We start from the raw sequence: 57,671 nt of genomic DNA on the forward strand, positions 1-57,671 counted from the left end.
TGCCCTTCCTTTCCTGAGACCTGATCGCAGAAAATTAAGCTGGCAGGTTCATTTTGCGCCCACCGTCAGTTATCGTAAGCTTTCGGAAAACAAACAATACCGTCCGGTAGGTTCAGTTAACTATACCTCTTTGTTAAACGTAAACGAGGCCGTGAACCACAAACCCGATCTTGGATTTGAGATCGGCATTGATGCCCGGTATTCACTTTCTGATAAGATCCGTGCCCGCATCGGTATCCAATCCAACGTGACCCGTTATGAGATCCGTGCTTATTCTTCCCGGACCGAACTGGCCACAATCACCCTGAATTCACAAAGCGGTCCGCCCAATTCGGTCAGCGCGATCAGCAACTACAGGAACTTTGGCGGTGCCAATTCCAACTGGCTCGAGAATCTGTACCTGCAAGTGTCCATTCCTTTTGGCATAGACTATATCATTGCGGATAATAAAAAGACTCAATTCGGTATCTCCAGCTCCTTACAGCCGACCTACCTCCTGGGTAAGAACGCTTATTTGCTGTCTGCCGATTATAAGAACTACGTGAAGGTCCCTGAACTGGTTCGCCGTTGGAATGCCAACGTGGACTTTGAAACCTTTATCGCTTACTCCACCGGCAAGATCAAGTGGCAGGTGGGACCCCAGGTGCGCTATCAGGTATTCTCCAGCTTTGTGGATACCTACCCGGTACGCGAAAACCTGTTTGACTTTGGCCTCAAATTGGGCATGTCGCTCAATAAACGATAAGGCAACCAATACTCACTGCTAGAATCCCGCCACATGGCGGGATTCGTTTTTAAAGGATTGCCTAAATTTGACGTATGAAGAAAATGCTCCTGCTTACTACCCTATCCTTGATCCTGTTATCCTGTAAGGAAAAAAAGAAAAACGACTTCTTCCCCGTTCTTTCTTTTCTGCAAAGCCAGGTAAAACATGTCGACACCTCGGTGTACAATATTCAAAAGATCATTCCCATTACCGACTCCACCGCTGATACCACTTCTATACCCAGAGAGCAATTCCGCGCGGAGGCTGCCGACTTCCTCTCCATTCCCGATCTGACCGAAGGCCGTTTCACCGACAAATATGAACAACGAGAAGGGTTTGAACAGGAGATCAACCGCGCCATCCTTTCCTACTATCCCAAAGCCGGATCAAAGAACCTCGAGATCATACGACAGGATGTCGTCATCATTCCCACTACCACGGGCAATGACCAGGTAAGGACCTTGTTCATTGACCGCATCAAAGAATACAAGGACAGTACTGTTTTGCAAAAACTATTCTGGACCACGGATGAGAGTTTTAAAGTATTGAACATCGTCCAAAAGACAGGACAACCCGACCGGGTAAGTCAAAAAGAACTGGTCTGGAACAGACCGCTCGAGGAGAAGGAGTAAATTATGACGGCCGAGGAATTTAGAAAAATCGCGTCTTCGATCCCGGCTAATCCCGGGATCTATAAATACTTTGATGCATCCGATTCCCTTTTATATGTAGGAAAAGCAAAGAACCTGCGCAAAAGGGTGAGCTCCTATTTTGTAAAAAGGCAGGCCAATTACAAGACGCATGAACTGGTGAACCGAATCCATCGCATTGAATTCACCATTGTGAATTCAGAGCAGGATGCCTTGTTGTTAGAAAATTCCCTGATAAAAAATTTCCAGCCTCGTTTTAATATCGATCTGAAGGACGATAAGACCTATCCCTTTATCGTGATCAAGAACGAGGCCTTTCCACGGGTATTTCTCACCCGCACCAAGACCGACGACGGTTCTGAATATTTGGGCCCATATACCTCGGTGCAAAAAGTGAGGGAGTTGCTCCTGCTGATCAAACAGAATATACAACTGCGTACCTGTTCATTGGACCTTAAAGAAGCGAATATTAAAAAAGGAAAGTTCAAGGTTTGTCTGGAATACCATCTGGGCAATTGCAAAGGGCCCTGCGAAGGATTACAAAGCCCGGAAGATTATGAAACAGGTATAGTTCAGTTACGCAATCTGCTCCGGGGCAACCTGCAACCCGTAATCCAGCATTTTAAATCCGATATGAAGGAGTTGGCGGCCCAAATGGCCTTTGAAAAAGCCGACCTGATCCGGAAAAAGATCGAATATCTGGAGAATTATCAGGCCAGATCCACCATTGTCAACCCCCGCTTATCTGATATTGATGTGTTCTCTGTTTTGAAGGAAGGCCCGGTGGCCTATGTCAATTACCTGATGGTGCAGAATGGTTCGATCGTGCAGACCAAGACCATCCGTCTCGAGACCCATTTGGATGAGCCCGTGGAGGAAATCCTTCCCGTGGCTATGCTGCATTTGCGGACCAAACTGGAAAGCCGGGCAAAGGAGATCATTGCCCCGTTCCCGATCACCTGGGAGGAACCGGAATTGACCATTACTGTTCCGCGTGCAGGAGATAAAAAGAAATTGCTTGACCTCTCCCTGAAGAATGCCGCCTATTTTATTGAGGAGATCAAGAAAAAACAAAGGCTGCAACTAACCCAGCCCGGAGCCTCCATGGAGCCGGTGTTATTGCAATTACAGGAAGACCTTAAACTCACCGATTTTCCGGCGCATATTGAGTGTTTTGATAACTCCCATTTCCAGGGAGCCTACACCGTTTCCGCCATGGTTTGCTTCAAAGACGGTATCCCCAGCAAAAAAGACTACCGCCACTTTAATATCAAGACCGTAAAAGGGATCGATGATTTTGCGAGCATGAAGGAAGCCGTTTACAGACGCTATAAACGCGTTTTAAATGAGGGTTTGCCTTTCCCTCAGCTGATTATCATTGACGGTGGAAAAGGCCAGCTAAGCGCCGCTATTGAAGCCATGGATGAATTGGGCCTGATGGGAAGTTCGACCCTGGTTGGATTGGCCAAAAATGAGGAGGAATTGTTCTTTGCCGGTGACCAGGAATCACTCAAGCTTCCCTATGACAGCGCTTCACTTAAGCTGGTCCGTCGTATCCGCGACGAGGTACACCGTTTTGGAATCGGATTTCACCGGGATCAACGCAGCCGGGGCACTTTCAAGAATGAATTGGAGGGTATCAAAGGCATTGGTAAAGCCACGGCCGACCAGTTACTAAAGCAATTCAGGTCGGTAAAGAATGTAAAGGAACAATCCCTTGAAAAACTGACGGAGTTGGTAGGGGCGAAAAAAGCTTCTTTGATAAGGAAGCATTTCGAAGAAGGAAGGAAGTGAATGGGAAACATGAAAATAAAATCCTGAAAATCAATCAGCTTAATCCAAATCAATTCCCATAAACCAAGGGCAAAAAAAATGGGGCCAGGATAGAAATCCAGCCCCGTTTTTAAAATCCAATATCCTATGAAAAACCGAGGTAAAAGTACAACCAATTTTTAGATTTCCTATACCCATTTCGTGGTATTTTTATTTTTTTTTATTGTGCTCATTATGAACTTTTTATAAAAAAAATGCAGCGCCGGAGGGGCGCTGCATAATCGTAGTTTTACGAGTATTTTTCGGTATTAATACGACCACAAATTCTGTTCGTAATCGAAGATCTTGTTTTTGATGTTATCTCCTTCCAATAAGGCCAGGATCGGATCCTTGATATACTGACGGATCACCTTGTTCGACGGGTTGTCGAGTGTGGACTTGGTGATATAGCTGCTGAACATACGGGCTTCGAAGAGTTCTTCCCAGGTCATGCGGCCAAGGCCCATGTTCTTGGGGTTGTACACTTCATTTTTAGCCAGCAGGGCGCGCAGGTCAGGGTAATAGAGCCAGAACATGACCACAGTACCTCTTTCCTGTCCATTTTCCGCGTAGCGGATCTGAACGGGGGCGATACCAAGGATGCGGACAAACATGCGGCTGGATTCGCGGTCGAATACCCATTCTTCCTTAAGGCGCAGTTTCAGCACCGTTTTGGAATCAAAGGTTTTCATGGTTACTACGCGGGCAATGATCTTGCTCGGGTCGTTGATATCCACCTGGTCGGCGGTATCATAACCACCGGCGGTTTGTTTGTTTACATCATCCAGTGTCAAAGGAGTAGTGAACCGGTCATCGGAGAAGGCGGTTACTTCACCCTTGCGAACGGCATTCAGCAGGATGTCTACGAAAAGCTGGCTTCCGTTATCATTTTCGGATTCAAAGCGGAAGGGCATATTCATTTTTTCCCGGAGGTCGAGTTCGCGCCATACCTTTTCGGCATAGAGGGCATCGTCCCAACGCAGGTGCTCGTAAGGCAACGGGGTGCGGTCGTTGACGGCGCTTTTATCAAACGCGTTATCGTTCCGCATCGAGGGCTTGGGGGCACCGCTGGTTGCATTGGCCGTATCGTAGGTAATCGGAATATTGATATTCGGATTATACGTGGGCACATTGCTCGCGTTGGTTACTTCCTGCTCGTTACCCGCAGGTTGGTTGGTTGCGGCAGGCTTCTTTTTACCCGTACGTTGGGCATCGGCCTGCGTGGCCACCATTACCAGGGCGGCGATTGCGAGAAGACCTTTGATCATGAACCTCTTCATTGTAGTCTGTTTTATTACTTACTTGATATAATATACCAGCGAAGGTATTTTTCTGTTTTCACCATCTTCACCTACTGCACGGATACCATCTACATAAACGGTCTTACCGGCTTTAATATGCCTGTTGATGATGTCCCTGGCTTTGGCATCGAAAGCATTACCAGTTACTACGGCCTCCACGATATCACCTTCATCGCTGTCGGTGCTGATCGTGAACTGGGTAACGGTGTACTTCAGGTCAAAGGGGAAATCCTTGATCCAGGCAGCCACACCACCCTGGGCACGGAAGGTACCGGCGGGGATGTTCTCACCGGAAGCGAAACCACCGATAGTGGCAACGGCACCGGGAATACGGCGTACACGGAACTGGGATACACCGGCGAGTTTGCCATCTACATTTACCGAGATCTTGCAATCATCGGACTGTTGGGCAACGCGAACAATGTATTTACCATTTCCAATTTTCTTGATCGATCCACCTGCACCGGTGATAGTAGGAATCACCTTATCATCACCACCACCGCTGGCAGCGATCGTAATGGGGTTGTCCACACCGATGTAGAGTACGTTCATTTTATCCAGGGCGATCGAAGCGTTAGCCTGACCGACTGTATAAGTGATCGTTTTTTCAATGGTCTGCGGCTTGTTGTCCTGGTCAACATAAGAAATGCGAACCGGGATCGTGTGGCTTCCGAGGGTACCACCATTCACTTTCAGGTGGGCGGCACCATCTTCTCCCAGGGGAACCGTGCTTCCATTGATGCTGATAGTAGGCTGGGCAGCTTTACTAAAGGCACCCACACCGGCCATTACTTCGATTTCCTGACCAGGCATGATGTAGTTGGAGCTTTGTCCAACGATAGCGGTATACGTATCAAAACGCACCTCTACCTTACCTACTTGCTCATGGCAATAGCTTACCACTTTGTTCTCGGAGGTTTTTACGTCATTCTGGAATTTGCTCAGGATCGTCAGGGCAGCCACCGTAGGCACCATCCGGAAATATGAAGATTCCCAGGAGTTGTTGCCTTTGTTTTTGGTTGGGGGCATACTCAGATCGATCGGTAGCGAGTTGGCGAATTCCTTACCGATGGCGGGATCCACGGCGAGGATATCTTTTTTGAATTGGGTCAGTTTCTGGAACAGTGTTTTTCCTTCTCCTTTCTCCACCATCAAACGGGTAGCGATATCGAGGTTGTCCTCTTTATACTTACCGGTAGCGGGATCGAAGTTGGCACGTTTCAGGATTTCAGATTTCAAACCTGAAATGTAGTCATTGAGGGATTTGGTCAGGGATTGAACCTGCTGGGCTTTGGGATACCAGACCTTAGCCTTTTCGGCAGACTCGGTCTTGGTGGTCTTTTCCAGCAGAGAACCCATGACGGTTTCAGTTGATTTATTTACCGTAGTGACAGAGCTTTCCAAGCTGTTGTTTACAGTCTTGAAAGCGTTGAGGATCTCCGATGATACGTTCAGGGCCAACAAGGCTGTCAGCACCAGGTACATCATGTTGATCATCTTCTGCCGCGGCTCACGAGGTAAAGCCATATTGTTCTGTTTTTTACCCGCCTGTGGCGGGATGGATTAGCTAAATGGTGACTATGGTTTAAAAACTCACGGGATACGGATTTCGTGTCTATTAAACGAAACCATTATAATCTGTTATTATGCGCGGCCCTGCATAGCGCTGAGCATGTTGCCATAGATCTGGTTCAGGCGGCCCAGGTTGGTGGCCAGAACAGCGATCTGATCGTGTGCTTTTTTGGCATCATCTACGCTTCCTTGCATGGCATCAGATGCCTGCGTGAGGTTGCTATAGAATTTGTTCATTGCTTTCAGGTGGTTGTTGGTATCCTGCAGTTCCAGTTCATAGATTGTGTTCAGGGAAGACAGGTTCTTCGTCAGTACCTGTACCTGCTCATGGAAGTGCTTGGTACCTTCAGCCGCGTTGTTGAAGTGCTGAATGCTATGGGCAGCGCCGAGGTAGGCGTCTTTCATTTGACCCAGGGCATTGGCCGCTTCGTTGGTCTTTTTAGTATAGTCACCGGTAGCAGCCACAACATCTGTGATGTCGGCCATCTTATCTACGGTTACACCGAGTTTTTTAAAGTTGTCACCGAGTTTACCGAGGTTGGTCGGTGTGATCTCAGCAGCGGAAAGCATATCGTCCAGTTTCGACAGAGCGGGGTTTCCGGAGTTACCAGCCAGGGCCAGCGGAGTTACTTCGAACTTGCCGGTACGGGCTCTTTCAACATCGGGGTGCTCGTTGATGTTGGGGAAATAGCGCTCCCAATGGGGTTCTTCAGGAGGGGCCACCATGAAGGCCATGATCAGGAACACGGCTACTTCGCAAAGGAGACCGAGGGTGATCATTTCATCAGCAGCGGGCCAGTGGCGGATCTTGAACAGGGCGCCAAGAATTACCACGGCGGCAAAGAAACTGAACAGAAAATTGAGGACTACGTTTCCTCTTTTGGTTTTAAAGAAAAGCATAATGGGCTCGTTTAATAGGTGAATTAAAAGATTATAAAACAAAAAACTTGCAAGAAGTTAGTCGGTTGGAGAAAGGAGGCCGGAATAACCCGGCCTCACTTTAATTCGTTTCAAGGGGATCATCCGCCACGGCGTCCTTTTTCAGGGGCGGCAGGCAGGTCGATCACACTGCGGAAACCAATGTACGATTTAGCTGTATCCTGGTATTCGTAAGTGCGTGTTCCGGTTTGAAGGTAGTAGCTGACATCTTTCCAGCTTCCGCCGCGGATCACTTTCCGCTTCATCAGCGGAGAATCTGTATCCTTGGCATTCCAACGCACATCAGGGTTCATATCATGCTGGAAGGTAAATCCACCTTCATAAAAGATCGAGGAGGTCCATTCGGCAACGTTACCTGACATATTATACAGACCGAAATCGTTGGGCCAGTAAGCGTCGGCACGAACTGTATAGAATCCGCCATCTTCAGGATAGTTACCACGGCCGGGTTTGAAGTTGGCCATCAAACAACCTTTCTTGTTCCGGGTATAATAGTTACCCCAGGGGAACATGGATTGAGAACGGCCACCACGTGCGGCATATTCCCACTGTGCTTCTGTCGGCAGACGGAAGTCAGACTCCTGGGCCCTGTTTTTAGAATTCAGGAAGGTGTTGAGGTAAAGTGTTCTCCAGTTACAAAACGCATCCGCCTGTTTCCAGTTTACACCCACCACCGGATAATTTCCAAAGGAGGGGTGGCTGAAATAACGTTTTGTCATAGGCTCATTATAAGAATACGCGAAGTCGCGGATCCAAACCAATGTATCAGGATAAACCCGTACAGGATAACGATCAATGAATTTAGAGCGGGGGATACCGGCATTTTCACGTTTGGCGGCCTCTTTAAGGTCGAAACGCTCTACCTGGTAAACGATCTCGTTGGGGTTGATCTCCATTTTCCCGAAAATGCGGTCATCGGGAGGAAGGATCAGTTTGGTTTGACCCAACTCTTCCAATACCTTGGGGTCATTCCATTTGAGGGTCTTCATTTTTGCCCAATCCACATACTCCTTTCCATCTTTACCTGGTTTCAGGTATTTAAGCTCTGTCGCAGCCACCGAGTCGCGTACCCACCATACAAACTGGCGATACTCGTTGTTGGTGATCTCCGTTGCATCCATCCAAAATCCACTGATGGATATGGCACGGTTGCGAGCACTAAATGAATAGGAAGGATCCTCATCGCTGGGGCCCATATGGAAAGTTCCCTGCGGAATATACACCATGCCCGGAGGACGGGGTAGCGTATACTTGCTGCCAGGGGCGATTCCGTAAACCTGGCCGTCATTTGGCAAGGCCCCGGATTTCTTCTTCTTACCCAGGATGCCACAACTGCTTAACAGGATCATGGCCACAAGGGCGAAGAAAAGATAGATAGGGTTCTTCATTTTCATACACTTAAAGGGTATTGGACAAATATAAGATTTTGACAAAAACCGACTCACAAGGTTAAAATTTATTTTTTTAAATTCAAAGCTCTTTTACGAGGTAAAAACTCTAACGTCTTTTGTACTTTCTTATTGTATAAAGGGCAAAATTTCACCATTCATTTACACGGGTAACTGTCCTGAATTCCATTAAGTTACTAACGGGCCGGAGGCAGGAATAATTGTGGCAAACGTATACCAAACCATTTTCTTCCCCCTTTTTATCGTTCAGAAGCGGGAAATGGTTGTTTGGCCCTTTTGAATACATTATAATATTATGTGGTATGTATTGCGCCAAAATCTCCCGAAACAGGTCATCGGCCTTCTCCCCCACTACCGCGATCTCCCGGGTTCCGGCCACCTGCTCTAACAGGATACAGGCCCAACGGGCAAAGGAAGTTGGATATTTAATGATGGCCTGACCCAGAGAGGTGGTTATCCTCCGCCCTCTCTCCCCCCACTCGGGCCGGTCAAAATACAAACCGAGTTTGATCAGGTTTTGTGCCATCACCGAATTCCCCGAAGGCAGGGCGCCGTCGTATACCTCTTTTTTCCGGATGATCACGTCGGTTTGCCCGACATGAGTATAATAGAAATAACCGGTATCTGGTTCACTGAATTGTTCAATTACCTGTTGGGTCAGGTCCCTGGCCCGCTCGAGATAGTCTGTTTCACCCGTTACTTCCTGCAACTGGATCAAGGCTTCAATAAGAAAGGCAAGATCATCCAGAAAAGCAGGGAACCGGGCTTGCCCGGATTTATAGGTATGGAGCCACTCCCCGTCGGGTTGTACAAATACCCGGAGCTGAAAATCCATATTGGCTCTGGCCATTCGCAGGTAGTCCTTTTCTCCGGTGGCCGCATAGGCTTTGCAAAGTCCGGTCACCATCAACGCATTCCAACTCAATATCTGCTTGTCATCCAACTGTGGCCTGACCCTTTTTTCGCGGTAGGCCAACAGTTTTCCCTTTCCCTCTGCAATGATCCGCCCCAGATCAGGAATTTCCCCCATTTTGGCCACCCGGTCCCTTGCCACCCAGGGAATATTCCGGCCTTCCCAATTTCCTTCCTCCGTAATATCAAACCACTGGCAAAAAATCTCTCCCTCCTTTTCCGGCAACAAGCCGATCACTTCTTCCCGGGAAAAGGTATAATATTTACCTTCTACCCCTTCACTGTCGGCATCGAGTGCGGAATAAAACCCTCCTTCGGGGGAGGTCAACTCGCGTTCCACAAACCGAACCGTCTCGGCTATGACCTCCCGGTATTTCTCCTTTTTGGTCAACGCAAAGGCCTCGGCATATACCCCAAGCAATAAAGCATTATCGTATAGCATTTTTTCAAAATGGGGTACGAGCCACTCGGTATCGGTAGAATATCGGGTAAACCCACCCCCTATTTGATCATATAAACCTCCAAGGGCCATCCGGTCAAGGCTCAGCAAAGCCTGCGTTAATGCATCTTCATTCCTTGTCTCGTGATGATAACGAAGCAGGTACTGAATCACTCCGGTCTGAGGAAATTTGGGGGCACGGCCAAAACCACCCCAGGTCTTATCCGCCTGGCGAAGAATATTGACCGCCATGGCATGGGCATTTTCCTTTTGGTAAATGCTATCGGCTTCGGGTGATTGAATCCCAAATGAATTGGATTGGAGTAAATGCGCGGTCAGGTTCTCGGCCTGGGCATCGATCTCGTGGCGGCGTTCCGAAAAAGCCTGTACCACTCCCGTCAGCACATCCTGCCATGCGGGTCTGTTTTGAACAGGCTTTGGAGGAAAATAGGTCCCTCCATAAAAGGGTTTTCCCTCCGGGGTAAGAAAAACATTGAGCGGCCATCCCCCACTCCCGGTCATCGCCTGTACGGCATCCATATAAATATGGTCGAGATCGGGTCTCTCCTCCCGGTCAATTTTGATATTGATGAAATGGGTGTTCATGATCGCCGCGGTCTCCTCATTCTCAAAGCTCTCCCGTTCCATCACATGACACCAGTGACAGGCAGAATAACCAATACTGACCAGTATGGGCTTCTGATCATTCTTTGCTTTTTGAAGCGCCTCTTCACCCCAGGGATACCAATCTACGGGGTTATGGGCATGTTGTAATAAATAAGGACTTGTTTCGTGAATGAGACGATTGGTGTGGGACATGGGGCAAAGGTAGGGATGACGGATGACGGATGACAGATGACGGGAAAGGATGTTGGATGTTGGATGTTGGATGTTGGATGACGGAGGACAGATGACAGATGACAGTTGACAGAGTTTCTACAATTGACCATTCCTTTGCCCCGGAGGGGCACCCCATCTGTAGCCCCGAATTATTTGTATTTCCCAAAGGCTCCGGAGGAGCCTCCTAATAATGCAATGATTTAATCAGTAATATTTGATCGACCGGAAATTAAAATTGAATGATTAACCGGCGACCCCCTCCGGGGCAAAGAAATGGTCAATTGCAGAAACTCCGTCATCTGTCATCTGTCCTCCGTCATCCAACATCCAACATCCTTTCCCGTCATCTGTCCTCCGTCATCCAACATCCAACATCCTTTCCAGTCATCTGTCCTCACCCCTGACTATTCAAAAAAACCTCCAGCGCAGCTACCATACTCGGTACCTGAGGACGTGGTGCCTGAATACCGATCTTCATGCCTGCTTCTTCCAGGGCTTTGGTGGTATTGCTACCAAAAGCACCCAGTATGGTTCCGTTCTGACGGAATCCCGGCATATTATCAAAAAGGCTTTTTACACCGCTGGGAGTAAAGAGACAGATGACATCATAGGAATTCTTTACCAGAATATCCTTGACATCATTGCTTTCGGTGCGGTACATGAAGGCGAGTGAATATTCACAATTATTCTCTTTGAGCCAATTGCAGATATCATTGTCCTGCTGATTCTCGGAACATACATACAGGAATTTCTCGTTGGCCTTATGTTTGTTGATGGCATCAAACAGGCTCCTGTTGGAACCATCGGCGCCATAAAACACTTTACGTTTGCGGTAAAGAATAAACTTCTGCAGATAGAGTGCCACCGCTTCTGTGATACAGAAATACTTTGTATCCTGTGACACATTCACTTTCATTTCTTCGCAGGTGCGGAAAAAATGATCAATCGCATTCCGGCTGGTGAAGATCACCCCGGTATAGTTGACGATATCAATCTTTTGTTTGCGGAATTCCTTGGCCGGTATAGGTACCAACCGGATTAGCGGATGGAAGTCAAGCGCAACTTTATACTTCCTGGACAGCTCGAAATAGGGCGATTTTTCGCTTTCTGGCCTTGGTTGGGTAATCAGAATCCTCTTCACTTTTCCTTTGGGTTTGATGATGGCATCCCTTTTATTTGTCATAAGGCTCAGCTCAAAAGTTTTGCAAAGTTAACGACTTCTTTTAAATAACAAGCAATAACAGCTTGTAGATCAAGACAAGGGGAATGATCTCAAATCCGAATATGTATAACAGGAAATGGAATAGATTGACTTTAACCCGGTTACGTGATAATTGAAAGGTTAAAACAATTCGATAAAGCCAGGCCAGTGTCAGTCCCACAAAGGAAAAATAGAGTGCAAATTGGGCCAGGGACGAACCAGCCAGAAAGATCAATACGAGACAGGGAAGCAAAAACATCCCGATCATCTTATTGATCATAAATACAATAAAGGAATAATCATCCGCAGGATCAGTAAGCTGGAATAACCAGCCAGAAAACTTGAGGGTCGCGTATTTTCCTAAATAAATAGCACAAAGCCCCCCGGTAGCATACAGGGCTTGTATCCAGAAATTATCTACTTTTTCCAGATTATAATAGTTAAGCAGGAAACTAATATACAAACCTCCGACAACGAGAAAGAAGATGTTCAGCAACAACGATGGCAAGGGGGTCTGCACCAATTGCTCATACAATTGTCTTTGCTTTAGGGTACGTTGAAAAAATATGCGGAACAGGTCAGCAAAATATTTGGGGAACAATTTCTTTAATATCCCAAGAAATAAAATGAGCACTACCAGCACATAGAAAAAGATCTCTTTCCCCTGAAAATCCCGTTTGGGGGGATCCTTGCGTGGCGGTGGCGGAGGAACAGCCCTGGCCTTGGCGATCGAGTCATTCAGGTATTTCACCTGGGCAAGACTATCGGCGATCCGGATGGAGTCGAGCTTTGCACTGGTGGTATCTATTATCACCGGTGGTATGACAACGGTCCTGACCGTATCGGGTGGGACAGAAAGACTGTCTGGGCCCTGCGCGGATACGGACCGGGAAAACCAAATAAACAGGAATAAAAGAAAATAGGGCCTCATCATGTTGCGGCAAAAGTAGATAAATCTTAGCGCTAGAAATAACTTACAAAACCGACATGGACTTTGGATTGCTGGAGGTTGATCCGGGTATCGTCCCTTTTGCCTACCGCCCAGGCCAGATTGAATACCCCGGCCTTGGTTTCAAAGGCCAGACCCAGACCGGTACTAAAATAACGGTGTTTCTGTCTGTTCTCTCCCCTTGAGCCGCCCCAACCGCCGTCGGTAAAGACATAAAAAAAAGAGTTCAACCCAATGAGGTAGCGGTATTCAAGGGTGGCCACCAGGTATTCGGAGAGGTATTGACTTTCTTCGTCGAAGCCCCTTAAGAGCTTAAAGCCCCCGATCTGAAACAATTCATTCCGGAAAATGGATCCGCTCTGGAACCATCCGCCGTTTAGGGAGGTGCGGATCACGCTTTGCCCCTTTAGCCGGAAATACCGCGAAGCATTAGCCTTTACCCGGAACTGATAAGAACTGAGCTTAACGGTATCGTATAAACGCTCAAAATCATAGGCCGGGTCAGATGGGTCTTTCAATTCCACAATCTCATTGTTCTTTCTGATCTTTTTTGTCCCGGCTGTACCCGTAAGCTGTACCACCCAACCTTTCCGGGGATTGTTGCGATAGTCTGTTTGATTCCATTCATAATCCAATCCCAAATTGGAGGAACTGACATCTGCAATATCCGGCAATCGTCTTGTTTGCAGAATGGTGGCTGTATTGATGCCACCCTGGCTCAGGATGGTTTGAAAACGCTGAAAGAAGAGACTGACCGTTCGATTCGCCGTAAGGGCATATCGTCCGCCAAACTGCATATTTACATTGAGAAAAGAACTGTCCTTGCGAAACATGTCAAAGGCAAGGTCGAGACCCAGGTTGGATTTAAAAATAAAGGGTTGCCGGAACAGGATATTGAGCCGGGGAGATTTGACCTGGAGCTGTTGCCAGTTGAGGCCAAAGATCTCTCCATTTCCCAATGCATTATTGAGCCGGATATTGGCTTCGCCGGTAACGAGTAATCTTTTGGAGGAAAACTGATCGCTATTGGGAAGAAAACCCACCAGAAAATTGATCTGGCTGCTTTTCTTGGGTTTCAAATGAAGGTTGAGTACCGAACCTGTGCCCAGCAGGCTGAGGTCATAAGGTTTAATTTCCTCCACATAATTCAACTCGAGTAATCGGGCGGATATCCGTTCCAATTTAGAGCGGTCAAAAAAACTTCCATTGGGTATCTCCAGAAAACGCTGAAGGAAAAAATTAGAAATCTTTGCACCCCCGTAAAGACGAATGCTGTCAATTTTATAAGCAGGGCCCTTATCCACCACCAATTGGCCTGAAAGGCTGTCGCCATTCACCTGCATGCTATCAAAATAGATACGGCCAAAAGGATGACCATTGTTTTCCAGGTAACTGAGCATCCGCTGTTGCAAACCCTGGTTGAGTTGGATGTCAAGCGGTTTACCTTCAAATCCGGAGGCCTTCCAGCCAATAGCATCCAATAAAGCGGGGTCCACCCGGCGTGTATCCAATTTGTTCCAATAATAAATACTCCCGGCATAGATCACTACCCGGGCAAATGTAGAATCATAGGAAATAGAATCCAGGGAAGCCGTGATATACCCTTTTTCCTGCATCAGGGCGGGCAGCCCGATTACATATCGGGTACAGGCATCCCTGTCGGGAAAATCCTGGGTCAGGCGTAGGGTATTGGTAAAAAAGGAAAGCGGTTTATCTACCGGAACGATCTCCAGGCGGTAGCTGCCCTGGGCCATGGCATAACTTGCCAGGACCAGGAAAAACTGGATCCCTACAAGACTCCTTAGATGCTTTCGTACTTTTGCCATGAACATCGATACAAAAATAGAGAACTCCTTACGTGGCAGGTATTTATCTTCATATCCCTTTTTGCCGGCAGGCTTGCCACTATTGCAATTTCCACTTTACCACTTCTCTCCGGCGTAAAAACGAATTAACCGCCGCTTTATTGAAAGAGATCGATATCCGTCGTGATTACCTGGGGGGCGAACCCATAGAAACCATCTATTTTGGCGGGGGCACACCCAGTCTCCTCCATCCGGATGAACTGCGGTCCATCCTTGAAAAGATACACCAGACCCATTCAGTGTCCGGGGAGGCGGAGATCACCCTTGAATCCAACCCGGATGATATTGAAATAGGGATGCTGGAGGCCTGGAAGGGATCAGGCATCACCCGGCTCAGTATCGGAATTCAGTCCTTTTTTGACGAGGACCTCCGTTGGATGAACCGGGCGCACAATGCGGACCAGGCATTGAAGGCCCTGGAATGGGTGATGCGTTATTTTCCCAATACCACAGCCGACCTGATCTATGGAACGCCCTATCTGACCGATGAAAAATGGAAACAAAATCTGGATCAGCTGCTGGGTTTTGGTGTACCCCATATCTCCTCCTATGCCCTGACCGTAGAACCTCAAACCCTTTTACACAAAAAAATAGAAAAAGGCCTGAGCCCGGATGTGGACCCTGACCGCCAAGCCCGGCAATTTCTGCTATTGATGGAAAGAATGGAAAAGGAGGGATTTGAACACTATGAAATCTCCAATTTTGCCAAACCGGGTTTCCGCAGCCGGCATAATTCATCGTATTGGGATGGGAAGAAATACCTGGGCCTTGGTCCCTCAGCTCATTCTTTTGATGGCACATCAAGTCAATGGAATATCGCCAATAACAGCCGGTACCTGAACGGCCTGGCCTTCGATGAATTGGTATTTGAAAAAGAGATCCTGACTCCGGTACAACGGTTGAATGAATACATCATGACCTCGCTGAGGACGCTTGAAGGAATTGACCTGGAAAGGATACCCGCTGATTATCGGGATCATTTACACAAAGCCAGCGAGAAGTATATATTGGATGAGACCCTGCGACAGGAAGGGGCCAGATTGATACTTACCCGAAAAGGGAAACTCTTTGCCGACGGAATTGCCAGCGATCTCTTTCGTGATCAGTGATGGCGGTGGCGAAAGTAAAGCCAGGCCTGCCGGATCACCAGAGAGAGCACCATCAGGGAGATGGCCATGGGTCCTATACCGTGAAAAGAAAGAGGCATTTTATTTAGCTTTTAGCTGTTAGCCTATAGCGTGTAGTTTACATCTTTTGCCATTTGTTTCTTAAAATTCCTGTTCGATACAAACTCTAAAAAACGAATAACTAACCACTAAAGGCCTAAAGCTATATTTCAGACCAGCACTTCTTCCACCCGTTTAAACCCTTCTTTCGCTTTAACATTTTCCCAGAGAATCTCGTAAATCGTTCGGGCTATCGGCATATCCGCACCGATCTGTTTATTTATTTCAAACACACAACGCGAGGCGTTGTATCCTTCTGCTACCATGTTCATTTCCAACTGCGCTGTTTTGACCGAGTAGCCTTTCCCGATCATATTCCCAAAACTGCGGTTACGGCTGTAGAGGGAATAACAGGTTACCAGCAAATCACCTAGATACACACTCGCTGCATAGTTGGCTGATTTCTTATGGGTTACCGGGTCTTCACCTTCGTGTATCCCTACCTCGATATGGTGGATACCCACTTTGCGAAGAAAACCCGCCATTTCATCCGCACAATTAGCGATCAACACACTCAGGAAATTATCACCATAATCCAGGCCATGCGCCATTCCTGCTCCCAGTGCATAAATATTCTTCAAAACCGCGGCATACTGCACTCCATAAACATCACTGTTGGAAATGGTGTTGAGGTAGCTGGTTTTAAAGTATGACGCTATTTCAGCGGTCTTGGTTTCATCTTTACCGGAAAAAGTGAGATAGGAGAGTTTTTCGGAGGCTACTTCTTCCGCGTGACAGGGCCCCATGACCGTAAAGTACTGGGAGATATCCACCTGAAAATCATCGTTCAGGTATTCATTGATGAGGATATTCCTTTCAGGCAGGATGCCTTTTACAGCTGAAATAACAGTTTTACCTACCCAGTCGGCCGGCTTTAATACCGAAAGCGTTGAATAGACATACGCTGAAGGCACTGCCAGCAGTACGGTATCAGTGGCTGCCATCAGCTCCCGTATATCCGTGTGCAGGGTAAGCAGTGAGGTGTCAAAATTTACCGAACTGAGATAGGTCGGGTTATGTTTTCGGGTGGCTATATGCTCCACCATGGACTCCCCCCGCACCAGCCAATGGATGGGATGCCTGTTATCGGTCAGTAATTTGGCAAGCGCGGTAGCCCAGGACCCCGAGCCTATGATTCCAACATTCATTTCTAATTCTTCGTTTCGAACAACTTGTCCTTGTCCACCTTGGTCACTTTGGCGCCATCTTTCAATGTTTTGCTCACCACATTAAATGGTCCGGAAACAACCTCTTCTCCACCTTTAAGTCCGGTCTTGACCTGTATATTATTGATGTCCTGGATACCAGTGGTCACCACGGTTTTCTTCACCGTACCATCGGCCTGAAGAATGAAAACTACTTCTTCCAGTTCATCAAGGTCTACTGTAGGTTCTGATTCTTCTCCGTTTGATTCGTCAGGTTTATTGTTCTTTTTCTCTTCTTTTTTCTTGTCATCAATGGTTTTATCACCGCCTTTAACACGGGTAGCTACTGCATTGATCGGAACAGCGAGTACATTTTCAACCCGGCTGGTTTTGATATCTGCACTGGCATTCATACCGGGGCGGAAGGGGAACCGGCGAGGTTTGGCGGGATCGATCAGGTCTTTGTAGGAAGCGGGGTCAAGACGGATCCGCACTTCATAATTCGTAACATCTGTAGCGCTGGTCAGTGAAGTACTCTTCACACTGCTGGCGATCTGCGTCACTACCCCTTTGAATTTGCGGTTATTGTAGGCATCCACTTCCACATCGGCAGAATCACCGATGCTAACTTTGATCACATCATTTTCTCCTACATCCACACGTACTTCGATCACCGACATATCCGCTACGCGCATCATTTCGGTACCGATATTAAAACTGTTACCGGCCACACGTTCACCTTTTTTCACAGTGAGGGCAGAGATTACTCCGTCCATCGGCGCAACAAGTGTTGTACGGCTCAGGTCTTTATTGGCCCGGGTCAAACTGGCCTGGGCACTTTGAACACCGGCCTTGTTTCCACGAATGCCTTCTTTCGCTGCATTATAATTGGCCAGCGCTGATTGATAGGCACTTTCGGCTTGTTCAAATTCCGCTTTGGAAATGATCTTATCATCCAGTAATTGCTTCTGACGATTGTATGTCCGTTCTGCCTGGTCGAGTGTAGCCTTCAGGGCATTCAACTGAGCCGAGCTGTTGGCGGCCACTGCTTCCTGCTGATTGACGGCAGCTGCGGCCTGGTCACGTTGTGTAGCATAGATATCTGCATAGATACGGGCAAGTACCTGGCCTTTCCGTACGCTATCCCCTTCTTCCACATTCAGTTCTACTACTTCCCCGGAGATATCCGGACTGATCTTGACCTCAATTTCGGGATAAACTTTTCCGCTTGCATTCACGGACTCAACGATGGTCTTATTGCCGACCTTTTCTACGGACACCTTGATCCCTGTTTCTTTTTTGCCTGAAATCAATTTCCCTATAAACAATATCGCGATCAAAGCACCCAGGCCGATCAATATCCATTTAACTGTTTTGCTCATGTTGTAATTTTTGAAATACTTATAATTTGATGCCCTGGCCTTTATAAAATTCCAGCAGTTTCATTTTAAATACAAAATCATATTGCGAGTACAATACCTGGAAGCGCGCGCGCTGCAGGTTGGTCTGACTCGTCACCAGTTCAAAAGAAGAAAGCAGGTTCAGGTCATACCGCTTCCGGGCATAGTCATATGACCGTTGCGCTGTAGCAAGTGAAACCTTATCGGCATTGAACTTTTGCATGGAGATCATGGCGTCGTTGTACGCTTTATAAATATCCTGTTTCAATTGCAGGTCGCCATTTTGCTTTTGCAATTCAAACTGGCGGATATTCAATTTCGCCCTTTCCCAATTGGTACGGGAAGCCTTTCCATTGAAGATCGGTACGTTCAGGTTGAGGGTGATACCCTGACCAAAGTTGGTCCGCATCTGTTTGCCAAATGCATCGGGTTTGACCACGGTCACCACCGTATTGCCATTGACCACAATGGGTCTTTCCACATCATAAAAAGTACCGCCGTTATTGGCCCGTAACCCGGAAGATGTATATCCGGTGATCACCTGGTCATATATCGGTACATCTTTAAATGAAACATAGTTGGAATACAGACTACCGCTGGCGCTGATGGAAGGATAGAGCCTTCCTTTAGCCGCTTCAGCTGATTTGCGGGCAGCCAGCAATCGCAGTTCATTTACTTTTTGCTGGGGCAAATTGGCCATGGCAGATGCGTAAACTGTTTCAGGTAACAGATCGGCCAGGGCTTCCAATGGAATCTGGTCCACAGGCGGTGTAGCCACATCAAAGGGAGTGGATGCATCCATCGCCAGTAATGCCTTTAATTGAAGGATGAATGCCTGTACACTTCCTTCCGCCGTGATATAGGAAGAACTGTCACGCGCCAACTGGGCTTCCAGTTCGGCGGCATTCAATTCGGGAAGTGATCCGGCGCTCACGCGTTTCCGTGTGTCATTCAATTGCGCACGGGAAATGTCCACCTGCGCTTTGGCAATATTCGCTTGTTCCCGGGCCAGCAGCACTTGCAGATAAGCTACGGCCACATTGAGGGAAATATCATTCTGTATTTTTTTAACCTGCTCCCGCTCTGCCTCATAGCTGATGCGGTTGGCTTCTACGGTGTTCTTCTGGGTAAACCAATTGAAAACGGTCACCTGACTTTGCAGGCCTACACCCGAGCTGAAGATATTGTTGTTTTCAAATACACCGGTGGTGGGGTTTTCCGCCAAACCAAATCGGAAACCGGCATTGCCACCAAAATTCAAAGAGGGGATCCGATCGGCATTGCTTTGCTTATAGGTCAGTTCGGCTATACGGGCCGTGATATCCTGTCCTTTTACCGAAATATTATTGGCCAGTGCGTAGTCCACGCATTTGCGCAGGTCCCATTTTTCCTGTGCTGCCATGGATTGAAAAAGCAACAGGGCAGCAGCCAGTTTGAGGTAATTTTTCATGATGAGGCAAATTTAGGTCAAATGGTTTTGCTTATTACTGAATTGTGACAAACGGATGAGAAAAATTACCTATCTGATCGAAGAAAATCCCTGTTCGAGGTCTTTTATCAGGTAGTCCGGTTCTTCCAGGCCCACATACATCCGGATATACCGGTGTTCGGGATTGGCCGGATCGAATTCAGCGGGTTTCAGACCTGCACATTTGGGAATGACAAGGCTTTCGTGCCCGCCCCAGCTTACGGCCATCAGGATATGTTTCAGGGACTCACAAAATCGGACGATCTCCTCCATATTTTTTGTCTTCATCACAAACGTAAACAACCCAAAGGCATCCTTCATCTGGGCCCGGGCCAGTTCATACTGGTCAAAATCAGGGTCAAAGGGGAAGATCACCCGTTCTACCTGGGGGTGGGCTTTGACAAATTCCACGACTTTTCGGGTACTGGCAGAAATTCGTTCCAACCGGGTTGGGAGGGTACGCAGTCCGCGAATGAGTAGCCAGGCATTAAAGGGCTGTATCCCCGATCCGATATTGAGGTATTCACTATCAAATATTTTCTTCATCATGGCGTGGGAACCGGAGAGTACTCCACCCAGGGTATCACTATGTCCGGAAATGTATTTGGTCGCCGTTTGCATGGACAGGTCGATCCCCATAGGGGCCGTTTGCTGATACAATGGAGTGCAGTAGCTATTGTCAATAAGGGTGATGATATTCTTTGAGCGGGCAAAGGCCGCGATGGACCGGATATCCTGCAAAGCAAAATCCCAGCTATTGGGAGATTCCAGATAATAAAAGGTCGTATTGGATTGGGTGGCTTCAAAATAATTCGTCGTTGTACGACCATCCACATAGGTGGTGGTAATACCAAACCGGGGCAGGATATTGTCAAACATCTTTTGCGCCCAGGTATATGGTTTAGCGACAGATACGATATGATCCCCGGATTTTACATTTGCCAAGACAGCCGCAAATATGGCGGCCGCACCATTATTAAATACCAGACAATCCTCGGCCCCATCAAGCGCGGCTAATTTTTTCCGAAGAATATCCACGGTAGGGTTCAATCCCCGGCTATAGAGGTAACCCCCCATTTCATCTTCAAAAGCCCGGTGCAGGTCTTCGACCTTTCGGAAAGCAAAATTGCTGGTTTGGATAATGGGTGGGGAAACGGCATTGAAGTACTGGTCTCTTTCCTCCCCCCATTCATTGATGATCTGGGAAATATCCATCTCAGACATGTTTTTTATTATAAAAAATAAAATATATCCCCAGGAATAAGCTGAGCAAGCCTACACCGATCAGTGCGGCCTTTACATCTTTAATAACCACGCCTACCGCGATCATAAAATAACTAAAAACAAAAAAAGCGGCGAGCATGGGGGTGAACCGGTTCCAGGTTCCGGTGACCATGGCCTCATTGGTTTTTCTTTTTCTTAAGATAAAAAGGGTGGCCGCGGAGGTGCTCATGCCAATGCTATCGAGAAACATGGTAAAGTTGAGAATATTATCCACCCCTTTTCCAAAAAAAGTAACCACAATGGTGACAATGGAGAAGGTGGCCAGCCCAGCCACCAGGGCTTCGGTTTTGGGATGCCGGTAGGAAAATATTTTGGGAAACACTTTATCCTCACTCATAGCATACATCACCCGGGGATTGCTCATCAAGAGAATATTTACATAGGCGAGAACGGAGATGAACATCAGCGCGTCAAAGACCTTGCCGCCGGCCTTTCCAAACCAGGCTTCACAAAGCAAGGCTCCGATGGCGGAGGCATTTTTCATTTTATCATAACCGATCACCTGGGTATAGGCCACATTGATCAATAAATAAAGCAGGATAACGATCAGGATACCGATGATGATACCCTTGGGGATACTGGTGGGTGATTTGGCTTCACTGCCAAAATTGATGGTTTGCTGGTATCCTCCATAGGCAAAACAGACCGGTATCAGCGAGATCAGAAACAGGGATACGGCATCTTTATCGGCCAGGGTAAAAAGGGGAGATCCCTCCTCGTACCCATGTGGCTCGATCACCACGCCTTTGAGCACACTGGCAATAAGCAATACAACCAATCCCACTTTAACAATGATCAACACATTCTGGGTACGGCTGCTTGTTTTTAACCCAAATAAATTGACCACAAAAAACATAGCCACGGCCACGATGGCGACCATGGTATTAAAGAATACCCCACTGGGTTTGCCGTATAGAAGGTCGCTTACATAGTCGGCGCCGATCAGGGCTACCACGCCCAGGGAGGCGGCATTACTGATGAGTATGATGGCATTGACGGAAAACCCGACGGCCGGGTGGTAACATTGGGCAAATACTTTGTAATACCCGCCCATGGCCGGAAGGCGCTGCCCGATCTCCGCATAGGTAAGCGCACCACACAGTGCAATGACCCCACCGGCGATCCAAAGCAAGAAAAAGATGGAGCTGGTACCAGAGGTAGCGGCTACCGAGGCCGGGTTGCGAAAGATCCCCATTCCGATGACGAGGGAAACAACAATAAGGCTGATGTCAAACAGGTTGAGTTTGTTCTTGGCAGTCATGGGTGAAAGATAGGGTAAAATCTCTTCGTGTGCTTCGTGGTTCTTTGTGTCCTTTGTGGTACGTGAGGCAAGTCTTGCGTAGGAGGACACGAAGGACACAAAGAACCACAAAGGACACAATGGACACAATGGACACAAAGGAAATGGTCTATTTTTGAGGAATGAGATCGGGAATAATAATCGCTTTTTGTCTTTCCGTAAAAATGGTAACGGCACAGGAAGAAAGGGATTCGGTGAAGGCCCTCGAGGAAGTAACCGTGCGGGCCTTTGAGCAACATGGGGCAAAAAGAAATTCGACTACTGCCGTCATCCGGGTCATTGAGCCGCAGCCAGCCCTCTGGAACAACAAGACCTCCCTCGTATCCGCATTCAATACTGTTCCCGGTGTACGGATGGAGGAAAGATCGCCCGGTAGTTATCGCATCAATATGCGGGGAAGTTCTTTGCGTTCGCCCTTTGGTGTCCGCAATGTAAAAGTGTATTGGAATGATATCCCGGTGACCGATGCCGGTGGGAATACCTATTTCAATCAATTTGCCATTAATAATTTTTCGTTTATCGAGGTCAATAAAGGTCCGGCTGCGAGTATGTATGGGGCCGGCACCGGAGGTCTTATCCTGGTCAGCAGCCTCGAACGGTGGAAGCCGGGTGTATCACTGGAATATATGACCGGAAGCTATGGCTTGCAGAACCTTTTTGCTTCAGCCCAATTTGGGCGAAAAAGCAAACTGGGAGATTCACTGGGTTGGGTCTCGCAAAACCAGGTGACCTATTCCCATAATGAAACCGATGGTTACCGGGCACAGAGCCGGATGCGCCGGGATAATATCAGTTGGGAATCGAAATTGAACGTTTCTGACCGGCAACAGATTCGCGCTTCGCTGCTATATTCCGATCTCTATTATCAAACACCCGGTGGACTGACCTATACCGAATACCTGGCCGATCCGCGCGCGGCACGTCCGGCAGTGGGGGCTTTTCCATCAGCCGTCAATGCCAAAGCCGCTATTTTTCAAAAAACACTTACGGCCGGATTTACCAGTGAATACCAGATCAACAGCCACCTGCTCAACCGTACCACCTTGTATGGGGCACATGCAGAAGTCAGCAATTCGGCGGTGCGCAACTATGAACGCAGAAAGGAACCCGGTTGGGGCGGGCGGAGTGTATTTGTTTTTCTCAAAAAAAATGAGGGGAGAGAATTTCAGGCTGTGACCGGTGCCGAATTTCAAAAAGGATATTTCAATACCCAGGTATTCAGTAATCAGGGTGGTCATCCTGATACAGTGCAGACCAACGACGATATCGCCTACACCACTTATAGTCTGTTTGCACAGGCACATTATTCCATGCAAGATTCCTGGTTGTTTCTGGCCGGTGTCAGTGTAAATAAAACAAAAGTGGGTTTTACCCGGTACAGCGCAACACCGGTTTGGCAGGCAGATCGCACGTATAAAAATGAGATCGCCCCGCGCTTGTCGGTGAAAAAGACCTTCCGCAACGATCTTTCGATATCGGCTATCCTTTCCCGTGGTTTTTCCCCTCCTACCATCTCCGAATTACTGCCTTCTACGGGGGTTATCAGCACCGACCTGGAAGCGGAATATGGTTGGAACCGTGAGTTGACCCTGCAGCATCGTTTATTTAAAAAACGACTTGATGTTACGATCACCGCTTTTTCTTTTACCTTAAATAAAGCCCTTGTACAGCGGCGCGATATTTCAGGCGCAGATTATTTCATCAATGCCGGTAAGGTCAATCAGCGGGGGATTGAATCCAGCCTGCGGCATTTACTCTTTTTTCCAAAACGGTCTTTGATTGATTACCTGGACCTACAAGGGGCATTCACCTACCACCATTTCCGTTACGGTTCTTTTATCCGGGGCAGTGATGACTTTACCGGGAAAACAGTTCCCTCTGTTCCTTCGCAAGCTTATTCGATGCTGGCATATGTAATTCTAAAAAATGGTTTATATCTCTCTCTGAATTTTTATGCAGCATCGAAGATCTATTTGAATGATGCGAATACGGCTGTAGCTTCTCCCTATGAAATTATAGGAGGGCGTATGGGTTGGAAAACAAGCAAGAAGAAAAAATGGAACTTTGATCTGTATGTGGGAGGTGATAACTTATTGAATGAGAACTACAGCTTGGGAAATGATATTAATGCGGCTGGTGGGAGGTATTTTAATGTGGCGTATGGAAGAAATCTGTTTGTCGGCGTGATGCTTAACCGCTAAGACTCAAAGACGAGAGAGATTCACGGCAGAGAACAAGAGGGCGCGGAGTTTCGCAGAGTTTTTACCGCTTAGTCGCCATGACGCATAAGTACGCCATTGATAAATTAAATAGTTAATAACTAAATCCTTTCTCTGCGTAACTCCGCGTCCTCTTGTTCTCTGCGGTAAATCCCTTGCGCGCCCATGCGCAAAACCCAACATTGTTGAAAACTTTTGAAATAAACCCATTTTCTCTCTCTACATTTGCACCGACCTGGTTCCTCCAACGAGGATGAAAAGGGAAACCGGTGTAAATCCGGTGCTATCCCCGTAGCTGTAAGTCCCGCTTATGCGGTCCAGTCACAAAGCCACTGCACGCCTCCAGCGTGTCGGGAAGGCGGTTGGACCGGGACAAGCCAGAAGACCTGCCAGATCAGCAATACTTATTTGCTTTCGGGTGAAAAGCAGGAGATGTAAAAGTCGAGGGACATTTATATTTCTTACTCTTTTAGTTTCCGGAAGCAGTCACAAAAAAATTTTTTCTAAAAATGAAAAGAAAATTTTTTGCCGTGACTGCCCTGATCGCCATCGGCAGTCCGCTTCTCGCGCAACAAGACAGCTCCATTCTCAACCTGGATGAAGTGGTGGTCACCGCTTCCAAGACGCCCCAAAAACAAAGTGCTACGGGCAAGGTCATCACAGTCATTACCAAAGAACAACTGGAAAAAAGTGCCGGCAAATCCTTGGCCCAGGTACTGAATGAACAGGCTGGTGTGGTTGTCAATGGCTCTTTGAACAATCCAGGCAGTGTGCAAACTCTTTTTCTCCGTGGTGCTTCCAATGGCCGGGCCCTGATCCTGGTGGATGGTATTCCGGTAAATGATCCTTCTACCATTACCAATGATTTTGACCTCAACCATTTCTCCATTCAGGATGCAGAGCGGATCGAGATCTGCAAGGGCGCACAATCCACACTCTATGGCAGTGATGCCATTGCAGGCGTGATCAATATCATTACCATTAAAAAAGATCTCAAGACCCCTTTTGGTTTTAAAACAACCAATAGCGTGGGTAACCGTAACAGTATCCGCAATCAGTTTCAGGGATATGGAAAGGCGGGCAAGTTTCAGTACATTGCCCGGTTCTCGAATTATTCAACCGATGGGTTCTCTTCCGCCACCACTCAAAATGGAAATAGCGGATTGGAAAGGGATGGCTACGATGGCCATACGGCCAATGCCTCGCTGCAATATGAATCGGGTACCGGCTTTTCCATTCGTCCTTTTGTACAATACAGCCGTTACCAATCCGATGTAGATGCCGGGGTATTTGCCGATGACCGGGATTATTGGATCCGTAATAAGAATATCACCAGCGGCGTGAACCTCCGGTATCAAAAAGGACGCGTGACCCTGGTGGGTAATTATCAGTATGGCGAGCTATCCCGCATTTATCTTAATGATAGTTTACATACGCCTGGTTTTACCTTGTTTGAAGACAACCGGTATGATGGCCGCACGCAGTTTGCCGAATTCTTTGGAAATATCCGGTTGAATAAATTCGCCAGCTTACTGGCCGGCACCGATTATCGTTGGGGAAACATGAGCCAGTACTATTATTCCGTCAGTGGGTTTGGGCCCTACCTCAGCCAGTTCAATGATACATCGATGAATCAGGTATCCGGATATGCTTCCTTGTTTCTTCATTTTCTGAATGAGGACCTGAATATTGAATTAGGAGGGCGACTGAACAGTCATTCCAAATACGGCGGTAACAGTACATTCACCATCAATCCATCCTATCGCATCAATGCGCATTTCAGGGCTTTTGGCAGTGTGGCCTCGGGTTTTAAGGCCCCGACCATCTATCAACTGTTTGATGTATTCAGCGGTACCCCTTCCTTAAATCCCGAACGTTCCATCAACTATGAATTGGGTATTCAGCATACCGGAAAAAAATGGAGCAACCGGATCGTTTACTTCTATCGGGACATTGACAATGGGTTGGATTTTGATTATAACAGTTTTGTGTACTTCAACTTTGTAAAACAAAAAGTACATGGTGTAGAATATGAATTCACCGCGCAGCCTACGGAAAAATTAACTCTTTCCGGAAGCTATACTTTTTTAGGTGGGAAGGAAACCACCCAAAGCCGGAAGAATTTTTCCGACACCACCTATAATTATTTATTACGCCGCCCACAGCATGCGGTCAATTTCACATTAGGGTATCAGTTCAATAAAAAACTGGATGCTTCCCTCACCGCCCGAAGCATCAGCAAACGTTATGACCTGGGGGGTTATCAAATGGAAGATGTGGTACTGGATGGATATTTCCTGCTCAACGCACATATCCAGTACAAGTGGAAAGAGCATATCCGGTTTTTTGCCGATGGCCAAAATCTGTTGGACAAAACGTTTTTTGATCTCCGTGGATACAATTCGCTGCCGTTTACGGTTGTTTGTGGATTAGCAGTTGATATTAAATAAGGAATAAGAAACAAAAAATAAGCAATAAGAAAAGAGAGGATTATCCTTTTTTTCTTATTGCTTATTTTTTTCTTATTCCTTATTTTCCTTGCATCATTCCCACCGCCAATCCTGCCACATCCTTTTGCCAGATCTGTTGTTCTTCTTTTACTTCTCCGAGGGCGGGAATATTAGGTCCCAGCATGGCCAGCCAGGTTTGCGAGGAGCCTTTGATATGCAGCCCATGGCCTGTCCACCGGGTATCGCGTTGCCCGCGGCCATGATCGGTGGTTATGATCAGGGTCGTATTGTCTTTGTATTCCGGGGTCGTTTGTATCCAATGCCAGAGTTCCCCAACCATGCGGTCAAATTCATTTGCTTGTTGCAGGTAGAGGTCATAGCGACCCTGGTGGGCAAATTCATCTGTTTCACCAAGTCCTAAAAAAACGAAGCGCGGGTGTTTCTCGGCCATGTATTCTTTCGCAGCGATAAACGTCAGCCGGTCGTGGCGGGTATGTTCTTTTTTATAAATGCCTTCTTCCTGCAAGCGGTTCAGGTAGGCGGAAGTTTCGGTAGTCAGAGAGAGTGAGTCGTAGCCACTGTTGATGGGGAGATTTGATCTTTTTTCATTTAGAATATAGGGAAATACATCCCATGAACTAAAGGCCGCCACCTTTCCTTCAAAATCAGGCTGGCTATTCATGTATTCCAGGATATTCCGGTTCGGGTTATTCTTTTTCCCGTTTGAAAAAATACCCAGGTCGGTATTTCCCGTTAGTATTTCATTGTATCCCGGATAAGAGATCGAATAGGCGTTGGCGGTATTGACCTTATTGTTGTGTTGACGGTTGCCATAGAGTTGGCCTTGTTTGGCGATCACGCGCCAAAAGAATGGCATCAGTCTTTCCCTTCTTTCTTCCGGAGTATCTCCATCATAAAGCCAGCTAAGGGTTTCCCCTTGGGGGGTATAATCTGGATCCTGGAGCAGATCAGGATCGGCTCCCTTAAACATTTCCTGCCAGCGAAAACCATCGGTAGTAATGAGGATAAGGTGCTGAACCGGCTTTTGCGGTACCACAGGCTTTTTTGGGTGAGGCTTAAAGCCCGGCGTGATCAATGAAGCGAGGATAAGGAAGCTTATCCAGTTTCTTTTCATTAGTGCGGAAAAAGGTTGCGCAAAGATGGAAACTGTTTGTGAACGGAATGTTATCGGATATTTAGGAAATAGTTATTTAATAGAAAGGGGTTCTCGCAGCGTTCGCAGCGAGGCAACGGTCGCTGCGGCTGTACCTAGGTCAGAAATGGAAGGGCCGCCGCGTCCGCCAAATTCTCTGCGGGCGCTGCGAGAAACCCCCTGCTATTCTCGTAATCACCATAACTATCGCTACCTTTAACCTATGGACTTCTCCCTTAATTTCAACCAGCTTCTTACTGTCACTTTCACGCTTTTTGCGGTCATTGATATAGTCGGGTCTATTCCCATTTTGATCACCTTGAAACAAAAGATGGGTGAGATTCGTGAGGCGCGTGCCACACTGGTATCGGGAGCGTTGATGATACTCTTCATGTTTGTAGGCGAGGGATTTTTAAAAATATTGGGCCTGGATAAAGAGGCTTTTGCTGTGGGTGGTTCCATTGTGATCTTTATCCTTGGATTGGAGATGGTGTTGGGGATGGAGTTTTTCAAGAGTGAGAAAGATGTAAAAGCCGCGACAGTGGTACCCATTGCCTTTCCGTTGATTGCCGGTTCGGGAACTTTAACCACGATCATGTCCCTGCGTGGGGCGCAGTACAATGAATTCACCCTGCTGGTGGCTATACTCATCAACCTGATCATCATTTACCTTGTACTTCATTCCCTGGGTCGGATCGCCAGGATCCTTGGTCCGGCAGGCCTGCTGGCTGTACGTAAATTCTTTGGGGTCATTTTGCTGGCGATTGCGGTGAAGATCTTTGCGGCGAATGCGAGTCATTTGATGCATTAGGTCGGGAGTCGGATGTCCGGGGTCAGAAGTCGGGAGTCCGACGTCAGAAGTCGGCAGTCCGGCGTCGGATGTTATAAGTTTTAGTATAAAATTCTGACTCCGGTCCCCGGACCTCCGACTCCCGACACCAGACTTCTAACCTCATTTTTTCGGGCTAAAACGCTATCTTTGCCCCCCTCCGGCCTCGTAGTACAATGGATAGTATAAGAGTTTCCGAAGCTCCAGATACAGGTTCGATTCCTGTCGAGGCTACACTCCAGCTAAATTAATGGGAATTAAAAAAACAGAAAACCTTACGAAGTCATTGACTGGTAAGGTTTTCTGCGTTTAAGTACTCTTTTTAATTCCCGTGAACTCCCGTTAATTCGTTTACGGTTTTGTTTACGGTTTTTTTAAGAAATCTAAAAACGACCTTTGTATGGTGAGTATCCCGAGTATTGCTGTGGTGATGAACTGGAGAAATGAAAACAATAAATCCGGACTGTATCCGGTGCATATCCGTATTAAGCAGGGGAACTTTGCACGGTATTACCGGGTCCCAACTCCAATCAAAATAAGGCATGATCAATGGGCAGGGAAAGAAGGTGCCTGGATCAAACAAAATCACCCCTTCGCCTTTGAGATCAATAATAAGATCATCGAGATCAAAGGGCTCATTAACGAGTACATCAAACGCACGGTCAACTTCGGCAAGCCGGTAACTGTGGAGGGTATCATTGCCGGCCTTACCAATAAAGGAGATAATAAAAGTTTTCTGGACTTCATGCAAAGCTATATCAGCCGGCCTCCTGAAAAACTGGAACCTAACACTATTAAGAAATACGCCACCACGCTTACGCATTTAAAGAAGTTTAAAAAACAGATCCTCTTTGCGGAGATTGACAATACACTACTCCGGGATTTTAGCCGCTTCATGCAAACCGAACTGGAACTCGGCGGTGCAGCGACAAAAAAATATTTGGAAGCTTTTAAAAAAGTGCTCCGTCATGCCCGCCGGGAGAATTATATATCGCCACAGCAAATGGAATTTCTGTTTGATGGATTAAATGTCCGGGTACAAAAAGCAAAAAGAACATTTCTGGATTTACAGGAAGTGAGGAAATGGAAATCCCTGACATTTACCGAAAACCAGCAACACCTGGAACGTGACCGGGATATGTTCCTGTTCCAGATATATACCGGGTATTATTTTAAAGACCTGTTGATATTTACAAAAGATCATCTGCAAATGGATGAAGAATATGGTCATGTGATACTCGGTGCAAGAGATAAGAACGGAAATCAAACAATCATACCACTTTTTAAGTTCCCTTATGCGCAAACTATATTAGAACGGTATCGCTCCAGGGCATCAGATAAGTTGGTATTCGATAAGCAGTACCTGGTCGAGGAACCCGTTTACAACCGTAACCTGAAAGAGATCGCAAAAATGGCCGGTATCCATAAAAATATTACCAATAAGGTAGCACGGCACACCAATGCGCAGTTATGGATCAGGTACGGGGCAGAAGGAGCTGTGCTTTCTAAAATGATGGGGCATACCAAGCAGGAGACTACCCGGAATTACTATGATGTCAATTTGCCGGAGATAGTGGAAGGAACAAAGCGGGTGGATTTTGAAGCGATGGGGATTTAAAATATGTAGCAATCCGGATGACAAAACCAGTAAGATGAATGCTTTGAATATATTTATAATTTAAAGGTCACACTATATAATAGTTCCGATTGCTGTGATTTTTTGTTCCTCCCAGTCCTTATAATTAGGAGAATTAGCAAGAACTTCAGTCCAGGCCTCATTAAGAATCTTTGATATTGGTAAATCGAATTTTCTCAACTGTTCTGGATAAGATCGTAGGTCAATCTTTTGACAACCCTTAATTACAGACTGACCCAAGGATTCGATCAATACCTGCGGAAAAATCTCACCATAATTGGGCGGAACTGGGTTCTTTGTACTTAAAAGAAACGCCTGCCACAATTGGTTTATCTGTTTAACCTCTTTATTAAATCCAAGTTGATTTAACATATAAAAAACAGCCCGCATTCTCGCTTCATCTGAAGGGTGACTTGGAAAATCGGCATAAATTCGATCCTTACCGCTGCTAAGCGTCGATATTTTTAAATTTGTATAGGCATATGCCGGTCCAACAAGATAAGTAGCTATAAAATCACAGGTAAACTCCATTATCCAGCCATTCAGCCAACTCGCATGTTTGTCACGGTAAAAAGAAATCAACTTTGGGTCGCGCTGTTCATCAACAACCCGTTGCTCTCCATCCCGGTAAAATCTATCAAGTGTGGGAAGAAAGCCATCACGCAGATCTGCCCTATGCTGTTTATCGATTAGATGCCCAATTTCATGATAGAGGTCTGGAAGATTGAGAAGATTCTTTTCCTCACCGGTGGGAACTGCAATAATATTATAGGAAGGCAATGCCCAATAATAGCTTTCAGAGTTACTGATCGTTGTAATTATTGGCTCGGATTGAAGACAATTAATCTCTTTGTAAATCCTGGTAATTTTTTTCTTAAAGTATTTTTCAGGTTCTCCGTAATTAATGATCACCAGGTAACGGAATAGTTCAATTGTCTGTAGTCTTTCAGTAAACGTATTATACTTTACAATCGTAGAACTCGCAAGAGCGGGTATTTCCAGATCTCCTGATTGAATAAGTTTTGTAATATCCTGGTGCAGCTGCTCCAACAGCTGAATAGTACGTGCAAGAAAAGCCTTATCAATTTCAGGGTTAATCCCATCACCCCTAAGACGGGCCAGCATCTTCAGTGCTGCATTAGCCTGATCAACAAAAATACCTGTTAAAAACTGCGTCATCCTCTTGCAGTTTTTAATTTCCTGAACAAATTGTTTCTTTCCGTATCCAGGGTAGCAACGAGAAAATCCATCGACTGCAGATCAGCCTCTGTAACAGTCTGCTTTTCCTGCAGATGTTTTTGAAGACGTTTCAGGTCCTCGTCCAAGTAAACATTTTTTCGAAGCCTCGCTTTATAGTCATCCATGACGGTCAGGGGTATAAATTTCTTTTCCGCAATGGTATCATCATGTAATAAATCAAAAACGTTCAACAAAAAAACCAATAAGTTATCGCTTGCCTGGGCAATTTCATCCGATGAAATTTTCAGGTTTGGATATTTTGTCCTGCTGGTCGCATCCTGCAACAAGGTTTGTTTTTTAAAAACGATCACTGAGTTATTGATTTTTTCTGAAATATCGACCAGTTGATCGTATTGATTCGACAATGCACTGATATCGCTCATAATAATTTTTTGAATAGTTATTCTAATGTTGATTCATCCAACTCTTCCTCATCTTCCTCTACCATGTCAAAGGTAGCAGTTAGTGGCTTTAATAAGGTATCAATCAACTTAATCGTCACTGGGAGAGAACTACTTCTATCCGGGGCTGAATAAGCCAGCATGGATTGGCAGAACACATCTTCCAGAACTTTCAAAAAATCAAGATTCCCAGATTGAAGCCGTAAATGTTGCGGCTTGGCGGTACCTCTCAACTGAAAGGGATAGCCGGTATTGAACAGGAATCCTTCTGTAGCACTAATGATTTTATAGGCCCCTGTCACCGGATTGTCCAATTGGTCATAGTTATCTGTCTTCATGGCAATCCGGAAAGGGATAGAGCTTTGTTTATAAAGATCAACCACGCCAAACTTCACTGTGGCTTTATTTATTAATCTATCAGCCGCAAGATCATTCACCACCCTTTCGAGGGCTTTTTGTTCTTCGCCAAAGCTGCGTCCGTCTCTCATAAACACAATACCGTTAGGATTCAGAGCATAGCGGGGTATAAATGTTTTAAGTTTTTCATAAATATGCTCGTACAAAAAATCAGCCTTTAGTTTTTCAGCTCTTCTGCCTCTGGCTTTTTTAGGAACAGAAATAGGAATAAAGAACTGATGTTCTCCATTTTTGAAAAAGAAAGTGAATCCGGCGTGGCGGCCATGAACATCGATCCCAACATATACATCATAATGCAGGTCTTTTCCCAATGCATAAGGCCATTTTCTATTCATGATCAGATGTTCCATGATAAGGTTGAACAGGTAAGACCTGAATCTGGGTTTCGCTTCCTCGGGCACCTTGTACTCACGTACCTTTTTGTCCAAAGAAGACTCGAACGGGTGGAAGTAACTCATGATCTTTGATGCGGAGGCGCACTGGACTTTTAAGCCCGGATAGAACTTACTTTTCAAGCAATCGTGAAAAGTGCTGGCAAGGCGCTTCGCGTCCCGTCCGAGATCAGGAATAATAAATAAGGCAAAGCCGCTTGTTGCACTCTTCTCAATCAACGCCTTTTCGATTTCCTGTATCTGGAAGGTAGCCGATAACCCTTCTCTTGCCTTAAAGCGCACGACCTTGAATTCAGCAAATTTCGGAGCGAGCTTTTTCAATAAATGCTCTGCATTTTTCTTGAATGCTTCCACCTGCTCCTTTTCCATAAAGTCGGGCACAATCAGCCATTGTGGATCAAAATCAGAATTATTCAATATCCCGTTATCTTCCAGGAAATGTTTGCGCTCCAGTCCATATTCACGCAACTTAACATTTCCACCTTTACTGTAGTGCCCCGGTTTTAATATGTGGTCATTTTTATATTTCAAAGCCGGAACTTCGAAACTATTAATATATTCTTCCACCGATTCTGTTTCGATTCTCAACGGATGGCCATTAAATTTGAGTCCCTGGAAAAAGGTAGTAATGCTATGAATAATCCCTTCAAATCGGCGCGAAGGATCCTTGATGGAGTATTTGTGTAATGCTCTCACCTGTTTATCCTGTGGACTGAGAATAAGTTTGGCAATAGAAGTGGCACCGCTATGTGCCTCCATTGACCGGCCTGGGTAGGTATACAGAAGAGCAAGATGATCCTCTTTCAATAATTGATGAGCCTGGAAACGATGCCTTTGAGTTTTCTGAGTAATGAAATCAAACACATTCGTTTCTGCCCCATTAAAAATAAAATTGTGCTCTTTCAGAGGATTTCCAAATCCTTGAATTTCTGCTGCATACCAATCGTCACCATTTTGATAAACCACCCTTCGGCCAAAAAGTTTTCTAAGTAATACATCAAAGTTCTTTCCGTTAACATACCTGGACAGATAATACTTATCAATATACCGGGTAGTAAGGTTCAGACAAACATAGATAACTCCATTCCAGCAAACCAGCCGATAGGAAAAGCCACCATAAACTTCAATGGAAGAATCTTCATTCGATTGTAATGGCTTGCGGTACAGAAAATGGGAATTAGTTAATTTCCAAATCCCTTTATTATTGCCAAGCTGCCTCCTGATTTCAAAGTCCAGAAAGTTGATAACAATAGGAAGATTGCCATATTGAAAAAACTCCGTTGGCTTTACACGATAGACATCAGGCAACTCGGTAACGGTAACGACAAACGGACCAACATCAACCCGTGATTCACCAAAAGTACGATCCTCCGGGATAGCAATAAACCATGTTCCATCACGTTTTACAACAGCAACCGGCCCCTCAATGATGGAAGCTACGCGTTCACCAGCTTTGCGGAAATGCTTGTTAAAAACTTCCTCTTTATCCGGGCTCGATTTTAAGTCGGTCTTCACCAATTTGTATGAAAAATTCAGTTCATGCAGATTGGGTAGCCTGAACAAATTCAGCAAATGCTTTCTCGTCATAACTATTATTATTAAGATATAAATAAGCACAAATAGACCGGTAACTGCAGATTTTGCAGGAGCCATCATTGTCAGTTCCCTCAAAGTCATCAATATCCGGCTCCTCATCTTTCCCCCGCAGCAATAATATATCCCGGCTGGTAAGGTTAATCTCGTCAATCATATCATTGGCACGCTCTTCAGTAAACTCATGTTGCTTGACCGTTCTTTTGAATAAGTTTACTTCAAAAAGCTGAATATCTTCATAAGCATAGGGCTGTTTGTCTTTATTTTCCAACCTTTTCAGGAATACTACCAGCCCGCAGATTATAAGCTGACGGGAATAGTCCGCTAAATAGCTTCGGGATAGTTTCCAGTCGATAACTACCGGCTTCCAGTTATACTGTGCCAAAAGGTCAATCTGTGGTTTTACCGCGGCTTGCTCAATTTCCACTTTCCAAGTGAAAACGTTCGGAGTAAGAGCATTGCATTGTTTCAAAAATCCAAGCAAGGTTTGTCCGTCAGGCATCCGGATTTCAGGCAATCCTGTAATCGCCGCCCTGATATTGATATAGGCTTCCGCTATTTCATTTTCCTCATAGCTTTTTCCTTGTTCGTGAATATCCAATATGCAGAAATCCAATGCAGTCTCCAGCTTTCCTGCTATGGGATCTGTATAGATTCTCTGCCTGGAATAATCGAATTGCTTTTGGGCAAATTCAACAGCTTCATCGGCCAGTGAATCGAAGTCCAGCGTTTCCTTATTGTTGATTTTCGGGATAATGACTGTCTCCATGAATTTATCCACTACGCTTCCCTGCCACATAGAAAGTGTTTGCATTTTTTTTAACTCATGAACCTTTCGTTGTAACGGGTTAGACCGGTTCTTGGAGGCAAGCAATTGGGAGAAATAATACTTCCTGTTGCATTCCCGCAACATATTTACCGCAGTATTGTCCCATTGAACTTTCTTTGTCATAACAATTTATTCAGTCATTAATTCCTCTAACCGGTTCAGGTATTTATTTAATGCTTCTTCGTTTTCAAATAATTCGTTACCCTCTGAGATGCTATCCATCCTGACTGATTCATAATTCAACTGTTCATGTCCTTTCCGGTATGCGGGAATAAATCCAAATGCAGTTGTATCATTGAAACCTATCTGTTGCTTCAACTGACCAAATGTTTTCAGCACAGCAGCCCTTACATTCGTATACGATAACTCCAGTGCCATAACCAATTTCTTAAAGACCTGTATAGGTACATTATTAGGATAGACAGCGTCGTTCTTTAACTCACTAATTAGAACCGGAGTCAGCCCCGTCTTTTCTACCAGCAATTTTTCCTCAACATTGCTTTCTTTCATAGCCCACTGGATTAATTGACCCAAGGAGGGCTGCTGCATTAGGGCTGTCAATTTTGACATTATTATTTCCTCATTTGCCGGCGATATTGATACCTCTTTACTGTTAATCATCCTAGACAATTCTTGCTGGGTATGATCGGGGTCCATGGCATTTACCTGGTCCAGGTAAATCAGTCGCAACATCTCGTCAAAACGGTCGATACTAGCTGGGTTATTCATAATTTAAATATTCGCTTCGTTAAGTAGATTTATCAATTTTTGTTTAGCACGGTGGTGTCTCACTTTCAGCTGCTTATTTTCAATACCCAGCATTCCGGCTATCTCTTCATAGCTATAGTTCTGGGCCCGCAGTAACAAAATATCTCTGTCCATTTGCTCCAACTGTTCCAGGGAAGTCTTTAGGATTTTCATGGCCGGACTTTCCAACTTGTCAGAGGAATAGTATTCCGAAAAAGACTGCCTGTTTAAAGCATTCTGAACATTGGAAGGCAGTTCAAATTCTTGTTCCAGGTCAAAGAACTCAAGTTGCGGCAATTGTCTTTTTCTGGTCTCCCGGTATTTCTGCTTTAAAAAATTGATAAACACTTTAAAAAGAAATCCATCGAATAAAGCCTGGGACCCAAATTCATAATTAGGAAGCTTCAACACTAAGGTTTCCAATGTTTTATAAACAATTTCCGTAGCTTCATCTTCAGAAAATTTCCAACGCTCTAAAGCAAAGGAATAAAACGGCTTACCATACCGTAAATAAAGCAATTCCAACCCTTTAGGGGAATTCTCAGAGATAAATTGTAGTATCGTCCGGTAATCGTAATTAATCATTCTCTATTTATTATAATGCAATAAGGTTACAGGGTTTCCAAAACAGCCCTGATTTCTCCAAAACTAAACTCGTTTCCAAGTTCCAGCCTTAATTCGTGAACAGTCAATAAAGGGTTCTTTTGCCGAAGAGTTTGGATTTGTCGGATTTTTTCCGGGGTAACCAATTGATTGAGGCTTATTTCTCCCGACTTAATGAAACTTTTCAGGTGATCTTCAATAACTCCCCGATCCAATTTACGTTTTTTAGCAATTTCATCAATTGTCAGCCCTTTTTGAAAAAGGGCCAGTGTGGTCTTTTGCGTGGTTGTTTTGTTTTGGGGCTCTTTCTTTTTTATTTCTAAAACTGATTTTTCGAATCTTTCATACTGAGTATTTATCATTTCAAGCAGTAACTCTGTCTCTGTACTGTTTATGAACCCTTGAATTAGTTTAACTGCAGTGCCGAATTCAACCTTTTTTTCAGTGTAAAGGACATGAAGCAAATTTAAATCTGCAATTAGTGGTTCATTCTTTTTTATTTCTTTGACTGTAAATGCAAATTCATGTAAAGGTTGAATCAATTTGTTGTCAACTACTTCAGTAAAATATTCAACTGCTTTTTTTATCCGAACATGAACCACATTGTACCGATCTCCTTCAGCAACAGTTAAAAGATGAGCAAGTTGGACATTGAACTTAGTGGATACTGCCATTAAATCTTCTAAAATGGACTTACACGAATCCGCAAATAAAAGTTCATGATATTTACCACAGAAGGTCTGGACAAACCGGTTTAATTTTTCTATACTTAATAACTTGAATAATAAATGATGCCGGTATGATAGCTTTTCGGTAAATAATGTTTTTTCCAAATCTTTAGTTGGAGCCGCTCCATTATTAAAGCTGACAATACGAGGGTCTGTTTGAATCGCTTCTCTTGTTAAGGGAGCTTGAAGAAAAAGCCCATCAAGGGTTCTCAGTCTGCTCAATGCCACATACACCTGACCGGGGGCAAAAGAATTCTGAGCATCAATAATTGCTTTGTCAAAAGTCATTCCTTGGCTCTTGTGAATAGTGATAGCCCAGGCCAGTTTGACAGGGAATTGCCGGAACTTGCCCAGTTCGGTATTTTCAATTTTGCCTGATAAAATATTATACTTTGCTCCCCGGTTTATCCACGTTGATCGGTCAAGGTCGATGCTGTCCGATTCATTTATCCGAATCCGTATCCGATCTTCCCCAATATGTACTATTGTGCCTGCTTTGCCATTATAATACTCTTTTCTCTCACTGCTATCGTTTTTTGTAAAAATGATCCGGGCACCAACCTTCATCTCCAATTTGCGGGGAGCGGGGTCAGAAGATTCGGGAAATTCTCCCGTAATGTTTGCTTCTGATAAAACTAACGGGCTACTTAATTGGTCAAGGGCTTCCTTGTTGATGCTGGCTGCTTTATGCTTATGAGTTGTAAGAAAAACATACTCACCGGTATCTTCTGCAGGATAAATACATCGCTTATTCAATACTGTCAAATCATCATCACTGCATGAGTTGTTACGCACGTTGTTTAGCAGTGAAATAAAACGGCTATCGAGCTGTCTGAAAATAGAGGTAAACTCAATCCTTACATAATCCAGTCGCTTGATTGAATCGGCTTCAAAAAAAAACGGTGACGGGTATATCTTTTTCATAGTTTCCGCATCCCGATCATTAAGCACAGGTGAAAGTTGGAATAGATCACCGATCATCACTAATTGAACTCCACCAAAAGGAATTGAATCTTTTCTTCTGTAATAGCGTAGTACCCTGTCAATTGCATCCATTATGTCCGCTCTAACCATTGACACTTCATCAATAATCAAAAGCTCCATTTCTTCAATAACTTCCTTCTTCGCCTCATTGTAACGTGGAAATGAATTCTTATAAAATTCTTCATCCAGGATAGTAAACGGAAACTGAAAAAAGGAATGAATTGTAAGCGCATTCGCATTAACGGCCGCAATGCCAGTTGGCGCAAGTACTATTAATTTCTTTGAGCATTTTTCACGAACCGATCTTAAAAAAGTAGTCTTGCCGGTTCCAGCTTTGCCCGTGATGAACAGGGACCTGTTTGTAAAACAAGTAAATTCTGTCGCTGCTTTTATTGGTTCTATAATACTTTGATTTCCCACAAATCGATAATGCCTATTGGCATTGCAATTTGCTGAATATCAGTGACATTTCCCAATAATCAAATTATGTCATTGTAGCCTGAGTTTATGGATTTCCTATGTTGAAGTATCTCTCTATCTCCCCAACCGGCACATAAATCTTCCGGTCCTTCTTGATCGTCTTTACTTTATTCGCCGCCACCAACTGGTCAAACTTGGTCCGTCCGATCCGTACAGCCTGCATAAATTCCATCGCTGTAATAAAGGGAACTATGGCGGCTGTAACAGGTATTGTGCCTTTTAATTCCTGTACTAGCCGAAGCAGTTCCGCTTGCCCTTGAAGCAATTTTTGCCAGTCGGCTTCAGGCACCACAACAACATTCACAAGCGTTTCCATATTGCACATTTTCAATCACACAATTTCATTATCCAAATCAATCAACCCCACCATACTCCTGCCCGGCGTATAACTCGGCCGGTAATCAATATACCCGTATAAGTGCAATTCCTTTAAACACCGGTTGAGGGTGACGGGGGAACAGATCTTGGCCTTTTGCATCACGATGGTACGCTGCAGGTAAAAAGGAATGGCCAGGGTATGCCCAGCTTCGTGCAGCAGGGCAAAGTACAGGCTGATATGGGTTGGGCTGATCCGGTTATCAGCACCGGCTTTCCGGTAAAACAATGTCTGCCAGTCAGCCCAACCCGGCATTTAAATACCCAGTCCTTTTTTGCTCGAACTGCGTTTCTTGGTTACAAAGCCGTTATCCTCACCGGCAGCACCTCCATTTACTTTACGGCCTTTACCCTGCTTTTTTTCGGGCTGGTCCTCCTTTCCCAGCTCCTGACCCTTTTCCTTCCCTTTGCCTTGCTCTTTGCCCTCTTTTAATTCAGGTTTGTTCATCAGTTCCTGACGCTGTTCCTGGTCCAGGCGCTGAAATTTACTGTTGTAAAGGTTGATGGTTTTGTATTGCGGGTTAGCTTCAATAAAAATCTTTGCATCTTTACCGGAAACCTGCATGGCCACCATCTGAACATTTCCTTTCTCCAGCGAGCGGATCAGCTTTTCCATGTCTTCCTTCTGCTGCATCTCCTTGATAGGATAATAGCTTAAAGCCTCTTTCAGGTCATAGCCATAATTCTGGTGGAACTGTTTTCGTTCATAATTACCGTGCTTATCCTTGGCAGAAAAATCCAGTTGTATCCAGGCCTGGTATTTTTCCTGGTCTTTGCTCGTTAGTTCCTTGTGCACCGCACGACCGTTAAGCAGGTTATATGCCTCTTTCAGTGTTACACCCCATCCGTTATTAATGTAAAAGGTTTGGGCAATGGTTTCATCCTTTTCATTTTTCAGGCGGGTATCGTACTTATTGAAAAAGTACAGGTCGGATTCATTGGATTTCTTGAAATAAAGCGTTGCTTCCATTTCCCGCTTATTCACTTCAGTCTTAAACTCCAGGGTAAATTCTGCCTGCCCTTCTTTAAGGGCTTTTTCCAGTTCCGGCCCCAGCGTCTCGCCAAAGCCATGATTCCTGATATTAGATTTCAGGTAATCGAAATTTCGTTCGTTCATAAGGTCATATTTAATTGTTAGAAAATCTTCTTTATAAGTTTGCATTGGATGCCCTTCCCAGTAAGTAGTTGCCAGTTGCAGGGCAGCTTCGGGGTCCCTGTTGTAAAGGTTCTCCCATTCAACAAGCAGGGTTTCCATCTTGGCCAGGTCGTCTTTCTCCTGTTCCGTTGATGCTTCAATGGTATCATGCAATGGGTCATAGAATGCATCCTGCCAGTCAATTGATTTGAACAGTTCCTCCAGTTCCTTTTGTGTCAGGTTAAAATGAATGTCTTGTCCATAAGGCAATTGCCGCATGAGCGAGATCATGGAATTCGCGTAGATCACAGCATAGGAATCAACGTCACTGATATTATCATTAGCAAATTCAATGGCCTCATCCTTATCCCGGAAGAACCACATATCTGCATTGTCCAGGAAATAGGTCTTGGTATTGTAGGCAATCCAGTTGCGTCCTATGGCAAATTCTGCCTGCGCTTCATTGAACAGGCTGTCTGATATGACATGACTCTTTTCCATAGTTCAATTAAGTTCAGGCAGCATCCTTGCTTTCAGGATCTGTCCATTATATACTTTCAGGTTAAAATGTCTTCCCCCGTTTTTCTCCATGAGCTGAATACGGAGAAATTTCGCATCTGGTATCGTGAACTTATCCAGCGCCACCACCACAACGGAGAAGTTATAAGCCTTCACCTTCGACCTGTTGCCCGCCACATACAAGGGCACCAGTTCATTTTCCTGTACAGAACTTCGTTTCGACCTTTTCTTATCGGTAATGAAAAACTTCAGCAGTTCAATATCAAAGTCCAGCGGTGAATGATTGTGTATCTCCAGTTGGTAGTAGATCACATCGTCTTTGATATAAATGCCGGACAACTTGGTAATCACAGCTCCATGCTCCACCTTCGAGATTCTTCTCGGGGGATTGTTCAGTATTGCATTAGCATAAGCCGAGATCGTCGCCTTTTTGTTAGGGGGCAAATGAAGCACCAGCACGGAAGGCTGCGGCGTATAGTTCACGGTGAATTCATAGACATTCCCGTCACCGGTTACCACACTCAGATTCGTTTCCGCAAATTGCTTACTGGCTGCTTTCACCAGCAGGATACGTTCATCTTCCTTTACCGGCTGTACCAGTATATCCCTGGTTCCTCGGTCCACATACTTAATAGGAAAGGGAAAGATCAGCGAAGTGGTTTTTTCCGTGCTGATGGATAAAGGCTGTTGTGCAAAAGCTGCATTCATTGAGGCAATGAGAATAAATAAGATTTGTTTCATGGGTTTTGATTTTTATTGTTGAGTAATACTTTATAGCCTGCCTTTAATTGCACCCGGATCAACTTGGCTTTTTTACTCACCAGTGATTTTAAGGCGCTGATACCAGTGGTGGTAGCCTGGGCTTTAAAAGAGGGATCGAGAGAACTGACATCAGCCAGGGAGAGTGAGTTATTCAGGGATTCTTTAGCCACGTCCCGGTTGATGGTTCCCGGTATATAAATACCGGGCAACCCATCCATATCAAAGACTTCAAGTTTTACGGAGTAGATGGATTTGCCGGACCTGATAGAATTAATTTCCACCTGGAGCCTTTCCCCATCCAGGGAGGCAATACCGGATACCAGTATATCATTCGGGATCAATTTTCCGTTGATATAAATTTCATTCAGCAACCGAAACTTTACTACAGCCCCATTGACAATAGTTTGGTTACCGGCAATGACCGCCTCAATGGCATTTTGCTCCGCAGCCTCAAATTCCTTTTCCTCACTGAAACTGTAAAACCCTTTTACGATAGTATCAGCGACCGAAGTTTTTCGGACGGCATAGACAGCTTCCTTATTCCGGGCTGATCGTTCTTTGACCCGCTGCGGATGCTGGATGTCCAGTATCTTATCCAGCGTACCCTCTAATTGTTTCATTTCAGGATCTACGGTTGAGGAACCATTATTTACTTTAAGTAAATGCTCAAGCCGGTCGAGTTCAGCGGAAAGTTCATTCCCAGATATTGGTTGTGCTGTTTTTTCTTCATAATGGCCGGAACTGTTCTTTTTCATTTCCGCTTCAAGCAACTGCAACTTTTGCAAAAGCTGGTCCTCCGGTTTATTGGTATTCCCCTCGTAAGGGGAACTGTTTAACCGCTGGTTATATTTTTCTGCGGTCATTGTTGTCAGTTCCTCCAGTTCATGGGGAAAAACCGGGCTCGTATCCCTTCTGTAATAGGGATCACTTCGCATCCACTCGGCCATTCGCATACTATCCTTATCCGCCTTCTCATAAAAGCTGAGCTTGTCCATTAATTTATCTTCTTGCAACCGGGCATCAGGCAGATCAAGATTCAGACCGGGGCCATTTACAGCCATTTTCTCCTTTCCTTTTCCCCCACCCAGGGCCCAGAAAGCCATGGTCAGAAACGGTATCGCCAGCAGGGGCAACACCAACAGTAATTTTCTTTGCTTCACATTGCTATTCATACACACATTTTTACTGGTTATTAATTTTATCTTGAGTTCCTCATTCAACTTTACTTCTGTTGCTGCCAATACAATTCTTCCAGTGTCCGCATGGAATCCTGTAAGCCCGGACGAATAGGTTCTCCGATACTGTCCATATAATACCGGTACTGCTGTATTTCATGGTAAACATCTTCAGGCATCTCGTTTTCCATCACTTCGTCCCCTGAACGGTCAAAATGCTGCGGCACTTTTACCTGGTCGATCTTAAAAGCCGGTCTGGGTTTAGCTACTATTGCAGAAACAAAAAAATACAGACTCAGCCCTCCGCTGAAAACACAGAAGGCAATCAGGAAAATCTTTAACCGCCGGGCCGGCATATTCTCAAATCGTTTATTCATCATATCACTGAATTTGGTCTGCACCAGTACAAAACCACCGGCAATTTTTCGGGCCAGTTTGTCCTGCAGCGGATTTTCATTGGGTTCCTTTCTTTTTCGTTTCCAAAACATCATTGCCGGTTTTCAACTTTTAGGTCAGCATTCTCCAGCGTTTTCCACCGCTCGATCAAAAACCCATGGGCATTATTATCTGAACGGGAAACATTTCTCAGGTATCCTTCCGTTATCAGGCTTCGTGTGACGATGGTGGTGGGCCTGATAATCTTCTGCAGCCCCTTGTACCGGAAATAGTACGGGTAATCATTGGTGTTGATGATGATACTGTCCGCCTGTATCTCCTGGCTGATATTTCCCGAAATCAGGTTCGTGTAAAACCCATTTTCTTTCAGGTTGTCATATTGCTGTTTGGCAGAACCATCGGCGAGGTAAAGCGCCTTAGTCAGATTATTGCTGATCACCTTATCATCCGGATCCATCGTAAAGAAATAGTGATGGAACATCTTTACATGATCACGGGCCTCTACCGGTATATTATCCTTCCGGTCAGCGGCATAAGCTTCCAGGGCCTTTCCATTCGCCAGGATGAATATCTTTTGCTGCGACTGACTCGCTAACTGGTAACTTTTGTAACTGATGAACAAAGTCAGTATCAGGCAAACAACCAAGACTCCAATGGAAAAAAGCCTTACCTGCCGGAATGCGGTGTCTATATTTTTAGTTGTTCTGAACATTTACTTTCCTTCAATTTTATCTTTGAAATATCCACCGGAGGCGCTGCTGTCAGCCATACTATTAGCCAACCGGTTATATGCAGCACCCATAGCATCCTTTGTCATCGACGCTGATCCGCTGGCGGTATTGCGGACAGAAGTGCTCATGATGTTGGTTACTTTTTGCAGCAGGGCATTATTACCACCTGCATGGATGATATAGTTTGCCACGGAGGGGACAGTGAAATAACCAATGATCCCGATGATCATAAATATCAGGTAAGCCGTATCGGTGGTAGAGAAAAACGTATCACCATTAGTGGCTATCTGCTGCAGATCTTCTTTGAGCATATTCTCCTGGATCTTACCCATGATGCCACCGAAGATGTTGGCAACCGGCAGCCACAAGAATATATTCAGATAACGGGCGATCCATACGGTGAGGGTATGCTGAAAGCCATCAAAGACCGCTATACCAAATACCAACGGGCCAAGGATCGCCAGAACGATCATATAAAAAGTGCGGATGGTATTGATGCAAAGAGCAGCGGCCTCAAATAATACCTTTAATACTTCTGCCATCCATTGTTTGATCTGGTTACGGAGGTTATAGCCAAATTTGTCAAAAGCAAAGCGGATATTATTGCCGATACTTTTCAGCCATCCTTCTTTTTTATCTCCGTAATGATACTTATACCATTTATCCCGGTCGCCCCTTCCGGTCTCACCCACATACATCTGCCAATAGGCTGTTGTTTTGATGGCATCCTCCTTCATCTTTAACAATTGCGCTACGGCTGCATCGGAATCTTTTACCATCTGGGCAGTACCGGTAACGGTGGGTTTCATCAACTGGTTGATGAGTTGGATAACGGAAGGGAAAATCAAAATAGCAAAACCCAGCACAAAGGGCCGGAACAGTGGATAAAAATCAATAGCCTCCGCACGGGCAATATGCCCCCATACTCTGGTGGCAATATACCAGGTGGCAGCAAAACCGGCAATACCCCTTCCAACACCTATTAAACGGCTGCACAAAGGCATCATATCGTCATAAAGTTGTTCCAGCACTTCGTGCATGGAACGTATACGGGTGGCGATCTGGGCATCCGCCACAGAAGGCAATAATAAAACCACCAACACACAAATCAATCTCACAAATACTCTCATAGTTTCATTTTAAACCGTGGACCTTTCTCATTAAATCAATATCCATCTTCTCCTTTTCTCGTTGCAGAGAGAGGATAGCGGTGCCGTTATTGAATTCATTCAGGAAAGTATATTGCTCCATCACCTCATCATATATTTTGTCAATAGCCTGCAGCCGTTCATCATCACTCATACGAAGTTTACCTGCCGTGACCACCATAGCCAGTTCATCCAGTGTTTTCAGACATTCTTTCAGCAGGTTGGCATATACATTTCCCAGGTACTCGATTTCAGTTATCGTAAATTGTTTGGTGCCCCGGAATTCTGCGAGTGCAGCTTTACTTTCTTTCACCAGTTTCAATTGAACCCTGATAATGTCCGCAACCTTACTGTATTGCTTTACAGCAGGACTGACCTGTAACAATCCGTCCAGGAAATCCCGGTGCAGGTTGAAATTGCCCTGAGAAATATTTTTGATTGAGGTATAGCCCTTCTCCAGAATCTGGTAACCTGTCTTCATATGCGAGAGCATGAGTTTTAGCTGAGCCAGTTTTTCTACATTCAGAAGGAGTTGCTTGGCTTCCTGTGATTGTGAAAAACAGGTGCTGTGAATAACCAGTGTCAGCAGTATCAGTAACTTTTTCATAATAATGTATTTTACCCCCCCTTTAGGGGTTGGGGGTTAATCCGTATAATTTTTTAATATATTCGATCTCACCTCTCGCAGATGCCCGCTGAAGACTGATAAGTTTATTCTGGTTGTTAAACTCTTTCAGGTCCATGAACCCCTTTTCCATTTCATCAGCGGCTGTATTGATAATTTCCATCCTTGCCGCATCAGTCATCTGGGTGGTAAAGGCATTCACAACAAGGAGCAACTGGTCAATAGCCTTGACACTTTCTCCCAGCATTCCGGTATAGACCTCGCTCATATACTCCAGTTCTGCGGCCGAAAAATTCCGGTCCTGCCGGAACAGGGCCCAGGTTGCCTTGTATTCCTTTACCATGGCCACCTGGTCTTCAATTATATCTTTGATCCGGTGATAATAACTAAGCGCATTTTTTACCTTCTTTAGTTCCTGGAAATACTCATCATAGAGTTTTCGCTGCTTTTCCACCCAACCGCTGATCTCTGTTAACTTCGTTTTGGATAAAACATTCTCCAAGGTTTTTTGGGCATTCTGCAGCCAGATCGTTTTATTCTGGAGTTTCTGGATCTTCAGGTCAACCGCCACAATCACTTTTTTGATACCGGCTTTGATAATCTCGGCTATCGGAAACTGGGCCTGGCAATGCACACTCAGAAGTATCGCCAGCGTTATCATTAATTTTTTCATACACTAATTTTTATGGATACAGGTGTCCTCCCGAAATTTCGGGAGGACGATCCTGTATAGCCGCAACCAGGAATGGACATGAAAAAGATCTTCTTTAATTGATGGTCAGTTCGCAGCCATTGCAACCACCCTCACAGAAATATATTTTCTTAGCTGCTGGTTCACCCGTTCTTGGCGGGAGATTAATCACCTTTAACATGCAGGCCTGGGTACCTTCACAGTCACAACTTGCTTTTTCAAGAAAAACCTTCTCCTGCTGTACCAGATAGAATGATACACCCAGTACAGAAAATTTACCATAGGCCTCCAGCGGAGAAACATTGTTGCTGATGACCCGGATCATTTCCTGCACTTCCGGCAAACTGAAAAATGCTTCCTTATCTGCAAGATGGATCACCCGGTCAACACTATAGCCTTTGTAGGTAAACTTTCCGGTACAGGACCCTGTACAGGATGATTGAAGACATCCAAAGCCAAGACCGTCCGCATAAAATACCTGGCAGGCATTATTCACCACACTGCAATAGCAGGCGTAAGTGGCAAACACCGGTAGTGCCTTCTCTGTAAACGATATTTCCTTAGAAAGAAAAGCATATCCTTCAGGCAATTCGACCCTTATTTCCATGTTATCCGGAGTGATACACAGTTTTGTACCCGCCGGCAATATGATACCGGTTTCCCCTGCCTTTACGGGCTTATCAGTTAATATTTCCTTGCCGCAGACAGCCATCTTTGCCGCGGCATTTGCAGTTTTACCCACTTCAGTTCCGGATTGCTCTTTCTTTTTGCAGGCAACGAAAAGCAGGGTACTTAACAAACACACACAAATCATTCGCTTCATAATACTTGGTTTTTATTGTTTAAATAATGAGTAATCGCTTTTTCTATATTCCCGTTAAATTGCTCGGCCAGTTGCATTACTTTGAATTTTTCAGTTTCTTCTGTTGTATAGGCCAGGTATTCCTCTGCAGATACTTCCACCCGGTAAACTTTGGAAAGCATACCTCCGAGGGATATAAAAACCTCTTTATATTTTTTACCGGGATCGTTGGCCTTATTGATAGAAAGCACCTGGGCTTTTTCTTTTTCAGTCAGCCCGAGTAATTCCTGGATCTGGTCAAACTTGTTCTGGTATTTGGACTGATCAAGAAGTATCTTACAATCAGAATTATTAATAATGGCCTGCTTCACAACCGGGGAGGAAATAATATCTTCTACCTCCTGGGTTACTACGATGGCTTCGCCAAAGAACTTACGGACCGTTTTAAAAAGATACTTGATATACTCTGCCATACCCTCCCGGGCAATCGCCTTCCAGGCCTCCTCAATCAGGATCATCTTACGGATACCTTTCAGTTTCCGCATCTTTGAAATAAACACTTCCATGATGATGATCGTAACGACCGGGAACAGGATCGGGTGATCTTTGATATTATCCAGTTCAAAAACGATAAATCGTTCCTGTAACAGGTCCAGGTTTTCGGTGGCATTCAGCAGGTAATCAAATTCGCCACCTTTATAGTATGGCCGGAGTACATATAAAAAATTTGAAACATCAAAATCCTTTTCCTTGACTTCATCCCGCTTCAGTACTTCAACAAAATCGGTTTGCAGAAATTCATAAAAAGTATCAAAGCATTTGAAAACTTCCTTCTCCCCTTCAGGGGCGGGGGTATAATAAAGCTGCAAAGCATTGGAAAGTGCAACATACTCGCTGCGATTAAACGTTTCATTATCCTTTTTCCAAAGAGCCAGTAATAAAGTCTTGATGCTTTCCTTTTTTTCGGTATCCAGCATATCGCCTTCCCCGATATGAAAGGGATTGAAACGAATGGGATTCTTTTCCTCATAAGTGAAATAATATCCTTTCACTAGCTGGCAAAGCCCTTTATAACTATGCCCTACATCCACCAGCACAACATGTGTTCCCTGTTCATAGTAGGAACGCACCATATGATTGGTAAAAAAACTCTTTCCGCTTCCGGAAGGCCCCAGAATAAATTTATTCCGGTTGGTGATCAAGCCTTTTTTCATCGGCTCATCACTGATGTCCACATGCACCGGTTTGCCATACTGCCGGTCGCCTAATCGGATTCCACAGGGAGAAACCGATGACCGGTAATTGGTCTCCAGGTTCAGGAAGCAACAGGCCTGTTCAGCAAATGTGTCAAATGAATCATTCATGGGAAAGTCGGCTTCATTACCCGGTATGCCCGCCCAGAAGATCTGAGGCACCCCCGACAGCTCTTGCTTCGGTACCGCATCCATCTGGGACAGGGCTGATGATACCAGGTTTCTTGTGTCCTTCAACCCGTCTTTACTATCCGTCCACACTAACACATTGAAATGGGATTTCACAGGTAGTCTTTGCTGGCTGATGGCTTCATTCAAAAATTCATTGGTGGCATCCCGGCTAATGGCATTTTCTCTCGAATAGGCACTCAGAGAATGCAGCCGGAGTCTCTTGCTTTCCAGTTTCTGAATCGTTTTCTGCGGGTCTTCAATAAAAATGTACTGGTTATAAATATGATTGCAGGGTAACAGTTGCCCTAATGGAGAGGCAAAGCCAACACTGAACTTAGTTTTATCTGTAGAGTACTTGTCATAGTTGATCCGGGAACCGCAATAAGATGGTAAATCAGCGGCATCGGCAAGAGTAAACAACTGGCAATGATTGGGTCCGACTTTCAGGCCATCATCAAAGCTGATATCATGGAGAATAAAGGATTTTTCATTGGGTTGCAGGTTCAGGTATCGTTCTACTAGTCCGCAGTATTGTTGTTCACCGCTCAGTTCTTCATTGGTAAGTCTTTTCAATTGCATTAACCCGCTGTCATTGAGAATACGTTCAAACTGTCCCGCATTATCCAGGAAATCCTGTAAAAGCTGTGGCTTCAATGTTTGCTCCGGAACAATGGACCGCCGCAGTAAATTGGAAAATAGAGAGGAACCGGGTTTTCTCCCGGCTGGCTTTTTGGTCAGTAGGATATAACACTGGTGATCCAGGTAAGGCCGTTCATTAAAAAACCGTTCGCTGGCACGGGATAAAAAACTAACGCCGATAGCGCTGAAATCTGCAGCATGTTTGGATTCGGTGAACCAGTCCTGCTTATGAAAGACGGTTCCCGAAGGAAGTATCTTAATGGCACGGATCAGGGTTTGGTGCAATACTTCGTACTCCTGGTCTGACAAGGTAAAGAGTTCGGGTAGTTGCACTTCATAAGCAATGGTAACATCACCTTGCTTGGACAAAATGCAATCATGCTCCACGCCAAAAATGGGTAGTATATCTTTTATTTGTTTTTCCACAGTCCGGTGAAGGTTTTTCTTGAATAGATTTTTACAACCGATGGAACGGATCTTCTCGCCAGGGTTTTCATCATTCCATGCTCCCCGTATTGGCGGCTGAGTTTATAGACATGCATAAACAAACCCGTTCCTGCAACAACGATGATCAGTAAACAAATAAATGTGTTAACCCCGCAGATATACAGGATGGCAAACAGGATCAACAGGGCCAGTAAGCCGCCACCCAGGTACCAGATATATTGCGCCTTCAGTCCCTTGAATTCTATCGGTCGGTTGATGCCCTTATTTACAGTATATACACTAGTTGACATACAGGAATTGTTGAGTGAATTTTTTGCTGGAATTGCGCAGTACGAGCTGGTAAATACCCGGAGCCAGTCCGTTCATATCAATCTGCCGGATCAGGTCGCCATTGATATGATCAATTAACTTGTTTCGGACAGCTTGCCCATCAGGTGAAATAACCGTGAGAATATACCTTCCCGGATCAGCATTTTTTAATCGCAGGGACAATTCTGCTCCGGTAACAGGATTGGGATAAATGCTGAAAGACTGATCTGTCGCAGTGACCGGGATATTTCTTCTTACAACCACCACATTACTGTATAAAACACTGCCCGAATTTTCAGTAGCCTTGATCCGGTAATAGGTGATTGCTGCTGTCTGGCTGCTGGAATAAGTATAATCAGTCCTTTCTCCACTATTACCGGTAGGTAGTATTGTTCCGGTTGGCTGAAAGACAACAGCATCCGATGAACTTTCAATGGTATAATGTTGAATCTCGGATTCAGTCATATTGGACCAGGAAATGGTTACCCGGTCAATTGCGTCAATCTCAGCCCTGACATTGGCAAAACGAACTGGCAATACGACAGTTCCGCTTGTATCATAAGATAGCAATCCCCTCCGCACTAATTGAAGCGGGCCACCACAATGAAAATTATACAGGTTATAGGGAGGCCCAGGGAATACGGACTCCGGGCTGAAATTGACATTGCCCGGATTAAAATAATAAGGATGCATAAAATCATACCAGGGCAAACAAATATTCGGGGCGGGAAAACATTCAATCGGCTGACCCGTACCTCCGTCCACATCCCAGTAAGAAACCGTGATAAAGCCACAATCCAGTTCATGGCCATTCACTACATAATGTGTGGCAGCATTGGGATCACAATCAATATAGTTCAGCCCAAGGGTATTGTAATAAGAAACGACTTTAGGGGCTGGCCAGGCATAGCCTGGGTAATTATTACCCGTGGAATCCAGAACCCCACCCATCACATTACCATATTGCAATCCCTGTTTATACACCCAGATATCATAATTGGATAATACAACAGGCGTAAATACATTCTGTGTGCCATTAAAACTGACTGTAAAGAAGGAAAGTATCAACCGGTTTTCTCTTTTCGGGGGATTGGGTGAATCATCCACCAATCTGGTTTCAGTATATCTTGCTCTAACACCGATATACTGTGTAAACCCAAAGAAATGCATACAGAGCAATGCAAGCAAAAGAATAAACTTCATTTTCATAAGTATTGATTTAATTGTTGATAATCATTTTAAATTGCCCCTCCTTTCAGGGAGGGGTTGGGGAGGGCTACACACCAAAAAAGCTTCGGATGACTGTGGCTACCACCACAAGGAACACGCAGGACCCGAACCAGGCAGCAGCAACTTTGCTGGTATCCGGGTCACCGCTGTTCCATTTTGAATAAACCTTTACGGCGCCGATCAAACCAAGCACCGCGCCAACAGCATACATCAAGTTGGTGCCTGAAGCGAAATAACTTCGGACTTTTGTATTGGCTTCATTGATACCGGCATTGCCATCCTGGGCAAATGCACAGGCGGTTATGATCATTAACAAAAAGAACAGACTCCTTTTTTTCATACTCTCAGATTTTAGTTTTCATTTATATTGTTCCCATATGGGGAAATAGGGTGCGGTGCTCCATCACGTCATTTCCATAGGGTCCTCAGATCATCCTCTCCCAGACGGATGGAGCATTTATTTTGGCATTCTGACAGAATAAACCGGTTAATCGAGTCCCGGAAACCGGGGTCTTCTATCTCCTGGTAGGATTGGATCTTCTTTTGTAATGCCAGGATGAGTTCACTTTTATTCTGTTTGTTCGCAAATGTTCCTTCCAGGTCACGAAGGATAACATTTATATCCTCCCCATCAGTTCCGGAACTGAATACAGCATCTGAAATGCGGGGTTATAAATTGGGCAATGAAAACTTTGCCTTATAGATTATGATCCAGATAAGGAAATAATAGATAAAACTTGTCAGGATAATAACCAGCCAGAATTGCGACCAGGAAATGTTTTGTAACATGTCGTTTCGTTTGTAATGCAAATATGGGCTGGCGGGAAAGCGATCTTTCAATAGATGTTCCCGAGTCGGGAGAAATAAATATTCGGATAAGAGGGAAATAATCAGAATTCCTGAATAGCAGAGGTAATACTGTGTGGTGGAAATACATCAATAGGGGAAACAAGTGACCAGGTAACCCTTCTAATAACCTTCATCCGCTTCATCCATCCGCTGGATCAGCCGCTCCTTCAATTGATCCAGAAAACTGGTCCTGTTTTTTTTACGGATACGCATTTCCTGGAAAACATTGTAAACGTTTCCCAAATCTACCTGGAAGGTTCGTTCAAAGAAATTGGTCAGGAGCTTAATATCGGCGGTACCATTATTGATCACACCGGTTGTTTGCAGGGAATATATCAGCTCGATCAGCGAAACTTTAGCACCGGTCCATTGTAGTTTCTTCTCAATGTTTTTAGGTTCAGGGGGATCCGTCAGCTGAATAGAGGATATTGCTGTATTAAGATAGATGCGGAGAAGTTCATAGGCAAACAGTTTGGAGACCTTATAACTCTGTGTCGTGGAGAAACTATGATCTATGCTCAACGTAAGATCATCCGGTAAGAGCCGTACATCTTCCTGTCCCCTGATAAAATAGACTTCATCAAAATGCGTGGCCCCGCTTCTGTAGTATTGATAGAAATCTAGGTTATTATCAAAAAAATGCTTGATCCGGTTGAGATGCGATTCCAAATAAGCAATTTGGACTTTGTCGCTGGCTGCGGGCCGGTTAATCTCAATATGAAATACTTTGACGTAATAAATAAACTGAGAATAGAACTTGGGTTTCATTTCCTTGAAGAACTCAATTTCTTCCTTGCTGTCCTTCAGTGGGTTTTTCTCCACCATTTTTCTTAGCTCCTGAAGCGATTCCTGGCATACATTAATGCACTGGGATGTCTCCTTCAGTAGTGGGAATGATTCTGTCTGGATTTCCCGTATCCTTTCTTCCATTTTCTCATATAATCGTTGCATGACGGCTCGCATATTGTTCAAATGAGAAGTGAAATATATAAAGTTGGTGAAGTCCTTTAGTTGTTCAAACAGATACAAGAGCTTTTCAAAGTGAAATCCTATGCAAACAAATAGCGCAACTATCTTTTCACTTTGAATAACCAAAGTGCAGAATCGTTAGCTGAGATTTAGTATATGAAAAGATCGCTGCCAAAACAACTGTACATTGAAATTGTTGTAGCCCTCTATGTGCTGCTTTTTTTGTACACAGCGATTATGAAGTTCAGGGATATTCCTTTCTTTATCGGTTCAATATCGCATACGCCGGTACTTAGGCCCTATGCCACCCTGCTTGCAGGAATGATTCCTGCCATGGAAATAGCCATAGCCATTTTGCTGATCATCCCCCGTACAAGACATTATGGATTATTGACCGGTACCGGGTTAATGGGAATTTTCACGTTGTACGTGGCATTCATACTTGCAACCATGGAAGAACTCCCATGTTCCTGCGGGGGTGTACTCCAGCAGTTGAACTGGAAAGAGCACCTGGTTCTTAACAGCGGGTTCCTGCTGGCTGGGATATTAGCTTGCTACTGGAATAAACATTTTATCATGATAAACAGGAGTAGCCGAACACCTGTGATATAGTAGGCATTAACCGTTTAAATATTGAAACATGAAAAAGTATTTGATTGCGATTTTCGCCGCAGTGCTGGCGATTACATTCAGTTCCTTCAGTTCCGGCACTAACCGTGAGCAGGATGAATATTATTTCCAGGACAGCAATGGCTGGCATGCGATTGAAGCGTCTGCTGTATGTCCTGAGGGATCTGCAATTGTCTGCCAGATCGATAACCCGGAAACCCCGACTATTCCTAACGACCTGGTTACAGTGTACAAATCCATGTCTGCCACCTCTGGCAATGAACTGAAATACAACGAGTAGTTTTCGTAGCGTTACAAGGTTAATGCCTTGTAACGCTTTCGTTTTTTGGAGTCAGTACAAGAACCTTGGTCGGCTTTTCCCTATTTACTAAATCAAACCCATTTTTATTTAGCTGCGCTTTTAAGGTGGCAAAATCTGATAATACTCCTTCGATTTGAATATCTATATTGCCCTTCATATTTGTTTCATCGATGATAACCGGATCAAATGGATAGAAACGACGAAGTTGAACAAGAAGATTAAATCGTTCACAGTTGTTCACCTTAATTTCAGTGTTAGACGCAACCCCTGAGGTTACTTTATATTTGGTAGCGACCTTTGTGGTATCACCGTTAATAGCGATAAAAGCCCAGTAAGGCATTTGTTTGATATCCAGGCGGGCTTTAAAAGGAAAAATCCGCTGCAAGTCCTGTTGCATCCATTCAGTAATGTCGGTCTGCTTGGAATCAGTACATCCAAAAGAGTAATTGTATTTTTTTTGAAGTAATAATGAGTCAGTAGAAGAGAAATCTTCCAGCACGGGTGTAGTTTCTATTTGTGCATATAGGGAGTCCCCATAGTATAACATTCTCCTTTTCAGGAAGGCCAGTTGGAATAACTGTTCCATCGTAGCAGCTTGTGCCTGGAAGGAAGTTATCCTTTTTTCTATTGCAAAGGGTGCGTCTAAGAGTACGCCATCCTGTCCTTCTGAAAGTTTGCTTACGTAAATAATATTGGGCGGGCCTAATACCTTGTTGCTATGAACTTTGGGTGGAATTCCGTTATGAATGAATTGAAATAGATTTTCCTGATTCACAACGGCTGTTCCAGTTTGCGCTATAATTTCTCCTTCACTATTGACCCATACAAGGGTAGGATCATACCTGATAAGTAAAGCTTTAAAGATAGCAGTATCAAATGTAACCGGGAATTCGTAGTGATAAAACTCCTTATAGTGTTTGTAATCTGTCTGTGTTTTGTAATTGTTTCTGCCGATTAATGCCACTTGTAATTGGTCCCCAATTGAATCCTGGAGTGATTTCAAACGAAGCAATGGATCATAAGCACCCGAACAGGCAGAAGAAAATAAATAGAAAATACGCGGCTTTGAATTATTGACCTCTTTTTGAAATTCTGTCGATAGATCTTTGAAAGGAAAGGGCCTTCTCCTATAATCATTTTGCCCGAAAACGGTTACGTAAAAAAATAGGGAAAAAGCGATTATTACTTGAATACGTTTCATTTTCTAATTTTTAATATCCGGGGTTTTGCTGCATGCCGGGATGCCTCAGCATCTCGATAAGTGGTATGGGAAACAATTGATCAGTGCTTACCCAGTTGCTTCCTTTGATGTTTCCAAGTATAGTGTTGATTTTACCGCTTCGTTTCAGATCAATCCACCTGTCGCTAAACTCTCCGAACAGTTCACAGCGACGTTCTTTATAGATAGCGTCCCGTAATTGTTCTTTTGTAAGCGTTGAAAGCGCTGCTAATCCGGCCCGTAAACGAATAACATTCAGATCGGCCAATCCGTCACTTAGCTTGTCCAACTCCATTCTCGCCTCAGATCGTATAAGAATTATATCCGCCAACCTGATCATCATTGTATATTCTGTAATTGAAGGTGCATTTTGTCCAACCTTATACTTATACCACCAGTAATAAGTATTGGCACCTACTGTTGTGGTCTTTACCCAGTTGATCTTTCGCTGGTCACCGGCTGAAAAACTATCGATCAGGTTTTTTGTAAGGCTTATAACCGTTGGTGTAGAACTGGTAGGCTGAATCGTACCTCCGGCATAGGAATTAAATCCGGCAATGTTTGCCTGCAATTGCCAAATGGCTTCTGAACTGTTTTTCAGGAAAACATTATTCAGATTGCTGGTTAAGGAATATGATGATTGAGCAAGAACATAATTCGCCGCTTCTTCTGCCTTCGCCCAGTTGCCTGCATTCAGGTATACTTTGGCAAGCAACGCCATTACCGCGGCTTTATTGACACGCACCCTCTCTGTGGTAATATTGTTCGTTGCACTTAGATAGTGGCTCGATACCAGGTTTGAACTGGTTGTAAGGTCAGCAATAATCTTCGGGTAAATTCCATTAGCATCCTCCTGAACTTGTGCGAGATTGACCCTGTAGTCAGTGGAAGTGTTAAAGGGAATATTCCCAAAATACTGGAGCAAATAAAAATGACACCATGCCCTGATAAAATAAGCCTCGCCTAACAGGTAATTTTTAATAGCAGGGGTAATATTGCTGCTCTTCTCAATACCCCTGATGATCGCATTAGCCTGGTAGATATAAGAATAATAATTGCTCCACATGTTGGTAACAGGTCCGTTATCGGGAGTAATGTTATTGTTGGATATCGCCACCGCGTCTGCAGCAGTGCGGTAGTTAACAGCTTCATCCGATGCTGTTCCGAAAATTAAGAAAGATTGATAGGCCAAACCGGACGACTCCATTTGGGAGTAGATACTTAGCAAAGCGGCAGTCGCCGTTGCATCAGAGTTAAATAATGTTTCTCCGGTCAATTGTGTATCAGGACTACCTACATCCAGGTATTTTTTGCAGGAGGTTAAAAGAATAATTGCCAGATAAAGGATATAATAAGTTCTTGTCATAGCTAATTTTTTTAAAGTTTGTACAGCAATCCCAGCGTAAGCATACTAAGCGGAGGCATCAACGATTTTGTTTCAGGATCGAAACTTTGGTATTTAGTGATGGTAAACAAATTTTGCCCTTGTAGGAAAACCTGCAATTCACCAACTTTTGTTTTTAAGGCCTCATAAGACAAGTATAGATTCCGAAGACGGATAAATGAAGCGTTACTGTAAGCTGCATCACTTAATCTTAAATTGGAATAGCCTGTAGTAGCAAGACTGTTGGAATTACTGAAACGCTGAATGGAGGTAATGTCTCCAGCATGCTGCCAGCGATTCATCACAAGCCTAGGTTGATTTGATACTGTTCCGGGCCGGCCGAACAGAGATAAATAACTGGTTGCATTTTTTTGCCGGACGAATTGAAGATTCAAGCTTATTGTCAACTTTTTATATTGAATGACGTTCTCGAAGCCGCCATAATATTGTTGGCCGGTAAAAACTACTGATTGCTGATCGTTTGGGGCCGATATTTTGTTGTCACGATCAACGTCCTGGTAAATATATATTCCGGTTTGGGGGTCTACACCAAGGTTAAAATAGCGTTTAGCAATAGTCAGGGGCTTTCCTATAACATACGTATTGGCATAGGAAGAGTTGGCCAGATTATCGAACGCCAGTAGCTTGTTCTTCGGGATAGTAAGATTGAACGAGGTCGACCATTTTAAATTCTTTTGCTGGATATTAACGGTACTCAGTACTATCTCCACAC

General features: G+C 44.8%; 50 protein-coding genes, 1 tRNA gene and 1 riboswitch (2 of these 52 only partly in view). Of the genes, 11 read left to right on the plus strand and 40 right to left on the minus strand.

Annotation, left to right across the window (positions count from 1 at the left end; all coding sequences use genetic code 11):
* The 3 genes from J0M30_15870 to J0M30_15880 form a co-directional block, all read left to right on the plus strand.
* Positions 1–745 carry the 3' portion of a hypothetical protein gene (locus tag J0M30_15870; protein ID MBN8668975.1) on the plus strand. Its footprint begins 635 nt before the window's first position, so 745 of the gene's 1,380 nt are visible here — the last part of the coding sequence; its start codon lies off the left edge, out of view; its stop codon occupies positions 743–745.
* Between the two features lie 74 nt (positions 746–819).
* Positions 820–1,398 carry a hypothetical protein gene (locus tag J0M30_15875; GenBank protein ID MBN8668976.1) on the plus strand — a complete coding sequence of 193 codons (579 nt, stop codon included), beginning with the start codon at positions 820–822 and terminating at the stop codon, positions 1,396–1,398.
* A 3-nt stretch (positions 1,399–1,401) separates the two neighbouring features.
* The gene (locus J0M30_15880) at positions 1,402–3,210 is read left to right on the plus strand and encodes an excinuclease ABC subunit C (protein MBN8668977.1); all 1,809 of its coding nucleotides are present in this window, start codon (positions 1,402–1,404) and stop codon (positions 3,208–3,210) included.
* 287 nt (positions 3,211–3,497) lie between these two features.
* Here the strand turns inward: J0M30_15880 and gldN are convergent, their stop codons facing one another.
* From gldN to J0M30_15920, 8 genes are all read right to left on the minus strand, one after another.
* Positions 3,498–4,508: a gliding motility protein GldN gene (gene gldN, locus J0M30_15885; protein MBN8668978.1), complete on the minus strand. Its 1,011-nt coding sequence runs from the start codon at positions 4,506–4,508 to the stop codon at positions 3,498–3,500.
* Between the two features lie 18 nt (positions 4,509–4,526).
* On the minus strand, positions 4,527–6,056 hold the full coding sequence (gene gldM, locus J0M30_15890) for a gliding motility protein GldM (protein MBN8668979.1): 1,530 nt from the start codon (positions 6,054–6,056) through the stop codon (positions 4,527–4,529).
* A 117-nt stretch (positions 6,057–6,173) separates the two neighbouring features.
* The gene (gldL, locus tag J0M30_15895; GenBank protein ID MBN8668980.1) at positions 6,174–7,001 is read right to left on the minus strand and encodes a gliding motility protein GldL; all 828 of its coding nucleotides are present in this window, start codon (positions 6,999–7,001) and stop codon (positions 6,174–6,176) included.
* 119 nt (positions 7,002–7,120) lie between these two features.
* Positions 7,121–8,428 (minus strand): SUMF1/EgtB/PvdO family nonheme iron enzyme, encoded by a 1,308-nt coding sequence (locus J0M30_15900; protein MBN8668981.1) that lies wholly within the window; start codon positions 8,426–8,428, stop codon positions 7,121–7,123.
* 151 nt (positions 8,429–8,579) lie between these two features.
* Complete coding sequence (locus tag J0M30_15905; protein MBN8668982.1) at positions 8,580–10,619, minus strand: thioredoxin domain-containing protein; 2,040 nt, start codon at positions 10,617–10,619, stop codon at positions 8,580–8,582.
* Between the two features lie 415 nt (positions 10,620–11,034).
* Positions 11,035–11,823 carry a uroporphyrinogen-III synthase gene (locus J0M30_15910; protein MBN8668983.1) on the minus strand — a complete coding sequence of 263 codons (789 nt, stop codon included), beginning with the start codon at positions 11,821–11,823 and terminating at the stop codon, positions 11,035–11,037.
* A gap of 40 nt (positions 11,824–11,863) precedes the next feature.
* Entirely contained in the window at positions 11,864–12,775 is a 912-nt protein-coding gene (locus J0M30_15915) for a DUF4271 domain-containing protein (GenBank protein MBN8668984.1), read from the minus strand.
* A 29-nt stretch (positions 12,776–12,804) separates the two neighbouring features.
* The gene (locus J0M30_15920) at positions 12,805–14,616 is read right to left on the minus strand and encodes a BamA/TamA family outer membrane protein (GenBank protein MBN8668985.1); all 1,812 of its coding nucleotides are present in this window, start codon (positions 14,614–14,616) and stop codon (positions 12,805–12,807) included.
* Positions 14,617–14,648: 32 nt separating this feature from the next.
* On the opposite strand from J0M30_15920, the gene hemW reads away from it, so the two are divergent.
* Positions 14,649–15,764 (plus strand): radical SAM family heme chaperone HemW, encoded by a 1,116-nt coding sequence (gene hemW, locus J0M30_15925; GenBank protein ID MBN8668986.1) that lies wholly within the window; start codon positions 14,649–14,651, stop codon positions 15,762–15,764.
* 227 nt (positions 15,765–15,991) lie between these two features.
* On the opposite strand, the gene J0M30_15930 is transcribed toward hemW, so the two are convergent.
* The 5 genes from J0M30_15930 to J0M30_15950 form a co-directional block, all read right to left on the minus strand.
* A complete protein-coding gene (locus J0M30_15930) occupies positions 15,992–17,029 on the minus strand; it encodes an NAD(P)-binding domain-containing protein (GenBank protein MBN8668987.1) in 1,038 nt (345 codons plus the stop codon).
* A gap of 2 nt (positions 17,030–17,031) precedes the next feature.
* The gene (locus J0M30_15935) at positions 17,032–18,408 is read right to left on the minus strand and encodes an efflux RND transporter periplasmic adaptor subunit (protein MBN8668988.1); all 1,377 of its coding nucleotides are present in this window, start codon (positions 18,406–18,408) and stop codon (positions 17,032–17,034) included.
* Between the two features lie 19 nt (positions 18,409–18,427).
* Positions 18,428–19,876, minus strand: coding sequence for a TolC family protein (locus tag J0M30_15940; protein ID MBN8668989.1), 1,449 nt, complete (start codon positions 19,874–19,876; stop codon positions 18,428–18,430).
* A gap of 69 nt (positions 19,877–19,945) precedes the next feature.
* Complete coding sequence (locus tag J0M30_15945; GenBank protein MBN8668990.1) at positions 19,946–21,109, minus strand: PLP-dependent transferase; 1,164 nt, start codon at positions 21,107–21,109, stop codon at positions 19,946–19,948.
* 1 nt (position 21,110) lies between these two features.
* Entirely contained in the window at positions 21,111–22,439 is a 1,329-nt protein-coding gene (locus tag J0M30_15950; protein ID MBN8668991.1) for an amino acid permease, read from the minus strand.
* Between the two features lie 203 nt (positions 22,440–22,642).
* On the opposite strand from J0M30_15950, the gene J0M30_15955 reads away from it, so the two are divergent.
* Positions 22,643–24,679, plus strand: a complete 2,037-nt coding sequence (locus tag J0M30_15955) for a TonB-dependent receptor (GenBank protein MBN8668992.1) — start codon at positions 22,643–22,645, stop codon at positions 24,677–24,679.
* A gap of 237 nt (positions 24,680–24,916) precedes the next feature.
* A riboswitch (cobalamin riboswitch) is annotated at positions 24,917–25,106 on the plus strand.
* A 100-nt stretch (positions 25,107–25,206) separates the two neighbouring features.
* A complete protein-coding gene (locus tag J0M30_15960; GenBank protein MBN8668993.1) occupies positions 25,207–27,147 on the plus strand; it encodes a TonB-dependent receptor in 1,941 nt (646 codons plus the stop codon).
* A gap of 79 nt (positions 27,148–27,226) precedes the next feature.
* Here the strand turns inward: J0M30_15960 and J0M30_15965 are convergent, their stop codons facing one another.
* Complete coding sequence (locus J0M30_15965; protein MBN8668994.1) at positions 27,227–28,282, minus strand: alkaline phosphatase family protein; 1,056 nt, start codon at positions 28,280–28,282, stop codon at positions 27,227–27,229.
* Between the two features lie 241 nt (positions 28,283–28,523).
* On the opposite strand from J0M30_15965, the gene J0M30_15970 reads away from it, so the two are divergent.
* From J0M30_15970 to J0M30_15980, 3 genes are all read left to right on the plus strand, one after another.
* Positions 28,524–29,111 carry a MarC family protein gene (locus J0M30_15970; protein ID MBN8668995.1) on the plus strand — a complete coding sequence of 196 codons (588 nt, stop codon included), beginning with the start codon at positions 28,524–28,526 and terminating at the stop codon, positions 29,109–29,111.
* A gap of 180 nt (positions 29,112–29,291) precedes the next feature.
* Positions 29,292–29,363, plus strand: a tRNA-Arg gene (locus J0M30_15975).
* 166 nt (positions 29,364–29,529) lie between these two features.
* A complete protein-coding gene (locus J0M30_15980) occupies positions 29,530–30,747 on the plus strand; it encodes a site-specific integrase (GenBank protein ID MBN8668996.1) in 1,218 nt (405 codons plus the stop codon).
* A gap of 72 nt (positions 30,748–30,819) precedes the next feature.
* Here the strand turns inward: J0M30_15980 and J0M30_15985 are convergent, their stop codons facing one another.
* From J0M30_15985 to J0M30_16095, 23 genes are all read right to left on the minus strand, one after another.
* Complete coding sequence (locus J0M30_15985) at positions 30,820–31,944, minus strand: hypothetical protein (protein ID MBN8668997.1); 1,125 nt, start codon at positions 31,942–31,944, stop codon at positions 30,820–30,822.
* On the minus strand, positions 31,941–32,387 hold the full coding sequence (locus tag J0M30_15990) for a hypothetical protein (protein MBN8668998.1): 447 nt from the start codon (positions 32,385–32,387) through the stop codon (positions 31,941–31,943). Before J0M30_15990 ends, J0M30_15985 begins: the two co-directional genes overlap by 4 nt.
* Positions 32,388–32,404: 17 nt before the next feature.
* Positions 32,405–34,801 (minus strand): hypothetical protein, encoded by a 2,397-nt coding sequence (locus J0M30_15995; protein ID MBN8668999.1) that lies wholly within the window; start codon positions 34,799–34,801, stop codon positions 32,405–32,407.
* Positions 34,752–35,759: a PD-(D/E)XK nuclease family protein gene (locus tag J0M30_16000; GenBank protein MBN8669000.1), complete on the minus strand. Its 1,008-nt coding sequence runs from the start codon at positions 35,757–35,759 to the stop codon at positions 34,752–34,754. Before J0M30_16000 ends, J0M30_15995 begins: the two co-directional genes overlap by 50 nt.
* 6 nt (positions 35,760–35,765) lie before the next feature.
* Complete coding sequence (locus J0M30_16005) at positions 35,766–36,365, minus strand: hypothetical protein (protein ID MBN8669001.1); 600 nt, start codon at positions 36,363–36,365, stop codon at positions 35,766–35,768.
* 3 nt (positions 36,366–36,368) lie between these two features.
* A complete protein-coding gene (locus J0M30_16010; protein MBN8669002.1) occupies positions 36,369–36,968 on the minus strand; it encodes a sigma-70 family RNA polymerase sigma factor in 600 nt (199 codons plus the stop codon).
* Between the two features lie 26 nt (positions 36,969–36,994).
* Positions 36,995–39,118: a helix-turn-helix domain-containing protein gene (locus J0M30_16015; protein ID MBN8669003.1), complete on the minus strand. Its 2,124-nt coding sequence runs from the start codon at positions 39,116–39,118 to the stop codon at positions 36,995–36,997.
* A gap of 85 nt (positions 39,119–39,203) precedes the next feature.
* A complete protein-coding gene (locus tag J0M30_16020) occupies positions 39,204–39,494 on the minus strand; it encodes a hypothetical protein (protein MBN8669004.1) in 291 nt (96 codons plus the stop codon).
* A gap of 15 nt (positions 39,495–39,509) precedes the next feature.
* On the minus strand, positions 39,510–39,809 hold the full coding sequence (locus J0M30_16025) for a hypothetical protein (protein ID MBN8669005.1): 300 nt from the start codon (positions 39,807–39,809) through the stop codon (positions 39,510–39,512).
* Positions 39,810–41,189: a hypothetical protein gene (locus tag J0M30_16030; GenBank protein MBN8669006.1), complete on the minus strand. Its 1,380-nt coding sequence runs from the start codon at positions 41,187–41,189 to the stop codon at positions 39,810–39,812. It abuts the gene before it with no gap.
* 3 nt (positions 41,190–41,192) lie between these two features.
* Positions 41,193–41,948 (minus strand): DUF4138 domain-containing protein, encoded by a 756-nt coding sequence (locus J0M30_16035; GenBank protein ID MBN8669007.1) that lies wholly within the window; start codon positions 41,946–41,948, stop codon positions 41,193–41,195.
* Positions 41,945–43,141 (minus strand): conjugative transposon protein TraM, encoded by a 1,197-nt coding sequence (traM, locus tag J0M30_16040; protein ID MBN8669008.1) that lies wholly within the window; start codon positions 43,139–43,141, stop codon positions 41,945–41,947. The genes J0M30_16035 and traM overlap by 4 nt, the downstream gene beginning before the upstream one ends.
* Before the next feature lie 50 nt (positions 43,142–43,191).
* Complete coding sequence (locus J0M30_16045; GenBank protein ID MBN8669009.1) at positions 43,192–43,635, minus strand: hypothetical protein; 444 nt, start codon at positions 43,633–43,635, stop codon at positions 43,192–43,194.
* A complete protein-coding gene (gene traK, locus J0M30_16050) occupies positions 43,632–44,252 on the minus strand; it encodes a conjugative transposon protein TraK (GenBank protein MBN8669010.1) in 621 nt (206 codons plus the stop codon). Before traK ends, J0M30_16045 begins: the two co-directional genes overlap by 4 nt.
* Positions 44,253–45,401 carry a conjugative transposon protein TraJ gene (gene traJ / locus J0M30_16055; protein MBN8669011.1) on the minus strand — a complete coding sequence of 383 codons (1,149 nt, stop codon included), beginning with the start codon at positions 45,399–45,401 and terminating at the stop codon, positions 44,253–44,255. It lies immediately after the preceding gene.
* A gap of 4 nt (positions 45,402–45,405) precedes the next feature.
* Positions 45,406–46,026, minus strand: a complete 621-nt coding sequence (locus J0M30_16060; GenBank protein ID MBN8669012.1) for a TerB family tellurite resistance protein — start codon at positions 46,024–46,026, stop codon at positions 45,406–45,408.
* A gap of 22 nt (positions 46,027–46,048) precedes the next feature.
* Complete coding sequence (locus J0M30_16065; GenBank protein MBN8669013.1) at positions 46,049–46,717, minus strand: conjugal transfer protein TraI; 669 nt, start codon at positions 46,715–46,717, stop codon at positions 46,049–46,051.
* Between the two features lie 94 nt (positions 46,718–46,811).
* Positions 46,812–47,558, minus strand: a complete 747-nt coding sequence (locus J0M30_16070) for a hypothetical protein (GenBank protein ID MBN8669014.1) — start codon at positions 47,556–47,558, stop codon at positions 46,812–46,814.
* Positions 47,555–50,026 (minus strand): TraG family conjugative transposon ATPase, encoded by a 2,472-nt coding sequence (locus J0M30_16075; GenBank protein ID MBN8669015.1) that lies wholly within the window; start codon positions 50,024–50,026, stop codon positions 47,555–47,557. The genes J0M30_16070 and J0M30_16075 overlap by 4 nt, the downstream gene beginning before the upstream one ends.
* A complete protein-coding gene (locus J0M30_16080) occupies positions 50,011–50,337 on the minus strand; it encodes a DUF4133 domain-containing protein (GenBank protein ID MBN8669016.1) in 327 nt (108 codons plus the stop codon). The genes J0M30_16075 and J0M30_16080 overlap by 16 nt, the downstream gene beginning before the upstream one ends.
* Positions 50,327–51,565 carry a T9SS type A sorting domain-containing protein gene (locus tag J0M30_16085; protein ID MBN8669017.1) on the minus strand — a complete coding sequence of 413 codons (1,239 nt, stop codon included), beginning with the start codon at positions 51,563–51,565 and terminating at the stop codon, positions 50,327–50,329. Before J0M30_16085 ends, J0M30_16080 begins: the two co-directional genes overlap by 11 nt.
* A gap of 67 nt (positions 51,566–51,632) precedes the next feature.
* On the minus strand, positions 51,633–51,926 hold the full coding sequence (locus tag J0M30_16090; GenBank protein ID MBN8669018.1) for a DUF4134 domain-containing protein: 294 nt from the start codon (positions 51,924–51,926) through the stop codon (positions 51,633–51,635).
* Between the two features lie 629 nt (positions 51,927–52,555).
* Entirely contained in the window at positions 52,556–53,386 is an 831-nt protein-coding gene (locus J0M30_16095) for an RteC domain-containing protein (protein ID MBN8669019.1), read from the minus strand.
* Between the two features lie 174 nt (positions 53,387–53,560).
* Between J0M30_16095 and J0M30_16100 the strand changes: the two genes are divergently transcribed.
* Together J0M30_16100 and J0M30_16105 are read left to right on the plus strand one after the other, a co-directional pair.
* Positions 53,561–54,016: a hypothetical protein gene (locus J0M30_16100; protein ID MBN8669020.1), complete on the plus strand. Its 456-nt coding sequence runs from the start codon at positions 53,561–53,563 to the stop codon at positions 54,014–54,016.
* A 28-nt stretch (positions 54,017–54,044) separates the two neighbouring features.
* Positions 54,045–54,314, plus strand: coding sequence for a hypothetical protein (locus J0M30_16105; protein MBN8669021.1), 270 nt, complete (start codon positions 54,045–54,047; stop codon positions 54,312–54,314).
* Positions 54,315–54,333: 19 nt separating this feature from the next.
* Here the strand turns inward: J0M30_16105 and J0M30_16110 are convergent, their stop codons facing one another.
* The 3 genes in view from J0M30_16110 to J0M30_16120 are tightly spaced (at most 11 nt apart) and all read right to left on the minus strand, a layout consistent with a single transcriptional unit that may run on beyond the window.
* The gene (locus J0M30_16110) at positions 54,334–55,536 is read right to left on the minus strand and encodes a hypothetical protein (protein MBN8669022.1); all 1,203 of its coding nucleotides are present in this window, start codon (positions 55,534–55,536) and stop codon (positions 54,334–54,336) included.
* 10 nt (positions 55,537–55,546) lie between these two features.
* Entirely contained in the window at positions 55,547–56,920 is a 1,374-nt protein-coding gene (locus tag J0M30_16115; protein ID MBN8669023.1) for a RagB/SusD family nutrient uptake outer membrane protein, read from the minus strand.
* An 11-nt stretch (positions 56,921–56,931) separates the two neighbouring features.
* A protein-coding gene (locus tag J0M30_16120; GenBank protein ID MBN8669024.1) for a SusC/RagA family TonB-linked outer membrane protein crosses the window boundary here: on the minus strand, positions 56,932–57,671 show its 3' end. 2,110 nt of this gene lie beyond the right edge of the window; only the last 740 of its 2,850 coding nucleotides appear in the window; its start codon lies beyond the right edge, outside the window; its stop codon occupies positions 56,932–56,934.

The organism is Chitinophagales bacterium (genome assembly GCA_017303415.1).
Taxonomy (GTDB): domain Bacteria; phylum Bacteroidota; class Bacteroidia; order Chitinophagales; family Chitinophagaceae; genus SpSt-398.

Coding starts and splice junctions, on each gene's coding strand:
- J0M30_15875 (MBN8668976.1), top strand. CDS start 820: ATGAAGAAAATGCTCCTGCTTACTACCCTATCCTTGATCCTGTTATCC.
- J0M30_15880 (MBN8668977.1), top strand. CDS start 1,402: ATGACGGCCGAGGAATTTAGAAAAATCGCGTCTTCGATCCCGGCTAAT.
- gldN (MBN8668978.1), bottom strand. CDS start 4,508: ATGAAGAGGTTCATGATCAAAGGTCTTCTCGCAATCGCCGCCCTGGTA.
- gldM (MBN8668979.1), bottom strand. CDS start 6,056: ATGGCTTTACCTCGTGAGCCGCGGCAGAAGATGATCAACATGATGTAC.
- gldL (MBN8668980.1), bottom strand. CDS start 7,001: ATGCTTTTCTTTAAAACCAAAAGAGGAAACGTAGTCCTCAATTTTCTG.
- J0M30_15900 (MBN8668981.1), bottom strand. CDS start 8,428: ATGAAGAACCCTATCTATCTTTTCTTCGCCCTTGTGGCCATGATCCTG.
- J0M30_15905 (MBN8668982.1), bottom strand. CDS start 10,619: ATGTCCCACACCAATCGTCTCATTCACGAAACAAGTCCTTATTTATTA.
- J0M30_15910 (MBN8668983.1), bottom strand. CDS start 11,823: ATGACAAATAAAAGGGATGCCATCATCAAACCCAAAGGAAAAGTGAAG.
- J0M30_15915 (MBN8668984.1), bottom strand. CDS start 12,775: ATGATGAGGCCCTATTTTCTTTTATTCCTGTTTATTTGGTTTTCCCGG.
- J0M30_15920 (MBN8668985.1), bottom strand. CDS start 14,616: ATGGCAAAAGTACGAAAGCATCTAAGGAGTCTTGTAGGGATCCAGTTT.
- J0M30_15930 (MBN8668987.1), bottom strand. CDS start 17,029: ATGAATGTTGGAATCATAGGCTCGGGGTCCTGGGCTACCGCGCTTGCC.
- J0M30_15935 (MBN8668988.1), bottom strand. CDS start 18,408: ATGAGCAAAACAGTTAAATGGATATTGATCGGCCTGGGTGCTTTGATC.
- J0M30_15940 (MBN8668989.1), bottom strand. CDS start 19,876: ATGAAAAATTACCTCAAACTGGCTGCTGCCCTGTTGCTTTTTCAATCC.
- J0M30_15945 (MBN8668990.1), bottom strand. CDS start 21,109: ATGGATATTTCCCAGATCATCAATGAATGGGGGGAGGAAAGAGACCAG.
- J0M30_15950 (MBN8668991.1), bottom strand. CDS start 22,439: ATGACTGCCAAGAACAAACTCAACCTGTTTGACATCAGCCTTATTGTT.
- J0M30_15955 (MBN8668992.1), top strand. CDS start 22,643: ATGGTAACGGCACAGGAAGAAAGGGATTCGGTGAAGGCCCTCGAGGAA.
- J0M30_15960 (MBN8668993.1), top strand. CDS start 25,207: ATGAAAAGAAAATTTTTTGCCGTGACTGCCCTGATCGCCATCGGCAGT.
- J0M30_15965 (MBN8668994.1), bottom strand. CDS start 28,282: ATGAAAAGAAACTGGATAAGCTTCCTTATCCTCGCTTCATTGATCACG.
- J0M30_15970 (MBN8668995.1), top strand. CDS start 28,524: ATGGACTTCTCCCTTAATTTCAACCAGCTTCTTACTGTCACTTTCACG.
- J0M30_15980 (MBN8668996.1), top strand. CDS start 29,530: ATGGTGAGTATCCCGAGTATTGCTGTGGTGATGAACTGGAGAAATGAA.
- J0M30_15985 (MBN8668997.1), bottom strand. CDS start 31,944: ATGACGCAGTTTTTAACAGGTATTTTTGTTGATCAGGCTAATGCAGCA.
- J0M30_15990 (MBN8668998.1), bottom strand. CDS start 32,387: ATGAGCGATATCAGTGCATTGTCGAATCAATACGATCAACTGGTCGAT.
- J0M30_15995 (MBN8668999.1), bottom strand. CDS start 34,801: ATGACGAGAAAGCATTTGCTGAATTTGTTCAGGCTACCCAATCTGCAT.
- J0M30_16000 (MBN8669000.1), bottom strand. CDS start 35,759: ATGACAAAGAAAGTTCAATGGGACAATACTGCGGTAAATATGTTGCGG.
- J0M30_16005 (MBN8669001.1), bottom strand. CDS start 36,365: ATGAATAACCCAGCTAGTATCGACCGTTTTGACGAGATGTTGCGACTG.
- J0M30_16010 (MBN8669002.1), bottom strand. CDS start 36,968: ATGATTAATTACGATTACCGGACGATACTACAATTTATCTCTGAGAAT.
- J0M30_16020 (MBN8669004.1), bottom strand. CDS start 39,494: ATGGAAACGCTTGTGAATGTTGTTGTGGTGCCTGAAGCCGACTGGCAA.
- J0M30_16025 (MBN8669005.1), bottom strand. CDS start 39,809: ATGCCGGGTTGGGCTGACTGGCAGACATTGTTTTACCGGAAAGCCGGT.
- J0M30_16030 (MBN8669006.1), bottom strand. CDS start 41,189: ATGGAAAAGAGTCATGTCATATCAGACAGCCTGTTCAATGAAGCGCAG.
- J0M30_16035 (MBN8669007.1), bottom strand. CDS start 41,948: ATGAAACAAATCTTATTTATTCTCATTGCCTCAATGAATGCAGCTTTT.
- traM (MBN8669008.1), bottom strand. CDS start 43,141: ATGAATAGCAATGTGAAGCAAAGAAAATTACTGTTGGTGTTGCCCCTG.
- J0M30_16045 (MBN8669009.1), bottom strand. CDS start 43,635: ATGATGTTTTGGAAACGAAAAAGAAAGGAACCCAATGAAAATCCGCTG.
- traK (MBN8669010.1), bottom strand. CDS start 44,252: ATGTTCAGAACAACTAAAAATATAGACACCGCATTCCGGCAGGTAAGG.
- traJ (MBN8669011.1), bottom strand. CDS start 45,401: ATGAGAGTATTTGTGAGATTGATTTGTGTGTTGGTGGTTTTATTATTG.
- J0M30_16060 (MBN8669012.1), bottom strand. CDS start 46,026: ATGAAAAAGTTACTGATACTGCTGACACTGGTTATTCACAGCACCTGT.
- J0M30_16065 (MBN8669013.1), bottom strand. CDS start 46,717: ATGAAAAAATTAATGATAACGCTGGCGATACTTCTGAGTGTGCATTGC.
- J0M30_16070 (MBN8669014.1), bottom strand. CDS start 47,558: ATGAAGCGAATGATTTGTGTGTGTTTGTTAAGTACCCTGCTTTTCGTT.
- J0M30_16080 (MBN8669016.1), bottom strand. CDS start 50,337: ATGTCAACTAGTGTATATACTGTAAATAAGGGCATCAACCGACCGATA.
- J0M30_16085 (MBN8669017.1), bottom strand. CDS start 51,565: ATGAAAATGAAGTTTATTCTTTTGCTTGCATTGCTCTGTATGCATTTC.
- J0M30_16090 (MBN8669018.1), bottom strand. CDS start 51,926: ATGAAAAAAAGGAGTCTGTTCTTTTTGTTAATGATCATAACCGCCTGT.
- J0M30_16095 (MBN8669019.1), bottom strand. CDS start 53,386: ATGCAACGATTATATGAGAAAATGGAAGAAAGGATACGGGAAATCCAG.
- J0M30_16100 (MBN8669020.1), top strand. CDS start 53,561: ATGAAAAGATCGCTGCCAAAACAACTGTACATTGAAATTGTTGTAGCC.
- J0M30_16105 (MBN8669021.1), top strand. CDS start 54,045: ATGAAAAAGTATTTGATTGCGATTTTCGCCGCAGTGCTGGCGATTACA.
- J0M30_16110 (MBN8669022.1), bottom strand. CDS start 55,536: ATGAAACGTATTCAAGTAATAATCGCTTTTTCCCTATTTTTTTACGTA.
- J0M30_16115 (MBN8669023.1), bottom strand. CDS start 56,920: ATGACAAGAACTTATTATATCCTTTATCTGGCAATTATTCTTTTAACC.